The organism is Amycolatopsis sp. NPDC005232, from assembly GCF_040607795.1.
Classification (GTDB): Bacteria; Actinomycetota; Actinomycetes; order Mycobacteriales; family Pseudonocardiaceae; genus Amycolatopsis.
Window position 1 is genome coordinate 1 of record NZ_JBEXHL010000021.1, and the last position, 55,795, is coordinate 55,795.

Below are 55,795 nucleotides of genomic sequence, written 5' to 3' on the forward strand. Positions count from 1 at the left end.
CCCGCGCGCGACAAGTACCTCGACACGTGGAAGGCACTGGAGAAGCTCTACGCCGACGGCCGCGTGCGCGCCATCGGCGTGTCCAACTTCCAGCCGTCGCACCTGCGCCGCGTGCTCGACGAGGGCAGCGTGGTGCTGGCCGTGAACCAGATCGAGCTGTCGCCGTACCTCGTCCAGCAGGAACTGCGCGCCTTCCACGCCGACCACGGCATCGCCACCGAAGCCTGGAGCCCCCTGGCCAAGGGCGGCGACCTCCTGGGCGAGCAGGCCGTCGCCGACATCGCCACCGCGCACGGCCGCACGCCCGCCCAGGTCGTCCTGCGCTGGCACCTGCAGCTGGGCAACGTGGTCATCCCGAAGTCCGTCACACCCTCGCGCGTGGCCGAGAACTTCGACGTCTTCGGCTTCACCCTCACCGACGCCGAGGTGGCCGCCCTCTCGGCCCTCGACCGCGGCCTGCGCACCGGCCCAGACCCCGACACCTTCGACCTCGCCTGATCCGCGCCGACAGCGCGCGATGAACCGGGCAGTTTCCACGGGGGGAGTCGCTCGGTTCCTTGGCAGCGGTATTCAACGCCCGCGACGGGAACTCTCCTTCGAAGTGGTAAGACCCCACTTGGGCTCGACGCTGATCGCCTGTGCAGCAACGTCGACGACGAACGCGCATGACGTGTGTGGACCACGGCGGCCCTCGGCGATCCCACAATCTTGGGCGACGAGCGTGGCTGAGGGTCGTGCACACGGACTCCGTAGGTCCAGACAATGGCTCCCGCGCTCCGGCGTCGAGTCAGGACCACGGCTCTCTTTCCTTCATGTGCTGCGGCGCGGTCGCAGCCCAAGATCGCGGCACAGGTGCGACTCCAGAGTTGCGTTGACCCTCCGCCGGTGGGATTGCCAATAGGGAGTCGAGCTGCGCTGAGCTGTTGAGGAGTAAGGAGAACATCATGACGGATGCCGAAGGGGAGACGCCGGGGCGTCACGCAAGGCACGTGCGTGTGCTCTCGACATCGTCGTGCGCCGCGGCCGTCCCGATTCAGCCTGCGGCCGTTCGCGCTGCTGTCACTATTGCAGAGCCAAGGAGCAAGCGAGGCTGGGCCGCAGTCGGCGCCATTGCGCTCGGCGCGTTCATAGTCGTGATGACGGAAACGATGCCGGTGGGGCTGCTTCCGCAGATCGCCGACGGATTACATGTTTCACTGGGCCTTGCGGGGTTGATGGTGCTCGTGCCGGGTTTCAGTGCCGCAGTGTCGGCGCCGCTGTTCTTCCTCGGTTCCGGCCGATTTGACCGGCGCTCGGTCATCCTCGTCCTGGGTTTGACGGTGCTGGTGTCGAACGCCATCGTCGCGGTGGCACCGAACTTCGTCGTGGTGCTGATAGCCCGTATGTTCTTTGGCGCCACCCTCGGAGCCTTCTGGACCGTGGTCTCACCGGTCGGCCCCAAGCTGGTGGGCCCCGCCGGCGGCACTCGCGCCATCACCATTATCGCGGCAGGTATTTCCGGTGGGACAGTGGTGGGGCTGCCGGCGGGACAGTTCCTCGGCAACCTCGTGGGCTGGCGTCTCACTTTCGCCACCGCCGCGGCGGCGACGCTGCTGGTCGTGGTCGCGCAGAGGTTCGTCCTACCGGGTATTCCGCCGGACGGGCGTACGCACCTGCGTGATCTCGTGGGGGTCGTGACGCAGCGCGCCGTCCGGTTCGGGATGGCGGCGGGCGCATTGGTGTTCATCGGACAGTTCACGGCCTGGACCTACATCACCCCGTTCCTGATGGACCACACGCATCTGTCCAGCGGTGTGATCTCGCTGCTGTACGTCATCTACGGCTGCGGTGGCATCGTCGGCTCACTCGTCGCCGGATCACTGTTCAAGCGCGGAGTGATCGGCAGCTTCGCTGGGGCGGCGACGATAGTGGCCGCGTTGCTCATCGCGCTGGCGAACGCGGGCACCTTACCCTGGCTGGCCGGCCTGTTGTTCGTGCTGTGGGGTCTGTTCTGGGGAATCGTGAACCCCGGAACGCTGGTCTGGATGCTCGACGCTGCCCCGGAAACTCCGGAGGCCGCGTCGGCGGTGAATGTGACGAACCTTCAGATAGCCCTGGCGGTGGGATCCGGTGTCGGCGCGATCCTCGTTTCATCGACAGCCCTGCAGACGGTGTTCCTCACGGCGGGTTTGATCGTCCTTGCCTCCGCCGTGCTCGCCGCCGTGGCGGCACGGTTCCTGACACTCGCCCGGAGGGAATGAGGACATCAGGGGGAGGCCGGGGAATGGTCGGCGCCCGGTGTGTCGGTGTCGGCCGGCGGTAAGAGCCGACGATCGGCTGACGCCGACAAGAAGACCAGCGCAGAGGAGAGAGTCGTATGGCGGAATCGAACACGCGACTGCGCTCCGCCGGCAAGGCCTTGCTCGCAGCGAGTGCAGCGGGTCTCCGTCAAAACCCACTGCTGTCGCGGTGGAAGGTGGAGACGTCACAGCTGTTCTCACGGTCGAACACTCCGACCACGGCGTTGCGTGGGGCGCTGTGACGCGCCGCGAACGGGTCGTGGGCCAGGAGCCGCCGGTCGACTTGATGAACACCGTGTGGGGGAGCGGCAAGGGTACCGAGGACGCGCTCGCCACCGCGGACGGTGCACGCGAGTGGATTCGTGAGATCGTTCCTCGTCTTGAGCAACGTCCGAGGTCTCTCGACCACTGGTTGCCTTGCGCAAGCGCGTTGAGCGTGAAGGAGACGGCATTCGACCTGCGTCGGCTCCGCGATGCGCTGAGACGGCTCGCTGCCGACGCGACAGCGGACGAGCGACCGGCCGGGGTGGTGTCCGACTTGCCTGACCGCCAAGCCGCGGTGGCCACGCTCAACACCACCGCGGCCCGTGCGGCTGCGTCGTCCGCCCTCGTGTGGCCCGGTGCGGGCGTGCCGACGATCGCGCTCCAGGGCGACCTGCCCGGCGGCATCGCGGTGAGTTGCTCGTGGCGCTCCAAGCCGTGCGGCTTTTCGGCGGCGAAGGGCGGAAGCGCCTGCGGGCCTGCCTCGCACCGAGCTGCGCGAACTACTACCTGTCCGGCCACGGACGGCGAAGGTGGTGCTCGCAGGCTTGTGGAAACAGGGGGCGCGTCGCGCGGTTCAACAACAAGCAGTCGTCGAACGTGATCGGCTGATCGGCACGGGACCCCGACAACGGAACGTCTCGGAACCGCTCTCGGCTACGGCGCCGGCACCAACTGACTCTCGCCAGTTTCCGACAACCCGAAGGAGAAACCATGGGCAACAACACCGTGAAGGTGACCGACAAGTCGTTCGTGGACGACGTTCTGACCAGCGAGAAGCCGGTCCTGGTCGACTTCTGGGCGACCTGGTGCGGGCCTTGTAAGATGGTCGCCCCGGTGCTCGAGGAGATCGCGGCCGAGAACGGCGAGAAGCTGACCGTCGCGAAGCTCGACATCGACGAGAACCCGAACACGGCGCGTGACTACCATGTGATGTCCATCCCGACCCTGATCCTGTTCCAGGGTGGCAAGCCGGTGAAGCAGATCGTCGGCGCGAAGCCAAAGGCAGCTCTGCTGTCGGATCTGAAGGACGTGCTCTGACCGAGCCCGCGCCCAGCTGCTGAGAAACCCGGGCCTGCGAGAATCGCCTCTCTGACTTGATTAGGACCATATAGTCCACGTAAGGTCTCGCCGAGGTCGTGGTGACCCGGTGACGAAGCAGGTCCGCCTGAGCGGAGCCGGGGCCCACGGACTGCCCGGATTTCGACAAAGGTGAGTTCTCCCGGGAGATCCGGCGGGGCGGGTGCCGTCGAACGGTGCCCGGCCTCGGGCTCAGGATCGAAAAGCCAGCCAGTGCAGCATTCAGTCGGAGGAAATCATGAGGACTGTCGCGTCCAGGTCGATCGCGACGCGACCGTATCCCGCGCGCGTCGCCCCGAAGGGCACGGCGCTGCTTCGGCTGATGCGGACGACGGACCACAAGCAGATCGGCGTGATGTACCTGGTCACGGCGTTCGCCTTCTTCATGGCCGGCGGTGCGATGGCCATGCTGATCCGCACGGAGCTGGCCCGGCCCGGGCTCCAGTTCCTGTCGCAGGAGCAGTACAACCAGCTTTTCACCATGCACGGCACGATCATGTTGCTGATGTATGCGACCCCGGTACTGTTCGGGTTCGCCAACTTCGTGCTGCCGCTGCAGATCGGTGCCCCGGACGTCGCGTTCCCGCGACTCAACGCGTTCTCGTACTGGCTTTACCTCTTCGGCAGCCTGATCGTCGTATCCGGCTTCCTGACACCGGGCGGTGCGGCTGAGTTCGGCTGGACCGCTTATACGCCGCTATCGGAGGCCGTCCACACTCCAGGCCCCGGCACCGACATGTGGATCGTCGGCCTCATCGTGTCCGGTCTGGGCACGATTCTCGGCGCGGTCAACATGATCACCACCGTGGTCTGCCTGCGCGCGCCGGGCATGACGATGTACCGGATGCCCATCTTCACCTGGAACATCCTCGTCACCAGCATCCTGATCCTCATCGCCTTCCCGATCCTCACGGCCGCGCTCTTCGGCCTGGAGGCAGATCGTCGGTTGGGCGCGCACGTGTTCGACCCGGCCAACGGCGGGGTGATCCTGTGGCAACACCTGTTCTGGTTCTTCGGCCACCCCGAGGTGTACATCATCGCCCTACCGTTCTTCGGGATCGTGTCCGAGATCTTCCCGGTCTTCAGCCGCAAACCCCTCTACGGCTACAAGGGACTGATCTTCGCGACCCTGGCCATCGCCGCGCTCAGCGTCTCCGTGTGGGCGCACCACCTTTATGCCACCGGCGCCGTGCTGCTGCCGTTCTTCTCCTTCATGACCTTCCTGATCGCGGTCCCGACCGGCGTGAAGTTCTTCAACTGGATCGGCACGATGTGGAAGGGCCAGCTGTCCTTCGAGACGCCGATGATCTTCTCGATGGGCTTCATCGTCACGTTCCTCCTCGGCGGGCTCACCGGCATCCTCCTGGCCGCACCGCCGATCGACTTCCACGTCTCCGACAGCTACTTCGTGGTCGCGCACTTCCACTACGTCCTCTACGGCACCATCGCCTTCGCCACCTTCGCCGGCATCTACTTCTGGTTCCCGAAGATCACCGGCCGGATGATGGACGAAAAGCTCGGCAAGTGGCACTTCTGGACCACGTTCATCGGCTTCCACGGCACGTTCCTGGTCCAGCACTGGCTCGGCGCCGAGGGCATGCCCCGCCGGTACGCCGACTACCTGGCCAGCGACGGGTTCACCACGCTGAACACGATCTCCACGATCGGCGCGTACATCCTCGGTGCGTCCACGCTGCCGTTCATCTGGAACGTGTTCAAGAGCTACCGCTACGGCGAGATCGTCACGGTCGACGACCCCTGGGGCTACGGCAACTCCCTCGAATGGGCCACGTCGTGCCCGCCGCCGCGGCACAACTTCACCGAGCTGCCCCGGATCCGCTCCGAGCGCCCCGCGTTCGAGCTGCACTACCCGCACATGGTGGAACGCATGCACGCCGAAGGTGAGATCGGCTTCTTCGGCAAGCCGCGCCACCAGGCCGCGCCGTCGCAGAAGCTGGTCGACGCGACCATGCCGGGCGACCACAGCAAGGACAACGCGAGCGAGCAGTAGCCGAGTGCGGCGCGGCGGTCCACTGTGGTGGCCCGCCGCCGGCGGCTCAGGCCTGGAAGGTGCGGATGTAGGCGATGGCCATGTCGAGCGCGATGCGCATCGGCTTCACGTCGTGCCCCGTCTGCGCGAGCAGGTACCCGCCTTCGAGCGCGCCCATCAAGCCGATGGCGAGCCGTTCGGGATCGGCGTCGCGGCGCAGTTTGCCCGTGTCGCGCATCCGCCGCAGCCCGTCCGCGATCAGGCCGAGCCAGGTTTCGAAGTGGCCGGCCAGAGCGGATCGGGCGCGCTCGTTCTGGTCCGAAAGCTCGCTCGCGAGCGAGCCGAGCTGGCACCCGTAGGCCCCGTTGCGCAGCGCGTTCCTCTGGATGATCGCGTCCCGCCACCGCTCGAGCCCGCGGATCGAGTTCAGCCGCCGCAGCTGTTCCCCCTGCGAGGCGAGCAGGTCTTCCGCCTGGTGCTCGATCACGTCCTGGACGAGGGCGTCCTTGTCGGCGTAGTGGTGGTAGAGCTGCGACTTGCTGGTGCCGCTGGCCGCGCGGACGTCGTCGAGCGTGGTGGCGACAACCCCCTTGACCGTCATCAAGTCCACCGCGGCACGCAGGATCCTGGCCCGGGTCGCTTCACCGCGCGCTGTCAGCCGGACAGGCCTCACTGTGCTCTCCGGTTCCGCCACTGCGACAGATTATCGTACCTGCGTGCACGGAGGTGTCACGCGATGCGGCTCGGTCGATCGAGCCCAGGTCAGCCGTCCCGCCACCGTCATCCGCGGCCCAGGGCGATCGACACCCGGCGCGCCAGCTCGGGGAGGACGTCGGTGGTGAACCAGGAGTTCTTCAGATGCCACCGGTAGTTCAGGGGAGAGGGGTGCACCAGCGGGAACTCGGCGGGGAGGTAGTCGCAGTAGGACCGCACGGTCTGGGTGAGGTTCGGTTGGGACCGGCCCTTGAGGTAGTACCGCTGGGCGTGCGCGCCGATCAGCACTCGGAGCGTGATGTCCGGCATCCGGGACAGGATCGGCGGATGCCACCGCGGCGCGAAGTCCTTGCGCGGAGGCAGGTCACCCGTCTTGCCCTTGCCCGGGAAATAGAAATCCATCGGCACGATGGCGAACAGCGAGGGGTTGTAGAACTCCTCGTCGCGCACACCAAGCCACGAGCGCAGCCGGACTCCGCTGGGGTCGTCCCACGGGATGCCGCTCTCCTGGGCGCGCCAGCCCGGCGCCTGGCCGATGATCGCGATCCGGGAAGCCGGCGACCCGGCCCACACGGGACGGTAGCCGAGGTCGCGCGCCCACGCGTTCGACGGGTCGGACGTCATCTCGTCCACGACCGCACACAAGTCGTCGCTCAACCGCACTCCAGGTTCGTGGCGGGAAGGCCGTGCCGCCGGCTCTCGGAGACCACATCCTAGATGGACCATGCGGTCCAGCCGGGCGGGGGTCGACGACACCGAGGTGTGCCTTCGCGCTAGGCCAGGCTCGGATCCCGCCACGGGCCTTCGGGTAGCTCCGGGAGCGAGAACCGCTCGTCGAAGGAGCACAGGGGGAGACGTTCTCCGAGGAACCGCACCACGGCGGACCCGAGGACCGCCGAGAACAGTGAGCCGCCGAGAACCCCCACCTTGGCCTGCTGCTGGAGGCCGGGGTCGGTGAACGCGAGATCGGTGATGAACAACGCGATCGTGAAACCGATGCCGGCCAGCACGGCTCCGCCGATGAGGTGGCTGTAGCGGACGCGGCCGGGCAGGGTGCCGATTCCGGTCCGCAGCGCGATCCCGGCTCCGAGGGAGATACCCAGGGTGTTGCCGGCGATCAGGCCGACCGCGACACCGAGCGTCACGGTGGAGGACGACGCGGCCCGCAGCGCGTCGCTGTCGAGCTGCACGCCGGCGTTGGCCAGGCCGAAGGCCGGGATCACCACGAAAGCGCTGATCGGGTGCAGAATTCCCTGCAGCCGTTCGTTTGCCGACAGCGTCGCCTTCATCGCGGTGGTGGCGAGCCGCACGCGCATCGTGTCCGCGCGCTCGATCACAGCGCGCCCGTAGAGGCGGAGTCGCTCGCGGGCGTGACTGTCGACCTCGCCGGCGGGCACGATCACGCCGATGAGCACGCCGGCCAGCGTCGGGTGGACTCCGGACGCGTCGACGGCCGCCCACAGCCCGGCGCCGACCACGAGGTAGGGCGTCAACCGCCACACCCCCAGCTTCCGCAGGCCCAGCAGTACGAGGACGAGCGCTGCGGCCACGGCGAGCGCCACCACGGAAACGTGGTGTGTGTAGAACACCGCCATCACCGTGATCGCACCGATGTCGTCGCCGATCGCGAGGGTGAGCAGGAAGAGCCGCAATTGATCGGGGCAGCGGGGACCGAACAGCGCCAGAACGCCGATCAGGAACGCGGTGTCGCTCGACATCGGAATGCCCCAGCCGGCCGCGGCCGCGCCGGAACTGTTGAACGCGAAGTAGAAGAGCGCCGGCAGCGCCAGGCCGCCGAGCGCACCAAACGCCGGGACGACGATCGAGCGCACGTCGCGCAGCTCACCGACGGACACTTCGCGGCTGATCTCCAGTCCCACCACGGTGAAGAACACGACCATCGCGACGTCGTTCACCCACTCACGAAGGTCCAGCGAGAAGTGCGCGCTGCCGGCCTCCACTCCGGCGTGGAGGCCCCAGAACGCGTCGTAGCTCACCCCTGCCACGTTCGCCCACGCCAGTGCGGCCACCGTGGCGGCGAGGAGCAGGACAGCGCTGCCGGCTTCGGTGAGCAGGAACCGGCGGAAGCCGGCGGTCACGTACGGCAGCGGGATGCTGACGTGCCGGGTCGTCGACGGCAGGTGGGGGAGGAGCCCGTCGGCGAACTGACTCGAGTCGGCCTTCACGGGCCGAGTATGCCTGACGGGCAGTCGATGCGGTTGTGTACCGTCCCTCAGATCGGGCAGGGGCCTGGAGACTTCCGTCGGTCGCCACGCCACTGTCCGGAGTGGACCGTTCTGCCACGGAGGGATCGCGGGTGACGACGCGCAGTGAGTTCGATCTGGACCGGCACGTGTACGGCGATCCCTCGGCTTCGGTGACGGTGGTGGAATACGGGGACTTCGAGTGCCCGTACTGTGCGGCGGCGGCACCCGAGCTGCGGAAGCTGATCGACAGCTCGGAGGGCTCGATCCGTCTGGTGTTCCGGCATTTTCCGATCTTCACGATCCACCCGTACGCACTCACGGCAGCTCTTGCCGCCGAGGCGTCGGGTGAGTTGTTCTGGGAGATGCACGACTTGCTGCTGACCCATCAGAGCCAGCTGACGGACGTCCACCTGCGGGCCTACGCGGCCCGCATCGGCGCCGGCGACGTCACTGGCGAGGTCGCGCAGCGGTTCCGCCCCGCTGTCGTGGCCGATTACACCTCAGGTGCCGAGTTGGATGTCCGGGGCACGCCGACGTTGTTCATCGACGGTCGCGCCTACCTAGGCCGAGTCAGCTACCAAGCACTCCGGTCGGCCGTGCGGATGCCCTCCTGACCCGGCGCCTCGGTCACGGCGGTTCGCCCCGTGATTGTTCGGCGAAGTTCACCTCGCGCAAAGTGGACCGTCCGGTTCCATTTTTTGGGTGACCCGCGTGATCGACAACACGATCACCTTCCTCAGTGAGATGACTTCCGGGTGAACAGCGAGGAACCGGTTTCGAGGTTCGCAGTTCCAGGCCGTATCCCGACCTCTGCGCGACCCGCCTCGGCCAGTCGAGGATGTGTTCTGACGAGTGGTCGCCGTGATCGGCGCCGGCGGTTCTGAAGCTCGCCGGGTTCACGACTGGACTAAATAGTTCTCTTTGGTGCATGATGAACGCACCGGAGAACGGAGCTGCGTCGGGTGGTCAATGCTGCCGAACGTGCGGACTTCGTCGTGAGAACGCGAAAGGTGCAGCCACGGTGAGTGAGCAGCAGGGCTTCAGGCCGGGGTCGTCGGTTGCCGGCCTTCCGCTGAGGCTGTCCTCCGCCACCGTCACCGGTGGCGCCGATCGGTCCCGTGACCTCGCGTCCGACGGCGCGGTGCGGTTGGAGCTCTCGATCAGCGCGCAGGTGCTGGGCGACATCGAAGTCATGCTCGCCACGACCCACGGGCCCGGCGAGAGCACCGCGGACGGCGGGGCGGAACACCCTGCGGCACAACGTCGCGAGCTCCGCATCAACGACGTCCTGCTGAGCATGATGCCGGACGTGCTCCACCTCGCCGGCCGCAGCCGCGGCACACACCACAATGGAGCCGACACGCAGTCGTACGCGCTCACGTTGACCTTCTCCGACGGGGGCACGGTCGAGAGTTCGTGGAGCACGACGTTCGACGTTCCCGGTGCACTGCTCGCGGATTCCACGTGGCGCCTGACCGTGCCGTTCGACCACACGCTGGCGCCGGCCACGCTCCCTCGTGACGGGTCGTGACACCCGCCGCGCGGCTCACCCCCGCGGGTTCGGTTCCGCGCTGACGCGGGAAACGGTCTTCCCGGCCCGAGGGTGCAGATCGTGCTGCTCGAGAAAAATATCAGGAGAAAAGAAGTGAGTTCCGAGATGGATGTACAGCGCAACGTCGACAGCGGATCGTATGAGGCCGTGGTCGACGGGGAGGTCGTCGGCATGATCGTGTACCACGCCCCGCGTGGTGACCAGCGGGTGACGTTCAGCCACACGATCGTCGATCCCGGACACCGTGGTCAAGGTATCGCGACCGGACTGGTGAAACACGCTCTCGACGATCTGCGAGCCAGGGACCTGAAGCTCACGAACTACTGCACCTTCGTCGCGGATTACATCGCCGATCACCCCGAATACAGGGACCTCGTCGACGGCCGCTTCCCCGGCCGCGCGACCGTGCCGGATCGCGCGCCGCGCGAACGCTGATCACCACAAGCTCGAACTGCCCGAGGAGTGCACAGTTGGTTCAGGGGTCGCATTCGGTCGACATCGACGGAGAACTGATTCGCACCACGCGCCTGCAGCTTGCCCCGTGGACGATGCCCGACGTCGATGCGGCTCTGGGCATTTTCGGCGACGCGGAGGTTGCCCGGTGGTTGGCGCCGGCCATGGCTCGCGTCCCGGACAGCGCCGCCATGCGGGACCTGGTTGCCCGTTGGGTCACGGACGGCTTGGGAGCCGAACCTCCGGTCGGTCGGTGGAAGGTCACCGACATCGCCAGTGGCCGCGTGGTGGGCGCGGTCTCGCTGCTGCCCCTGCCGCCCGACGACATCGACTTCGAGATCGGCGTCCAGATCGCTCGCGGCTGGTGGGGGAACGGTTACGCCGGCGAAGTCGGTGACGCGATCGCGCACTACGCCTTCGCCGCGGGAACGGACGAGATCTTCGCCGTGGCGCGGCCGGCGAACCAACGTGGCGCGGCGGCCGCGCGGCGGATGGGCATGGAGTGGGTCGGACAGACCGACAAGTACTACGACACGCGGCTCGATGTGTTCCGGTTGCGTCGCTACGACCTGGACGTGCAGGCCGTCGTGGCGCCGCCGGAAGACCCGCGGCCGAGTGACCTCACCGACCTCTGACCGATTCCGGCGCGAATCCCCAAGAAAGTGAAAGAGACGAGACCATGCCTGCAACCCTTCCCGATCGATGCGGCACCTTCACGATCGGAGGACACGCGATCACCCGGCTCGGTCTCGGGACCGCGCAGATCAGTGCGTCCGGTGTCTGGAGTCATCCGAAGGATGCCACCGAAGCGGGGCAGGTTCTCCGAGAAGCGGTCGACCTCGGGGTGAACCTCATCGACATCGCCGAGTCGTCGGGACCCTTCGACTACGAAGAACTCATCGTGCGGGCGCTGAGCCCGTTCCCCGAAGACCTGCTGCTGATGATCAAAGGCGGCCTGCTCCGCTCGCCGGACGGGCGGTGGGAACCGGTGCCGCGGCCCTCGTTCCTCCGCAAACAGATCGAGACCCGGCTGTGGTACCTGAAACTTGACCGCGTTCCGTTGTTCCAGCTGCACGGCTTCAACCCGCACGCTCCCATCGCCGATCAGCTCGGCCTGCTCACGGATCTGCAGAGTGAAGGGAAGATCGGGCTGATCGGGCTGGCGGAGGTGACGCTGCCAGAGCTGGAAGAAGCACGGAAGTACGCGGAGATCGCCACCGTCCAAGCCGCGTACAACCTCATCGATCGTGCGGCCGAACCGTTGCTGAACTACGCGGAAGCGGCGAACATCGCGTTCGTTCCGTGGCTCCCACTGGCGACCGGCACACTCGCCAGCGAGGATGGTCCGCTGGCGGAGATGGCTCGCCGGCGCGAAGTTTCGCCGGCACAGCTCGCGCTGGCCTGGCTCTTGAACCGCTCGCCCGCGATCCTCCCCACTCCCGGGACGTTGAGCATCCAGCACCTGACCGACAACGTGTCCGCAGTGGACATTCCGCTGACGGCCCACGAAATCGATGATCTCGACCGCTTGGCGGCCGGGGCGTAATCGGGAGCCCTTCCGGAAACGCGATGGGTGAACCGGCTCGGAAAGTCTGGTCGTCAGTACGTGGAGGGTACTCACCGTGGCCGGTTCGGACATCGCGCTGCCGCCCCCGGTGGATTTTCCCTTTCGGTCCGCCCGAGGTCGACGGATCCTGGTCGCGACCGTCCTCGGCGCGAGCCTGGCGGGCATCGACTCGAGCGTGGTGACCGTCGCGCTTCCGGACATCGGCCGGGACTTGGGCGCGAGCTTCGCGTCGCTGCAGTGGACGGTCACCGGGTACACCCTCAGCCTCGCCTCGCTCATCCTGCTGGCGGGTGGGCTCGGAGACCGGTACGGCCGCAAGCGGATCTTCCTCGTCGGCGTCGCCGGGTTCACGTTCGCCTCGGTCCTGTGCGCGATCGTCCCCGATGTGGGCTCGCTCATCGGGGCGCGAATCCTGCAGGGCATCGGCGGAGCGCTGATGGCGCCGGCGAGCATGGCGATCCTGCAGTCCACGATCGCGCCCGCCGATCGGCCGAGGGCGATCGGCACCTGGTCCGGATTCGCCGGGATCGCCGGCGTTCTCGCGCCGTTCGTCGGCGGCTGGCTGCTGTCGCTGGGTTCGTGGCGGTGGATCTTCCTGATCAACGTGCCCGTGGCGGTGATCGTGCTGGTGGTGACCGTGCGCCACATTCCGGAGACCCGCGACGAGGAGTCGTCCGGCACGGACTGGGGCGGCTCGGTGTTGGCGCTCGTGACGCTCGCCGCGGCAACCTACGCGTTGACGGCGATCCCTGCGGGCCAAAGCGGACCGTGGGCGCCGGCGAGCGCGCTCGTGGCTGTCGCGGCAGGGATCGGGTTCGTGTGGTACGAGCGGCGAACGGCCTCACCGATGCTGCCGGCGTTGCTGAGGAAGTCCCGCTCGTTCGTGTCGATCAACGTGATCACGTTCATCGTCTACGGCGCGCTCGGCGTGCTCTCCCTGATCTTCACGATCGCGCTGGAGACCGTCGCCGGCTACAGCCCGGCCGAAGCCGGCAGCACCATGCTGCCGATCACGATCATCAGCCTCGCGCTGTCTCCTTCCAGCGGCAGGCTCGCCGCCCGGGTCGGGCCCGGCCGGCAGCTCACCGTCGGTCCCGTGTTGTGCGGCGTGGCCGCGCTGATGGCCTTGCAGATCCAGCCCGACACGGGTTACTGGAGTTGGGTGATCCCGCTCGAGTGCGTGTTCGGCCTCGGGACCGCCACGATGGTGGCACCTCTGACGTCCGTGGCGCTGTCGTCGCTCCCGGGCGGCCACGTCGGTGTCGCGTCGGCGGTCAACAACGCCGTTGCGCGCGGTGCCGCCCTGCTGTGGATCGCGGCGCTTCCCCCGCTCGTCGGACTCACCGGCGCTTCCTACGCGCAATCCGAGGCGTTCCAGCCCGGTTACCGCGTGGTTTGCGTGATCTGCGCCGCGGCTCTGTTCGTGTCCGGCGCCATCGCCGCCGCGGTTTTCCGCCACCAGACCCCCTGCGATCGGCACCCAGTGGTCGCCCGGTCACTGCCGCACCCGCTGCCCCGATGACCGCGCAGCTCGGCGACGAACTGTGCACCGCGGGCGGTAAGAGATACAGGGCAGTAAGAGATACAGGGCGGTAAGAGGCGCGGTGCAGCCGCCGCCAAAAAACGATGCGCGGTTCGCGCTGGTGGAGGAGGAAACTGTGACTGACGCAATCAACGGCAAGGCGGTGCTTCGCCTGCCTCGACTGGTCGCGAGGATCGACCGGGCCATGGCCACGGTGGCCGTCGCGCAGGCGGTGCTCGTGCTCGTGGACTTCGTCCTGCTGGGGCTGCTCGCCCGAGGTGCGCCTCTGCTGGAGTCGTTGCTCCTCGTGCTGTTCGGCATCATCGGCACCACGATCGGGACCGTGCGCCACTTCCGGGTCGCGGCCCGGGACGGAGCGGTGGTCGTGATCGGCTCGGCCGCCGGCGCGTTCGTGGTGGGTGTTCTCTGGCATTTCGTGCTCGGTGGGCCGGGAAACATCCACGTCGCCCTTCGGTCGGGCGCACCCGTGCTGGCGCGGTTCTTCGAAGCCTTCGTGACACTCCACTTGGTTGCCGCCGCGGCCACTGTCCTGCTGGCCGCGCTCGCGTTTCGCCGTCGCACCGCGATCCTGGCGATCGGCCGGATATCGGAGTAGTCCCGTAGCCGAGTGCGCACCGCCGAACCGTTTTCGTGTTCAGCCATCCGTTGATCTCCGAGTGAGGAGCCATGTCCGAGCCCCAGTCGAATTCTCCGCTGCCCGCCGTGGGAGAGGGCGACGTGGACGTCCTCCGTGGACTGGTCACCGGTCCGGTTCTGGTCCCGGGGCAGCCGGGTTACGAGGACGAATGCCGGCATTACAACCTCTTGTCCGCTCTGCGACCGGCGGTTGTCGTCGGTGCCGCGAACGCGGAAGACGTCCGGGCGGCCGTGCGGTTCGCCGCGTCCCGGGGACTGCCGGTCGCGGTGAAGAACTCGGGCCACCAGATGGTGTCGTCGGCTCGTGGCGCCGTTCTCGTGACCACGCACCGGATGAAGGGGATCTCCCTCGACGTGCCGGGCCGCCGGGCCCGGGTCGAAGCCGGCGTGATCTGGCAGGAGGTCATCGACGAGGCGGCCCCGCACGGTCTGGCCCCGCTCAGCGGCTCCGCGCCCGACGTGGGGGTGACCGGCTACACCCTGGGGGGAGGGCAAAGCCCGATCCTCGGCCGGAGTCTGGGCTACGCGGCCGACCACGTGCACAGCATCGACGTGGTGACGGCCGACGGGCAGCTGCGCACGGTGACCGCGGAGAGCGATCCTGACCTGTTCTGGGCTCTGCGGGGCTGCAAGGGCAACTTCGGGGTGGTCACCGCGCTGGAGTTCGAGCTCTTCCCCCGTCCGCCGCTTCTACGGCGGTTCCCTGTACTTCGCGGGTGCGCACCTGGCCGAGGTCCTGCACGCCTGGCGGGCCTGGGTCGTCGGCCTGCCGGAAGAAGCGACCTCCTCGATCGCGGTGCAACGGCTGCCTCCGCTGCCCGAGCTGCCGGCGCCGCTGCGCGGGGCGAACGTGGTCCACCTCCGGTACGCCCACCTCGGTTCCGAGCAGGAGGCCGAGCGCCTGCTCGCCCCGATGCGCGCCGTCGCCCCTGTCGTGGTCGACGCGGTGGCGGAGCTGCCCTACACCGACTCCCGGCGCATCCACAACGACCCCGAAGCCCCGATGCCGTACTGGGACAGGACGACGTCACTGCGGGAGTTCCCGGCGGAAGCCGCGGACGCGTTCGTCGCGGTCCTCGGCCCGGAGTCCGGTTCACCGCTGGCCAACGTCGAGATCCGCCACCTGGCGGGTGCGTTCGACCGGGAGCCGGCCGTCGCCAACTCCGTGTCCACGAGGGGTGTGCCGTTCGTCGCGTTCGGCTTCGGGGTGGGTGGGCCCGAGCAGGCCGAGCTGATGCGCGGCAGCCTCGACGCGGTGATGGCCGCGCTGGCCCCCTGGTCCGCCGAGCGCAGGATGACCAACTTCCTGTCGGCGGAGGAAGCCACCGGGCCGGCCGAGGTGCAGCGGGTGTTCGGCGCGGACCGCTATGCGCGCCTGGCCGAGATCAAGAAGGCCGGCGATCCGACGAACCTGTTCCGGCTGAACCACAACATCCCCGCCAGCTGAGCGGGAACCGTCGGGCACCCGGTTCAGCGCTGTGCGGCGCCGGCCCGAGTGTCCTCGATGCGAGATCAGCGACGACGGGGCGGTCGCCTCGGGCGGCCGGCGACGCACGAGGACGTGGCTCGGGCCGCCAGGTACTTGTTCGCCGTGCCCGCGGAAGAAGTGTGCCGGACGAGACCGCGGCGTTCCTCCGCGGTGAACCCGCCGAAGATGCCGTGGTCGAGCCCGTGGCCGAGGGCGAGGTGCAGGCAGTTCAACCGGACCGGACAGGCCGCGCAGACGGCCTTGGCGTGCCGGATCTGCGGCCTGGCGTGGGGGAGCGGGAAGAACAGCTCAGGATCCTCCGACGTGCAGGCCGCGATGGCCTCCCAATCGGTGCCGGTGTTCGTGCGCGGCCCGGTGTTTCGAAGCAGGCCTCTGGCGAGAGTCGGGTCAGTCAACGATGTCCGCCTCTCGTGGGTCGAACGCCACGTAGCCGGAGAAGTCCGTGCCCACGCGCGCGATCGCGGACTGGTGAGGGTGGGGGTAGCACCAAGCGGCGTCGTGGGTCTGCGATCCGTCGGTGACGACGTCGTAGTAGCGGGCCGCGCCCTTCCAGGGGCACGTGTACTGGGTCGAGCTCTGCTGGAGGCTGCCCTGCCGGATCGCTGCCGGCGGGAAGTAGAGGTTCCCTTCGAGGGAGATCAGGGTGTTCCGATCGGCCTCGGCGATGACGGTTCCCCCGATGACGGCTTTCGCCATGATGCACACCTTTCGTGGTCGAAGAACGAAGTGAACTCCCTGCGCCGCCGTGGACACACCCGTGGCGATCCCGTGTGGACGACGTCGGTACGTGCGGGCGGGCGGTCAGGCGTAGCGCCCCGTGAACTGTGAACCGTCTCCGCAGTGGGTGAAGCTGAGGCCGACGATCGAGCCGGCCTCGACAACCCATCGAAGGTCGTACGAGGCCCGATAGGTGGGCGGCCAGAACGAGGCGAACCGGCCGTCGGTGTCGATGTACCACTCCCCGCGGGTCGGGTGGCCGCGATCGGTGTACGTGGTCGCCCCGTCGTGGTCGAAGACCTGTTCGGAGCCGTCGTCGTACACGATCCGCCCGGCGGTGAGCGCGGCCACCAGGTTCTTCTTGGCCACCTGCTCGCCATCGGCCGGGGTGAGCGACTCCAGTGTTCGAGGCATGAGTTTCCCTTCGGGACCAGCGTGGGGGTGAGCGAGGACCGGGTTCTCTCAGCCGAGGAGCGCCGCTGCCGACGCGTGGAGCGCCCGCCAGCTGGCCGCGAACTTGGCGACGCCCTCACGCTCCAGCGTGTCGTACACGTCGTCTAGATCGATCCCCGCGGCGGTGGTGGCGGCGAGGTCGGCTGCCGCCTCCTCGGCGAGCCCCACGACTTGGTCCCCGGATACCTCGCCGTGATCGGCGAACGCCGCGAGCGTCGCGGGCGGCATGGTGGACACCGTCGCGCTCGTGACGAGACCGGTCACGTACCGGGTGTCGGGAAAGGACGGATCCTTGACACCCGTGGACGCCCACAGCAACCGCTGGGGACGGGCTCCGTCGGCCGCGAGGCTTCGCCACCGCGGGGAGTCCCACACGGCCGCCAGGGCTTGATGAGCGAGCCGCGCGTTGGCCAGGCCGGCCCGGCCGCGCATCTCGGGGACACCCAGCACGTCGAGCCGGCGGTCCACTTCGGTGTCCACTCTGGACACGAACAGCGAAGAGACCGAGTGGATCGCCGCGAGGTCGTGGCCGTTGTCGCGAGCTCGCTCGAGCCCGTCGACGTACGCCTCGCCGACCTCGGCACACCGCCGCGGTGAGAACACCAGCGTCACGTTCACGTTGACGCCGGCGGCCAGCGCACCGGAGACAGCTCGGACGCCTGCTCGGGTGGCGGGGATCTTCACCATGAGGTTGGGCCGGTCCACGAGCTCCCACAGCTGGATCGCCTCCGCGACGGTCGCGTCGACGTCTCCGGCGAGCTCGGGACTCACCTCGAGCGACACGCGGCCGTCGACGCCGTCGGTCTTCTCCCAGACCGGACGGAGCACGTCCGCCGCCTCCTGAACGTCCCAGATCGTGAGCGCGCGGACGGACTCCGCCACGTCGATGCCGTTCGCGGCCAGCCGCTCGAGCTGTGGGGCGTAGCGGGTGCTCCGAGCGAGGGCGTTGGCGAAGATCGTCGGGTTCGTGGTCACGCCGACGACTGAGCGACTTCGCACCAGGCGGTCGAATTCGCCGGTCTCCAGGAGGTCGCGGGAGAGCTCGTCGAGCCAGATCGACACGCCGGCCTCGGTGAGGGCCCGAAGCCGGCCGTTGGCTGAAGTCATAGCGTGTTCCCCTGCTCCACGGCTCGATCGAGGGCCGCGGTCTCTTCCGGCGGGTCCGGCGTCCAGAGCGAGCCCGGGACGGCCCGGCCCGCGGCGCCGAGCTTGTTCATCTTCTTCGGCACCGGCGCCCCCTGGTAGTCGAGCGGGACGGGGTGGCCGTGGCTGTCCACGCCGGCCAGCGGCTGGTGGATCTCGATGAACCCGCCGGTCGGCAGGCGCTTGATGATGCCGGTCTCCACACCGTGTTCCAGCACCTCGCGGTCGGCCCGCTGCAAGCCCAGGCAGATGCGGTAAGTCACGTAGTAGGCGATCGGCGGCACGATCAGCACGCCGATGCGGCCGGCCCACGTGCTGGCGTTCAGGGAGATGTGGAACTGGTCGGAGATGATGTCGTTGAAGCCCGACAGCTCGATGACCGCGAAGAACCCGAGCGCCATCATGCCCAGCGAAGTACGCACCGGTGCGTCGCGCGGCCGCTGCAGCAGGTTGTGGTGCTGCACCTTGTCCTTCGTCAGCTTCGACTCGATCCAGGGGTAGACGGTGAGCAGGGTGATCAGCAGCCCCATGCCCATCGCGCCGGAGAAGAACACCGCCGGGATCGTGTAGTTGCCGAGGTAGAGCTCCCAGGCCGGCCAGATGCGCAGCATGCCGTCGGCCCAGGCCATGTACCAGTCCGGCTGTGAGCCGGCCGACACCATCGACGGGTTGTACGGGCCGAAGTTCCACACCGGGTTGATCTGGAACAGGCCAGCCATCAGCGCGAGCACACCGGTCACGGCCACGGCGAGCGACCCGCCGTGGAGCGCGAACTCCGGCACGATCCGGATGCCGACGACGTTGTCCTCCTTCGCTCGCACGCCGGGGAACTGGGTGTGCTTCTGGAACCACACCAGCACCAGGTGCACGCCGATCAGGGCGAACAGGATTCCGGGCAGCAGGAGGATGTGCAGTGTGTACAGGCGCGGGATGATCTGGTCGCCCGGGAACTCGCCGCCGAACAGCGCCCAGTGGATCCAGGTGCCGATGACGGGCACCGACAGCACGATGCCCGACAGGGTCGCGCGCACGCCCGTGCCCGAAAGCAGGTCGTCCGGCAGCGAGTAGCCGAAGAACCCCTCGAACATGCTGATCACCAGCAGGAGCACGCCGATGACCCAGTTGGCCTCACGCGGCTTGCGGAACGCGCCGGTGAAGAAGATCCGCAGCATGTGCAGGAGTGTCGCGGCGATGAAGATCAGCGCGCCCCAGTGGTGCAGCTGGCGCACGAACAGGCCGCCGCGCACGTCGAACGAGAGGTCCAGGGTCGTCTTGAAGGCCTGCGACATCTCCACGCCCTGCAGATTCGTGAAGCTCCCGTGGTAGGTCACTTCCTGCATCGAGGGATCGAAGAACAACGTCAGGTACACGCCCGTCGCGATCACGACGAGGAAGCTGTACAGCGAGACCTCGCCGATCAGGTAGGACCAATGGGTCGGGAACACCTTGTTCATCTGGTGCCGCAGACCCTTGGCGAGCTTGTATCGCTGATCTGCGTTGTCGGCGGCCTGCCCGAGACGCTTCGCGAGCACGCCCGTGCCCATGGTCGGCGTGGTCAGTGAGCTCATGCAGTGTTCGAGGCAGCGATCGGCCCCGTCTTACCCCCGTGGGTGGGCCCAAAAGAGTGGCTGCCCCTACGCGCGAGGTGCCGAACCGGTTTCACGGGCGGCTCGCCGGCTCGGGCGGGCGGTCTCGTCCGGGGCGCATTCGACCGGACGTGGTCCCCGGACGGCGGTAAGGGCGCGATGACGGCCCGCCGCCAACAGGGGATCACCCACAGGGGAGGGGCCTCGTGTTCGCAAGCCAGCACAGCGTTCCGGACGGAACGGTCCTGGAGGAGCCTTCACTGACGACGGGGAGCGCGATTGCCGTTCACCACCCGAAGGAGCTCCTGAGGACCGTGGTCGCCGACGGCTCGATAACCCTCTTCGTGACTGGCGGCCTGATCGAGCGGGCGGCCGTCGAGGAGCTGGGTGCCGAACTCGACGTCGCGACCGCGTTGTGCCGCGGAACCGTGACCGTCGACCTGACCGGCTGCACCGGTCTCGGCACGGCGGCGACACAACTCCTTCGGGGGAACCTCGACACGGCTCGCACCTCGGGATCCGGGTACCGGTTGCGGCTCAACGCCGGCCGTTCGTCGGTGGTCCGTGCGCTCGCCGCCGGCGGCATCCTCACGAAGCGCGAGGCCCGGCGGCGGGCCCGCGACGTTCCGCATCACTGGGACACCGACAGCCCGTCGTCGCTCCGGACGGCGTGAGGCCCAACGCGCAGTTCTTTATGGACGTTCGACACCTGACCCGAGTCCTTATGGACTTAATGGTCCTGTTTTGCTATGAAGGTAGCGACGGTTCCGACAGCTCGCAGGTGGCGCGGCCCTTGCCGCGCCACAGAACACGGGCTGCCCGAAAGCTCAAGGCGCCGCCTGGCCCGACGGTGTCGCGCAAGCCGTTCGAACACCGAGGTCAGGTCTCGGTGTGCCGGCTCTCCCCGCGTTGTGTGCGAGCCGGTTCCGGTGCTGCCGGGCAAACAGGAGTGACGGCATGGCAGAGGGATTTCAGATGCTGACGATGTCCAGGGGAGAGGGGGTGGGGCGGCATGACGCCGGTCGTGTCCCGTTTCCGGGTGGCATCCACCGCTGACACCGGACTGAAACCCCGGTTCGCGTGACCACGTCGGAGGTGGACGAGAGGGTCCTGGTCGACGGACGGAGCTTCGACCCCGCGTCCGCGGTCTGGGTCCGGGAGCTGAGTCCGGGCAGTCCGGATTTCGAAGACGCCTGTCGCCGGCTGCACGCGATGCTCATCAAGATCGCCCGGCGGGAGACCGCGCGCAGGTCGCCGATCCTGAGGCTCACCGGCCCCGAGCTCGAAGACCTGGCCCACCAGGCCGCGGCCGACGCCCTCATGCGGATCACCCGCAAGATCGGCGAGTTCCGCGGCGACGCGCAGTTCAAGACGTGGGCATTCAAGTTCGTGATCCTCGAGGTCTCGACGAAGGTCGGCCGGCACTTCTGGCGCGACCACCGGGTTTCTCTCGACCACGACGAGGCCCACCACGCTCGCGCCGCCGTCGGCGACGAACCGCCCCACCAGGTACAGGCCATCGAACTCCGGGCCGCCCTTGCCCATGCGATCGAGAACGCACTGACCGAACGCCAACGCCGCGTCTTCGTCGCCGTGGCCATCGACAACATCCCGATGGACGCCCTCGCCGCAAAACTGGAAACCAACCGCAACGCCATCTACAAGGCGATGTTCGACGCCCGGCGCAACATCCGCGCCTACCTGGTGGACAACGACTTCATCACCTGACCATCGTGGTCGCGCGCGGTCGGGTTGCCCACCGGGCCGGTGCACCATTGCGACTTTATGGACTATAAAGTCCATCTCAAGTAAGGGTCGCGCGTGACCGGCGCGGCCGAGCGGAGAGGAGAACTCCATGAGCGACGACACGGACGAGTACGACGGTGGTGTCGACCTCGACGACGGACTGCTGGATCCCGAGGACAGCCTCGTGGACCGTGGTGTGTTGGACGTGCTGGACGAGGGTTACACGCCGCCGGAACGGCCCTCCGCGGTCTTCGACTGGGGGCTCACGGCCCGGGAGGCCGCCGGCCACGAGGAGCTCGGCAACCGGCTGCGCCGTGAAGTGCCGGACGTCTTCCCCGTCGACGACCGGGGTGACGGGCTCGGGGACGCGTCCGACACGGACGGGGAGCTGTACGACGACCAGGTCGGGGAGGCGCGCGCGGGCCGGCTGGTCGAAGACCCGGACGCCGACGAGGCGTACCCGTACCTCTTCGCTTCGGACGTGGGTGTGGACGGCGCCGCGGCTTCGGCCGAAGAAGCGGCCATCCACATCGTCCCGGAATGAGCGCCGGAGCTGTCCGGCGCCGAACGCACGAGAAAGGTGGACAGAAATGGTAGCGACGAGAGGCTTCGTCGGGCGTCAGCGGTCCGGCCGGGACCCGCGGCTGCCACCCGGCCAGTACGACACGGGTGACGAGTGGCCGGTGCTGCACGCGGAGGCGACTCCGTCGATCGACACCGCGAAGTGGACGTTCACGATCGACGGGCTCGTGGACAATCCGACAAGCTGGACCTGGGACGAGATTCACGCCCTCGAATCGGACCGGTACGAGGGCGCCATCCACTGCGTCACGACGTGGTCCAAGTTCGGGATGGCCTTCGACGGCGTCTCCGTGGACACCCTGCTCGAGATCACCGGGGTGCGCGACGACGCGGCGTACGTGATGGCGCGCTCGCACACCGGGTACACCACCAATCTGCCGATCGAGGACGTCGTAGACGGCCGAGCCTGGGTGGTGTGGGACGTCAACGGCGCGCCACTGGACGACATCCACGGTGGCCCGGCGCGGCTCCTCGTGCCGCACCTGTACTTCTGGAAGAGCGCCAAATGGGTGTCGGGACTGAAGTTCATGGCCGAGGACGAGCAGGGCTTCTGGGAACGAAACGGCTACCACGACCACGGTGACCCGTGGCTCGAGCAGCGTTACCAGGGGGACTGATGGCCTCCCCTTCGTCCTGGCAGACCGCCGTCGTGGCCGCCATCGGTCCGGAGGCTTCCCACGCGAAGACCTTCCGGTTGCGGCTCACCGAACCGCGGACACACCGGCCCGGCCAGTTCTACGTCGTCCGGCTGACCGCGCCGGACGGCTACCACGCCCAGCGCGATTACTCCGTGGCGAGCTCCCCGGGTGGGGACGACATCGAGATCACGGTCGAGATGCTGCCCGACGGTGAGGTATCGGGGTTTCTGCACAACGTCGTCGAAGTCGGGGACGTCCTGGAGGTCCGCGGTCCGGTCGGCAGGTTCTTCTCGTGGGACGGTGCCACGCCGATCCTGGGCCTCGCCGGGGGCTCGGGTGTGGTCCCGCTCATGTCCATGTTGCGGCTTGCGCGACGCGCGAACCGCCCCGACCTGATGCGGCTTGCCGTGTCCGTCCGATCGCCCGCCGATCTGTACTACCCGGACGAGATCTCCGGTCCGGAGACCACGGTCGTCTACACCCGCGAAGCGCCCGCGGGCAGCTCCCGTCCCGTGGGGCGCCTCACAGTCGAGGACGTTCGCCCTCTCGTCGAGTCCGACCGCGTGGTCTATGTGTGCGGCTCGGCGGGCTTTTGCGACGGAGCCACCAACCTGCTTCTCGAGGTCGGAGTCGACGTGCAGCGAATCCGCGTCAGCAGGTGGGGTCCGACCAGCTGAGCCGGCCGTTGCCGACACGTCGCGGTGCCAGGGCCGTGGCGTAGCGATCACTGACGAGGCGCGGCTGTGCACCGATATCCACCGGAGTGCGTGACTACACCGAAATGCTGATTCGAGAAGGAAGCTGAAGGCCGCACTCAGTGGTTCGCTCGCGGGCAGCGGGGCACGCCAGGGCTCGTGGTGAGGCTCGGCGGATCCGCGAGTCTCACCACGAGCCGTCGCCGGGACGTCGTGCGGAACGCTGGTGGGGCCATACCGTCGAGGTCGCGTCGCTGACGGTGCCGGCAGGGGAGTCGGAACCGGTTTCGTCCGCGCTTGTTACGGGCGAACGCGGATGATCGTCTTGCCCTTTTTCCGCTGGGTCGGGTTGAACGCGGCCACGGCGTCGTCGAGGCTCGCCACGGTGCCGATGTTCGTGCGCACCCGACCGTCCCGCACGCGCTGCACGATTTCACCCAGCTGAGTACGGGACGGCTCGACGACGAAGTCGATCGCCAGGCCGTCGGCGGGTCGGGTCTCCGGCGGGCCGGCGATCGTCACCAGTGTCCCGCCGGCCCGAACCAGACCCGCGGACCGCGACCCGATGTCACCACCGAAGACATCGAACACCAGATCCACATTGCCGACGTCGTCCAGCGCGTCGTTCTCCAGATCGACGAACTCCTGCACCCCGAAATCGTGGGCCGCCGCACGGTCGGCCTCGCGTCCAGTGCCCACAACGTAAGCACCGGCCTCGCGCGCGAGTTGCGTCGCCATCGACCCGACCGCTCCGGCCGCGCCGTGTACGAGGATCCGCTGTCCCGCCTCGAGCCGGCCGTGCACGAACAACCCCTGCCACGCGGTGAGGCCCGCCATGACGAGGCCCGCGCCGGTCGTGAAGTCGACGTCGCCCGGCAGCGCCGCGAGATTGCGCGCTTCAACGACCGCGTACTCGGCCAGTGTGCCGTCGCGGGTCCAGTCCGTGAGACCGAACACCCGTTGACCGACCGACAATCCTGCGGCGCCGTAGCTCAGCGCGGTGACCACGCCGGCCACCTCGTGTCCGGGGATCGACGGCGTCCGGTCCCGGCCACGGCGATCGACCCAGGTCGAGGGCCACGACAGCTCATCCCAGGTGAAGCCCGAGGCGTGAACCTCGACGACGACATCGCCGTAGTTCGCCCCGGCGAGGTCGGCGAGCATCGCCACGTCGGGGTCGGGCCGGTCCACCAGCGTCATCCCGGCCCTTCCCGCGGCTTCGTCCGTCACCACAATCGCCTTCATCCGGAACCTCTTCTCTCTGTGTGCGGTGATCACGTCCACGCTCTGTGGACTTCACGGTCCATTATTGAGAACTCGGCCGGACTCGGCAGGGTGGTCCGGGTCGCGCCGCCGAGGTTGAGTTCGAATCTACTGTCTTGCCCTCAGTGGATAAGAAGTGGACCATATGGACCCTGATTGCTCAGGGGGAAGTCCCCCGCCGGAACGCGTGCGGCTACTGTTGCCACCATGACGGCCGACTGGTATGACAGGCCCTGCCCGAGTCGCGACACGTCCGAGCCGGGACCCCGTGCGCGCGTCGTGGCAGCGGCGACCACGCTCCTGCTGCGCGAAGGCGTCGGCTCGCTCACTGCGGCGCGTGTTCATGCTGCCGCTCGCGTGACTCAGGCGGAGCTCAACCAGCTGTTTCCCGACTCCGGCGGGATCGTGGAGGCGATCGTCGAGGCCCAGCTCGAGCTCGTCTTGCGGGCGCAGCGTCCCAGTCTGAACGCAGTCGAACGCCTCACGGACCTCGAACAGTGGCAGTCGCGACTGCTCGATTCGTGCGCGGCGCAAGGCGGTTGCCCTCTCGGCTCGCTCATCTACCACCTCGCTCACCGCCACGATCGTGGCCGGCTCGCCCTCGCCACAGCGTTTTCCCGGTGGCAGGGGTTGCTCGCCTCGGCCTTGTCGCGCATCCAGGCCGCCGGCGAGCTCGACTCCGATGTGGCGCCGGAAGTCCTTGCCGTCGGCGTCATCGCCGCCCTGCAAGGAGGTTATCTGCTGGCGCACACCACCCAGGACACCGATCAATTGCGCGCCTCGCTCGACATGGCCCTCGGCCAGGTTCGCTTCCACGCGACGTGAAGGACGATACATCCCGAAAGGTCGGGTGGCACCGTCCTGCCCGTAGCCCTGAGTCAGTGGACGAGTTACTGTCCTACACCCAGACCAAAGCGGTCACCGTCGTGATGGAGTGACTCGGACACCACCCCGGCGCCCGAGTCGGAGGTGAGTGCATCCGCCCACCTCCGACTCGGGCCGATCCAGTTCGCGGTGCTGCCCGGTTGATGGCCTCCGCAGTAAGAACCTCCGCTGTCGCGGTAGCTGAGTACGTGGCGATCGAAGCCGAATCGACAGAGGAGTTGGTCACCTTGGACGGCGACAAGCTGCAGAAGATCGCAGGCGACTGCGGTGTGGCACTGCCCGGCGCCGACCTCGAGCACCGTTCCGGCCCCGATTGGGACCTCTACAAGGTGCGCGGCAAGGTCTTCATGCTCATGACCGATCTGCCGGGACACCCGGTTGTGGTCGTGAAAGCAGATCCGGACAACGCCACCGCACTGCGTGAGCAGCACGCGGACATCACCCTCGGCTACCACATGAACAAGAAGCACTGGATCACGGTCGAAGGCGGGGGCACCATCGGCGCGAAGCTGGTGAAGGAGCTCGTGATCGATTCCTACCGCCTGGTGGTCGGCGGGCTTCCGAAGCCCGAGCGGCCCGTGGATCCCCAGATCTGCGGCCGCCGCGCCTGAGCTGCTGCCGTCAATTCCTGGGGATCAACGAGCAACGACTCTCGGCATGCGACGGGGAGCTATGACCGACAGGTTCACCGGCCGGGAAACGGCCGCGATCGGCGGCTGCGGCGACACGGGGGAGGAGCCCACGACCGACGCCGCGCACCGCGCTGCCGAGGATGACGGGTTCGAGATGTTCATCCGGGCGTGGCTGGAGCTTCTGGACACCGTTCGGAGCTAGCCCGGCGATGACGGGTTGAACAGCGAGGCGCAGGATCCGGCGTACGCGGATCCGGGTGCGCGGTGTCGATGCCGGCGTGCTGCTGTCCTATGTGGACTCGGCTGACTCCTTCGCGCCCCGCGTGACTTACGGGTTCCGGGCGGCACGGGGACGGTACGGGTCCGTTCTGGGCGCTCGTGCGGCTGACTGGAACGCAGAGCTCGGCATGCCGAGGCGTGGGACAAGGCCACGTCCGCCGGCTACGGACTGAACTGTGAGCAGGAGGCGTCCGATGAAGGTCGGTTTGCACGCGCGGGATATTCCTGTCTTGGTCGGTGCCGCTGTCACGGAGTCGGAACTCGCTTATGACCACCTGGTGGAGCGCGACCCGGTCATGCGCTGCCTTGTTCGCCGGTTCGGCCGGCCGGAGCCGTTCAGCCACCGGGAGGAAGCCGGTCTCGGCGGCCATTTCCCGGCGCTGGTTCGCTACTTCGGCGCGAGGCAGTTCCACACGCCGTCGACTTCCACGGTGTACACGCAGATCTGTCGTGTGTCGTGCGGCCACCCGTCTCCGGCGATGGTCGCCGACCTCGGTGCCGACCGGCTGACCGCATTGGGGGTGCCGCGGGCGGACGCCGACCGGCTGGTGCGGCTTTCGCAGGCACAGCTGGCCGGCGACATCGACCTGGACCTCCTCGTCGGACGCAACGACTGCCAAGTCCGGCAGATCCTTGCTCGGTACGGGATTCCCCGTGACGTGACGGACCTGTTCCTGATCCGCCGCCTGCACCGGCCGGACGTGCTGCCGGTCGACGACCCGGTGCTCGCCCGGGTTGTCCGGCGGATCTGGGCGTGTGGCAGCGCCGACGAAGGGTTCGGCCGGCAGTGGGCGCCGTTCCGCACCTATTCCGCGGCTCTGCTGTGGGAGGTGTCGCAGGCGGTGCCGCCACAGGACGGCTGGAAGATCCAAGATCCAGGGTAAGAACCGTCGGCGGCACGGCGCAGAGAATCGGGCAACACGACAGAGCCCGGACAGAGCGGTGTGCGCACGATGCCCGGCCTGGGTGCGATGGCTCGATTCAGTGCCGGGCAGCGAGTTCGACTAGGGCATCTTCGGCCGCGGACTTGAGAGACAGAGGCCTCATGCGCAAGATCTTGATCGTCGGCGGCGGATACGCGGGCTTCTACGCCGCATGGAAACTCGAAAAGAAGCTGCGCCGGGACGAGGCCGAAGTGACGGTGGTCGACCCGCGGCCGTACATGACCTATCAGCCGTTCTTGCCCGAGGTGGTGGCCGGGTCGATCGAGGCGCGGCACGCCGCGGTGTCGCTGCGCCGCCACCTCCACCGCACGCGGATCATCACCGGGATGGTCGACGCGATCGACCACAAACGCCGCTCGGTGACGATCCGGCGCGCCGGCGGGGACCCGTTCGAACAGGGTTACGACGTCGTCGTGGTCACCGCCGGCGCGGTCACCCGCAAGTTCCCGGTGCCGGGCATCGCCGAACAGGCCATCGGCCTCAAGCACGTGGAGGAAGCGGTCGCGATCCGCGACCGGCTGCTGACGTCGTTCGACCGAGCGGCCGTGCTGCCGCCGGGGCCGCACCGGCAGAAGCTGCTCACCGCCACTTTCGTCGGGGGTGGGTTCTCCGGCGTCGAGGGCTTCGCCGAGCTGCTGTCGCTGGCGACCGCGCTGCTGAAGCGCTATCCCGAACTGCATCGCGACGAGCTTCGGTTTCACCTCGTCGAAGCGTCGGGCCGGATCTTGCCCGAGGTCACCGACTCGCCAGGACGGTGGGTCGTGCGTTTCCTGCGACGACGTGGTGCGCAGGTGCACCTGGACACGCAGATCAGGTCGATGACCGGTGGGCACGTGGTGCTCTCCACCGGCGAGGAGTTCGATTCGGAGCTCATCGTGTGGACGGCCGGCAACGCGGCGAACCCGGTTGTGGAAAAGCACACCGACCTCCCGGTGGACGAGCGTGGATTCGTCGTCGCCCGGCCGGACCTGCGGGTCGGTACCGACGCCGAACCAGTACCCGACGCATGGGCCGCCGGAGACGACGCCGCGATCGAAGACCTCACCTCGCCGATCCCCGGCGCCCGCACGGTGCCCAACGCCCAGCACGCCGTGCGCCAGGGCAAGCTGCTCGCCCGCAACATCGTCGCGACCATGCGCGGCGGAAAGCCGAAGAACTACCGTCACCACAGCCTCGGCTCCATCGCGGAGCTCGGCATCGGTCACGGGATCTTCCAGTATCGGCGATTCGTGATCAAGGGGCCCCTCGCCTGGCTGATGCATCGTGGCTATCACGTGCTGGCCGTGCCCAGCTGGGAACGCAAGGTCCGAGTGCTCGTGATCTGGCTGACCGCCGGGTTGTTCGGCCGGGACATCCTCTCGCTGGCGTCGGTGCAGCACCCTCGGGATGCTTTCCTCGACGGCGGTGAACCCGCGGTGCTGCTGAACCCGACTTCTCAGGACCGAACCTTGCCGCGCTGAGCGGTTTCCCTTTCCTCGGAGAATCGCGCGTTCGCCGCAGCGCGAGTCTTTTCGGCCTGGTCCGTGCGACGGGGGAGCCGACCTCGACCGCGACCGGAATGACAGGACAGACCCATCGGATGGTGGTCTTGATGAGTGAACACTTCGACGCGATCGTGATCGGCATGGGCACCGGCGGTGAAGCCGCTGCTTACCGGCTCCTGGCCGGCGGAAAACGGATCGCGGTCATCGAAAAGGAGCTGATCGGCGGGGAATGTGCCTACTGGGCCTGCATCCCGTCCAAGACCCTGCTGCGTTCCACCGAAGCTCGCGCCGAAGCCGAGCGCACCGCCGGGCTCACGCGGCCGGGTCTGGAGTGGACGACGTTGCGTGACTACCGCGACTTCATGGTCCGCCACCTCGACGACACCGGCCAGGCCGACGGCTTGCGCAAGCTCGGCGCCACCGTGATCAAGGCGACCGCGCGCCTGGTCGGACCCGGCAAGGTCGAGGTCCAGGGCCGCACGCTGACTGCCGACCACGTCGTCATCGCCACTGGCGCGGCTCCGAGCCACCTGTCGATCGCCGGTCTGGCCGATGTGCCGATGTGGACCAACCGCCAGACGACCACCCTCACCCGGATCCCGGAACGGGTGACCTTCCTCGGCGGCGGCGCCACCGGCATCGAACTCGGCCATTTCCTGACTCGCATGGGCAGCCAGGTCACCATCGTGCAGCGCGGCTCGCGCTTGCTGGACCGCGAAGATCCGGCACTGGGCGACTTGATCGCCGAGCTGTTGACCGCGGATGGAATCGACGTGCGGACCGGCGTCCGAGCGCACACCGTCCGGCGTGTTTCCGGCCGGCGTGGCGAAGAAATCGTCGTCGAGCTGGATGACGGCACCACTGTGGACACGGATGTCCTCGTCAACGCCACCGGTCGCACTCCCCACACCGCCTCCCTGAACCTGGAGGCCGTCGGCGTGCGGCCCGGGTCCCTGGGGCACATCGAAGTAGATGAAAACTGCCGGGCCGGCGACAGGCTGTGGGCTGTCGGAGACGTGACAGGAGTCGCGCTGTTCACCCACGTGGCCACCTACCAGGGCCGCGTGGTGGCTGACAACATCTTGGGCCGCCCGCGCGTCGCCGACTACACCGCCGTCCCCCGCGTGGTGTTCACCCAGCCCGAGATCGCCGCGGTGGGCCTCACCCCCGCGTCAGCCCGCTGCCAGGGGATCGACATCGTGGCCTCCACCCTGCAGCTGGCCGACGAGATCGCGCGCCCCTACACCTACGAGACGGACCCCTACGGCACCGTCACCCTGATCGCGGACCGTCGGCAGCGCACACTCGTCGGTGCCTGGGCCGTCGCTCCGCTCGCCGGCGAGTGGATCAACACCGCCGCCCTCGCCATCCGGCACCACCTCACCATCGACGATCTCGCCGACGGCATCGTCCAGTTCCCCAGCTACACGGAAGCCCTCACCCTCGCCGCCGACAAACTCGTCAGTCAGCTGCGGTGCTGAGACAGCCGCCAGGATGCGGAATCCTGCCGGCCGTCGAAGGTTCGTCTTCTCGTGCGCTCGGTCAGACGGCCAGCCCGGCGCCGCCGGACACCACGATCTCCTGCCCGGTGACGTAGGCGGCCTCGTCCGAAGCCAGGAACGCCACGGTCCCGGCGATGTCCTCGGGCGTGCCGAGGCGACCGAACGGGTTCTTCTCCGCCATCGCCGCCATCGTCGCGGGGACGTCGGCAGATCCGGTGCCGAGCGCGGTCCGCGTCATGGGGGTGTCGGTGAATCCGGGGCTCACGGCGTTGACCCGGATGCGGCGCGGGGCGAGCTCCAGGGCCAGCGTGGGGATCATGGCCAGCATCGCGCCGTGCGACCCGGCCGCGATGCTGTTGCCGGGCAGGCTTCGCGTCGCCCCGATGCCGACCGTGATGATGACGGAAGCGCCGTCGATCAGCAGCGGGAGCGCCTTGCCCAGGGTGAAGAACTGCCCCTTCGTGTTCACGGCGAACGTCTCGTCGTAGGCGGCTTCGTCGCAGACGTCCAGCGTCACGGGCCGGCTGACGCCGGCGTTCAGGAACAGCGTGGTCAGACTCCCGAACCGGTCGCGGACCTCGGACACCACCTTGTCGGTGTCGGCGAGCGAGCGCGCGTCGGCCTGCAAGACCAGGACGTCTTCGGGGAGCTCTTCGCGCGCCCGGGCGACGCTTTCCGGACGTTGTCCGGTGACCGCGACGCGATAGCCACGGCTGTGCAGAACCTGCGCGGTCGCCTTACCGATCCCGCTGGTGCCGCCGGTGATCAGGGCTGCACGTGCCGACATGGTGATCACTCCACAGTAGTTGGTGTCTTGACACGACAGCTCGACGACATGGCGCCGAGCCCAGCCGGTGTCGCGAGGTGCCAGAGGACGGCTACCCGCGTATCCATCATGCACCGAAGAGAACCATATAGTCCACTCGCATGGTCGACCCGTGGCGGGTACCGTGGGCTTCCACCATTGCCGGCTCGGCTGAGGGGTCCGGGGAATGAGCGAGATCGCGCGCATCCCGAGGGTGCACGCCTGGATCGACTGACCTATTCCTGGACTATATGAGCCATATTTGGGACCCTGGTGACGTGACCATGACTCGCACGGGGAAGCGCGCAACCAAGGAACAGCGCGCCGCGTACGAGTACTTGGGCTCGCGCGACGACTCGCTCGCGCTGTGGGTGCGGTCGACAGGACCGATCGATGCCTACGAGTCACACCTTCCGGTCGAGGTCCACGGCCCGCTCGAATGGTTGTCGTTCGCGATCGCCTCGCGGCAGCTCAGCAGGGCAACCGCCTTGGCGATCTACAACCGGCTTGTCACGCAGCTGGGCGGCTCCATCACCACGGAGCGGGTCGTCACGGCCGACGAACGGACTCTGCGCGGAGCCGGCTTGTCCCACCCGAAAGCCAGGGCAATCCGCGAGGTCGCAGAACACGCCGATGACGGCCTGCTGGACCCGGACAAGCTCGCGGTGATGTCGGATGCCGAAATTCAAACCAAGCTCGTGGCCGTGGCGGGTATCGGTCCTTCGACAGCGCAGATGTTCATGATGCGGTACCTGCGTCGACCGGACATCTTCCCGGCCGGCGACCTCGCTGTGCGCTCGGCGATCACGACATTCGATCGACTGGACAGGCGGATCACGCCGAAGGCCGCGGAGCAGCGCAGTGAGCCATGGCGGCCGTATCGGTCGTATGCGACGTCGTACCTGTGGGGCTACGGGTGGGAGCTGCACCGTACGGATGAAGGAGCCAGCATGGACAGTATCTTCGTTCGAGCACGTCCGAAACCGGCCGCGGGCCGCTCGGTCGAGGCCGGCTCATGAGTGCTCGCTACGACTATGTGGTCGTCGGCGGGGGCACGGCCGGGTGTGTGGTGGCCGCACGTCTGTCGGAGGACACTGACAGACGCGTGCCGCTGCTCGGCCGCACCCAACCCGCTCTCGCAGATATTCGTCGACGCCGCGTTGGCCGCCGGACACCCGCGGACCGACGACTTCAACGGCGCCGACGGTGAAGGTGCCGGCTGGCACGACCTCTCGATCGCGGACGGGGTGCGACAGAGCACCTCCGCGGCCTACCTGCGACCGATCCGGGACGCGCGGCCCAATCTCACCGTGGCTACCGGTGCTCGCGCACACCGACTGCTGTTCGACGCCGACCAGCGCACCGATGTGGAATACCGGCAGGACGGCGCCGGCCATACCGTGTACGCCGACCGCGAGGTCATCCTCAGCGCCGGCACGGTCGACTCTCCGCGACTGTTGCTGCTCTCCGGTGTCGGACCCGCCGCCGCAGACCTCGTCCGCGGCTGCGGGGTGGCCGGTGCGGTGTCCTGACGCTCTCGCCGCAGTCGGTCATGCACAGGGAGCGCCACGACGCCGGCAGTCGACACGGCGCGCGACGCCGGCCGAGCCGCGTGGCTTCGCTGGGCGCGAGGTCGACCGTCGGGGAAAGAACGAGGTCGCGACGCCGGCGGTAAGACTTCGAGACGGACCGACACCAACCACTTGCACGATGACGCGGCTCGCCGCACGTACCCGCTGCGACCGCTGAGCCGCACACCGGCGGGGCAAGGGAATGAGCGCTCTCCACCACGCAGTGGATGTCACGTAAATTGACGTCTTCCTGCGCGATGACAAGCAGATTGGCACCATTTCGGTTCCACGACAAGCTCGTTGCCCGAGCCGCTGAGGGAGGAGGAAGCCCACTGTGCGCGTCACTCCTGCACTCACCGTGCTCCGCAACGCCGATGCGGTCGAGATTGTGCACATCCCGGTTCCCGAAGATGTGGATTTGCCTCCGTTGCCCACCCAGGCTGATTCATGGGTGGGGCATTACCAGCGTGTCCTGCTCAATGTCCGCACCGGCGAGATGTCGTTTTTCTGCACTGACTGGCGGGTGTACGTGCCCGTTCTAGGAGATGAGGATCGCGCGGTCTGGAAGTCGCAGTACCCCGGCGAGAGTCCGATCAACTCCGTGAATGCGGCCACCCGGCCGATTCCGGAGTTGCTGATGTTCTTCATCGACACCTGGACACGCGTGGATTTCCCCGCTGCGGGGCGTCCGTCGACGCCCGCGTGGGTGTACCTGACTCGCGAACAAGGTGACGCGTTCGTGGCTTCGCTCGTGCCGCTTGCGCAGCAGTTGGTTGACACCCTGTTCCGAGTGCCCGGCACCGACGACCTCGAATGGTCTGCCGAATCCGTGGCGGCCGAGCGGTCGATCGATGCCGCGTGCAGCCGATATCACCAGGGACCGCGGGGTGTCGAGACGTCGCCGGCGGGCCTGATCAATTTCGCTGATGCCGTCGTGGCAGTGCCGGGGTTGGTCCGCGGCGAGTGGGCCGAGATGGAAGACACCGAGCTCGACGACGCGGCCGATGTGCTGAGTAGGTCTCGGTACCACCTCGACCCGCAGCTTCGGGAGGAGTCCGGGAGGCCGTGCGACGAAGGCGGTGGCATCGGGCTGAAGGTGTACGGAGCGCGGGCGTGGCTCTACGCCTACCGCGCCCACGAGGCCGACAACCGGCCGATTCTGGATGCGGCCAGGAGCCAGGCGGTCAACCAGCTCCGCAAGGCACTTTCCGACGACGTCGACAGCGGTGATTGACTCCGATACGACGGGGCAGACCGATCTCGTGGAAATGACAATGCGGCGAGGTCTTCACTCGACGAGTCAGTCTGGCGGCGCTTCTCGACCGGACTCTGATGTCGTAAGTCGGTCGCGGATGCAGGACTTCTCCGCCGCATCCGTTTTCCGGCGGTTAACGGTTGCGGCGTGACGAAGCGGATTGACTTAGGCGCGGATGGCCGAATTGCATCGCGGGGCACGCAGCCACAGGCAGGTGCGATAATCTGTTGCGGTGGTGGAACCGGAGAGCACGATGAAGCCTGTCCGGCTGACGGCGCGAGGTGAGGCGACCCGGGCTCGGATCGTCCGCGCTGCCGTGGACGTGATGACGGTCAAGGGGGTGGCCGCCACCACGCTCGACGATGTTCGTGCGGCGAGCAGTACCAGCAAGTCCCAGCTCTACCGTCACTATGCCGACAAGGACGCGCTGGTCCAGGATGTGATCGAACATCAGGCCGAAGACCTGCTGACGGCGCAGGGGGAACAGCTGCGCCGGCTGGACTCGGTCAGTGGGCTCGAGCGGTGGCGTGATGCGATCATCCAGCGGAACACTGTGCGCAACAGGGCTTATGGATGCCAACTCGGCTCGCTGGCGTGTGAGCTTTCCGATCAGAACCAGCGGGCTCGATCTGCTCTGGCCGGCCACTTCGAAACCTGGCGCGGCCTGATCGCGGATGGTCTGCGGCGGATGCGCGACGCGGGCAAACTGCGCCGTGACGCCGATCCCGAACGGCTCGCCATCGGCTTGATGGGCGCCCTCGAAGGCGGGTACTTGCTCGCGCAGACCGAGGGGGACATCAAGTCCATGCGCATCGCGCTCGACATGGCCATCGACTACATCCGTACTCTCGAAGTGTGAGTCGCCGGTAACGGGATACCGCGGAAGCGAACGATCTGTGGGTAGTTGACGTCGTCCCCTCGACGTGCGTGCCGACCTGCCGGCCATCCGAACCGGTGAGAAAAAAACAACCTCGATGACACGCGTCAGAGCGGACTGTATAGTCCACACTGTGATCAACAGCCTCTGCCGGCCCGCAGCTGCGAAGCTGTGCTTGCCGCCTGGCTCGGTGCCGGCGTCACCACGATTGATGGCTGCGACGCCAGTGTGCGGACATGTTGGCCGTCGGTCGACCTCCGGGCAGGCGGTACCCGGCACGGTGAGATGACCGTCCGCGTTGAAACCTTCTCCGTCTAGAGTGGACGGTTGCCGTCGATTTCGCTTGGTGCAGGTCTGCCGCCCAGTCGTCGGCCGGTCTTGTTCCGGTTCATCCGAACCGTCGGCCTCGGACTCTCTGTAAACGCAATGCTGCGTCTTGACAATGAAGGAGAAATTTCGTGAGCGAAGACTTCGAAGGCCGCAAGATTGTTGTTGTCGGCGGTAGCAGTGGAATAGGTTACGCCACGGCCGAACAGGTGATCGCCGGCGGCGGCAGCGCCGTGATCACCGGTCGGAATCCGGAGAAGCTGCAAGCGGCGGTGGAAGCGCTGTCGCAGCACGGTAAGGCATGGGGTATCGCCGCGGAGCTGACCGACCGCGCACAGATTCCCGAAGTGCGAAAACGGATCGCCGATGAACATGCCGACGCCGGCTTGCTGGTCAACGGGGCCGGAATCTTCGTCCCCAAACCCTTCACCGAGTACGACGAAGACTTCTACGACTCATTCAACGAACTGAACCGTGCGATGTTTTTCATCACCCAAACCGTCGTCGCCGGCATGCTCTCCGCGGGCAACGGAGGGTCGATCGTCAACATCGGCGCGATGTGGGCGCACCAGGGGATCGCGGCAACGCCGCACACCGGTTTCTCCGTGCAGAAGGGCGGCCTGCACTCCCTGACGAAGGCACTCGCGATCGAGCTGGCACCGCATGCCATTCGGGTCAACGCGGTCTCACCCGCAGCGGTGCAGACCCCGCCGTACTACCGGCTGGTTCCCGAGGCGCACCTCGAGGACCCCGTGAACAGCTTCGCGAGCATGCATCCGCTGGGCCGGGTCGGAACCGTGGAAGACGTCGCGAACATGGCGTCATTTCTGCTCTCGGAAAAAGCGAGCTGGATGACCGGCGCGATCGTCGACGTCGACGGCGGTGTCATGGCCGGGCGCAACTGAACCGCGGAAGCAGAAAATTCGGCACTAGGAGGTTTTTCATGTTTCTCTCGCAGATCGTAGGTCGGTTTTTGGTTGTCGCCGCGCTGGCCGGCGCGACAGCCTGTAGCTCCGCTGCCCAGAGCGCGCCGGCCGCGGTGACGGGCACCACCGCGGTGACAAGCACGGCAGCTTCGCCGCCCCAGCTGAGTGTGTTGCTGCAACAGGCCCTCCCGAACGCTGAGGGCAAGACGTTCACGTCGCAGATCGTGGACTTCCCGCCGGGCTCGGCCGCGCCGTCTCATCGCCACGGTCAGGCTTTCGTGTACGCCTACGTGCTGGAAGGCGATGTGCGAAGCCAGGTCGACGACCAGGCAGTGACCACGTACCACCAGGGTCAGAATTGGTTCGAAAAACCCGGCGCCCACCACGTCGTCGCGGCGAACCCGAGCACGACCCAGCCCGCCAAACTGCTGGTCGTCTACGTTTCCACCACCGGGGACCCGCTCCAGGCCAACGATCCCCATCAGTAGCCGTCGGTGCCGACCCGACGCGAGCCACCAGAGGCAGGAAGATCTGCCCACTCCGTGCGGCTAACGGAGGACATCGTGTGTCAGCACGGGATGGCGACCGGCAGCACAGTCGGTGACGAGTCGCCGCCCGGAGAGGGGAGAGAATTGTGACCGACACCCGGCAACCCGCCACTGACCTCAGCCTGGACGAGGTCGCCGAGCTGTCCGCGCAGCTGAGAGTCGACTCGATCCGCAGCAGCACCAGCGCGGGCTCCGGCCATCCCACTTCCAGCATGTCCGCGGCGGATCTGCTCGCGGTGCTCGTGGGCCGGCATCTGCGCTACGACTGGGATCGTCCCGAAGTCGACACCAACGACCACCTGATCTTCTCGAAGGGGCACGCTTCCCCGCTGCTGTACTCGGTGTACAAGGCTGTCGGGGCCATCGCCGACGACGAGCTGATGTCCGGTTACCGGCGCTTCGGCTCACGTCTGCAAGGCCACCCCACGCCGATCCTGCCGTGGGTCGACGTCGCCACCGGCTCGCTCGGGCAAGGCCTGCCGGACGCCGTCGGTGTGGCCCTGGCCGGCAAGTACCTGGACAAGCTGCCTTATCGCGTATGGGTGTTGTGCGGCGACAGCGAGATGGCGGAAGGCTCGATCTGGGAAGCGCTGGACAAGGCGAGTCATTACCGGCTCGGCAACCTCGTGGCGATGATCGACGTCAACCGGCTCGGCCAGCGCGGGCCCACGGAATTCGGCTGGAACCTCGACGCCTACGCCCGTCGCGCCGAGTCGTTCGGCGCGACGGTGATCTCCGTGGACGGCCACGACTTGCCGGCGATCGACCAGGCGCTCCACGCCGCGGGGGCGGGCGGCGACCGGCCGACAGTGATCCTTGCCAAGACCATCAAGGGCAAGGGCTTCTCCGAAGTCGAGGACCAGGAGGGCTGGCACGGCAAGGCGCTGCCTGCCGAGATGGCCGAGCGCGCGCTCGTCGAACTGGGCGGTGAGCGGAATCTGCTGGTCCGCGGCCCGGTGCCGGCCTTCGACCGTGCCTTCGACCGTGGCCCCGAATTGCGGTCGCCGGGCGCTGCTACACCGAGACCTGCTTACTCACTGGGCGAAAAGGTGGCCACCCGGAAGGCGTACGGCGACGCACTGAAGTGGCTGGGCGGCATGCATCCCCGGGTCGTCGCGATGGACTGCGAGGTCAGTAACTCGACGCACACCGACGAGTTCGCCCACGCCTACCCGGACCGCTACTTCGAGATGTACATCGCCGAGCAGCAGCTCATCGCAGCAGCCGTCGGGCTGAGCGTGCGCCACTACGTGCCGTTCGCGTCGACGTTCGCCGCGTTCTTCACCAGGGCGTACGACTTCATCCGGATGGCGGCCATCTCCGCCGCGGACATCCGGCTGGTCGGCTCGCACGCCGGCGTCGAGATCGGCGCCGATGGTCCCTCGCAGATGGGGCTCGAGGACCTCGCGATGATGCGCGCGGTTCAGGGCTCGACGGTCCTGTACCCCAGCGACGGACCGAGCACCGTGGCACTGACCAAGGAGATGGCCGACCGTCCCGGCGTCTCCTACCTGCGCACGACGCGCGGCGGATACCCGACGCTGTACTCGGCGGACGACGAGTTTCCGATCGGTGGCGCCAAAGTGCTGCGTTCCACCGACGACGACGTGGTGACGCTGATCGGCGCCGGCGTGACCCTGCACGAATGCCTGGCCGCGGCCGACGAGCTGGCACGAGAGAACATCGCCGCGCGGGTGATCGACCTCTACTCGGTCAAACCGGTGGACACACAGACCCTGATTGCCGCGGCCGACGTCACCGGCGGACGGATCGTGGTCTCCGAGGACCACCACCCGGAGGGCGGGCTCGGGTCCGCCGTCGCCGACGCGCTCTTGGCGAGCGGGCTGACACCGCTGCGGATGAAACACCTCGCAGTGCGGGAAATGCCCGGCTCGGGCGCGGCGCACGAACTGCTGGACGCGGCGGGGATCTCCGCGTCGCACATCGCCGGCGCGGTACGGGCGCTGCTGGCCTGAACGCGGGCCGAGAGGTGGATGCTGCTTCGAGCATGCGCCGAGACGGCCGCGGGGTACTGGAGGATCAGCTCAACGTCGCTGCGGTCGGCCTCGACCGGGCGCAGCGACGTTGAGCAGAACCCGGCCCCACCCAGGGCATCGGCCAAGTGCGCCGGCGAGCACTCCGCAGCGCTGCCAAGGAGCCCGGTTTCACGCCCCTCCGGATTCGCCGGCAAGAGCGATGATGTGGGTCACGCCGGCGACGTCGAAGTACTCTTCGATTCGGGTGATCTTGCCGCCACTGACGGCGAGGTACATCGCGATGTCGAGAGCGGACTCCTCGCCGTTGGGCAGCTGCCCGCGCAGGACGTGCTGTTGGAAGACCCCGTCTCCGACGTCGACACGGCGTGACACGTCGAAGCGCAGGCCGCGGATGGCCGTGCTGAACAGCCGGAGGACGGCGAGATTGGCTTCGCGGTCTTGTTCGCCGGCACCGTCGTTGTGCCAGATCACGGCATCCTGGGCGTAGAGGGCGCGCGCGGTGTCGATGTCGCCACGTTCGACTGCTCGAAAGAAGTCGTCGACGACGGAGATGTTCGTCTTGGTCTCAGGCATGGGTGCCACCCTCGGTGTGTGAATCGGCCGCGATCCGAACCTACCAAGGATGACTGGACTGTATAGTCCCCGAATCGGTTCGCTTCCGCTGGAAAGGCCGGTCGAAGCTGAAGGCGAACGTGTCGACGGGGGAGAGGGCCAGTAGCAGAGCCGCCGCCGCAGCGGCGAAGACCGAGGCGCTCACCCGCCGAACCGATCGGCGACGGCCGAGAGGAATCCGGCGGCCAACGCGAGGCGTGCGAGCACGGTCGCGGCCGACCACACGCGTTCCGCCCGGGCGATCGAGTTCGGGGACAGTGCGCCGCGTAGTGTCCGGGACCCGTACTGTTCCTCGGTTTGCGAAACCATCAAGTCTCCTTTGTGGACGCTCTGCGGACACCCTCGATGCTAGGCGGGGCGCGGCCGGAACCGTAACCGCCGAACGGCGATAATTGATCTTGAACCTCGTCACCTGAGCATTGCGGCCCGATCCGCCTCAGTCAAGAGGACTGTATAGTCCAAGGTGTGATGGACGGACGTTGCCGGAAGCGCGTCCCCCTCCTGGATCGAGACACAGCGAGACTCCTGGTGAAGCCGCGGCGTGGTTCAGAACATCAGACGAAGAGAAAGGCGTGGCTCGATGTCCAACGTGTCACCAAAGACCGGCGTCGCGCGACGGGGGACAACACGCACCCTCGCGTTCTTGTCCGGGGTGGTCGCGCTCGTGGCGTCGTTCGCCGCGGTGGGCTCGACGATCCCGCTGTTCAACATCTACCGGGCCGAGGACGGGTTCACCAACGCCGACATCTCGATCACCGTCGTCGCCTACTCCGTCGCCACTCTCAGCACACTGCTGGTGGTGGGACGGGTGTCGAACCACCTGGGGCGACGGCCCACTTCCGTCGCCAGCCTCGGTCTGCTCCTGCTGGGGTGTGTGCTGTTGCTGAACGTGCATCACGTCGGCATCTTGATCGCCGGTCGGCTCCTGATGGGCTTCGGTGCCGGCGTGGCGAGCAGCAGCCTCACGTCCTACATCGTCGACGCCGCACCGGCCAGGCCCTCCTGGTTGGCGTCCGTCGCCTCCAGCCAGACAGTGATGCTCGGCCTCGCCGTAGGCGCCATCGGTTCCGGCGCGCTGGTGCAGTTCGGTCCGTGGCCGCGTGATCTCGTCTACCTGGTGGTGATCGGCCTGCTTCTCGTCTCTGCCGCGCTCATCATCGTGAGCCCGGAAACCGTCACTCCGACGCCGGGTGCCTGGCGGTCGCTGCGACCCCGGGTCCGCGTTCCGGCCAGGGTGAGGCACCTGCTCCCCGTCGCGGCGGCGGTGCTCCTGGCCACCTGGGCGACCGGGGCCTTCTTCCAAGCCTTCGTACCGGCGTTGGTCGAAGACCAGCTCCACAGTCAGAGCCCCCTCATTTTGGGGCTGGTGTTCGCCGCGTACATGGGTCCGAGTGTTCTCGGCGCTCCGCTGGGTGGCCGGTTCACGCCGGCGGTGGCCCAGCGCGTCGGCATGATCGGGTTTCTGGTGGGGATGATCGGCATCATCACGGCGATCGCGGCCGGTGCGCTGGTGCTGTTCTTCGCCGCGACGATCGTTGCCGGCGCCAGCCAAGGCATCGCCATCAGTTCCGCCACCCGCGGGCTGCTGGAGGGCAGCGACGTGGCCGACCGGGCACCGATCTTCACGGTCGTCTACATCCTCTCCTACTGCGGCGCGACGATCCCCGCCCTCATCGCCGGCCGGCTCTCCGCGTCCTTGTCGCTACCGCAGATCGCTCTCGGGTACGGCGGCCTGGCCCTCATCGCCACCGTGTTCACCGTCCTCGCCGCCCGCAATCCCCACGCCGGCACGACCGGTGCACTGCCGGCACGGTGACCGACAATCAGGTTCGCCGGAGCGGCCGGCCCAGCCCGTCAGGTCAGGTCGACTCCGAGGTGAGACCCTCGCGGACGGCGAGCAGCGCGGCCTGGGTCCGTGAGGCGACGCCCAACTTGGCGAACAGGTTGCTGACGTGGGTGCGGGCCGTGCGTTCACTGATCTGCAGCTTGTTCGCGATCTGGATGTTGGACAGCCCCGTCGCGATGTGGATCAGCACCTCACGCTCGCGCGGCGTCAGCCCGTCGAGACCTGTGCCGCCTGGTTCGGCCGGGCCGGTCAGGCAGCGGGTGATCGCGGAGTCCAGATAAAGCTCGCCACGAGTCGCGGCGCGAACCGCCGCGACGATCTCGTCGGAACCCGCGTCTTTGAGGAGGTAACCGGACAAGCCGGCGTCGATGGCCCGCCGGACGTTCCCCGTCTCACTGAAGCTGGTCATGATCAGGATCTTCACGGTGGGATACCGCGCGGTGATCAGGCTGCCGACCTGTATGCCGTCGATACCCGGAAGGACCAGATCCATCAGGATCACATCCGGTAGCCGGCCCCCCTGGGCCAGTTCCGCGAGGCGCCCCAGCGCGTCTGCCCCGTCAACGGCCTCGCCCACCACCGAAAGACCGGGAACCGCGTCAGCATACGAACGCAGCCCAGCCCTGACCACCGCGTGGTCGTCCACGAGCATCAGTCGGATCTGCTCGGCTGCCGGCTCGTTCACTGCTTCTCGCTCGCCACGTCGGACGGTTCCTGCCAGTCGATTTGGACGGCGCCGTCGGCAGTGACCGACCTGCTTCCCGGCTCGGCGGGGCAGAACTCGAGGCGCACGAGAGTGCCGCTGCCGGGCCGGGTCACGATGGTGAGCTTCCCCCCGAGGCGCTCGGCGCGTTCGCTCATCGAAAGCAAACCGACGTGGCCGGGACGCGAGCTTCGCTCTTGGAACCCCACTCCGTCGTCGGACGTCTCGACGACCAGGAGGGTTCGGGACTCCTCGTGTCGTTGCGCGAATCGGATGACCGCGTGCTTCGCCTGGGCGTGCTTGACGACGTTGTGGAACGCTTCACGAACGAGGTACCACACTTCCTCCCGATGCTCGGGAAGCAGGTCCATGTCGCCGACCTCGTCGACGACCTTCACCGTGAGATCGGTGCCGCGACTCGCCTCGGCGACCCACTCGCGGATCGACATCACCACGGACCTTTCCGGAGGCTGCGGTGCCCGCAGTTCCGCGATCATCGAACGGAACGACTTCACCACCGACTGCGACAGATCCACCACCCGAGCGGCGTCAGCGCGAATTTTGGCGACCGCACCGGCCCCGGACGTCTCGTTGGTCAGTTCGATCGCCCTCGCGTGCATCGACAACGAGAACATCTCCTGCACGATGGAGTCATGCAGGTCGGCGGCGAACTTGCGACGCTCCTCGATAACCGCGCGGGCTCGGCTGTCGACGATCATTCCGGCGTGGTCGATCGTCACTGCGGCCTGGTCCGCGACGGCCGACAGGAAGTAGATCTCGTCGGGATCCGGTTCTTGTCCGGGTGGGTAGAAGGCGCTCAGGTAACCGAGCACACCGTCGGGCAAGATCAACGGCGCTGCCACGAAGCTCTCCCAGGAAATCGCCTGATGTATCGACAGAATCGGCGCCCAGGCGGGATTGGTGCGAAAGGTCTCCCGGCGGTGGGATACGACAACGGGCCTGCGTTGGGCAATCGCGTTGAGGGAGACCAGTTCGGCGCCGAGCGCCTGGCACTGGACGAGCCGGTCGCGCAATTCGTCCGCGGTTCCGGGCAGACCTGACAACGCTCCGATGGGCAGGGTGCGCCAGCCTGCCTCGCTGAGTTGAATGTGGACGGCCGCGAGTCCGGCCGACCGCCGGACCTCACCTGCCAGGGCGGTGAGAGTGTCGGACAGGGAACCCGATCCGGCCAGGGTCGCCGCGACCCGCGACATCGCCTGAAGGCCGTGATCAGTGGCCATTAGTGCTCCCGGTGGACCGACGTGGTGAGGCTGATCGTGCCGCCGAGGACAGCACGCCCGATGGTGACCCGGCGGGGATATCGGATCCAGTGCCGGCCGGGCTCCACGACATCATAAATCGAGTACGAGTTTCGAGGACCCGGCCCGGGACACGCAGATCATCATGGTCTTGCCTTCTTCCCGTTCCTCGTCCGTGAGCAGGGAGTCACGATGGTCCGGCGTTCCGGAAAGAACCTTCGTCTCACACGTCCCGCACGTACCCTGCTCGCACGAATAGGGAGGCCGGACCCCGGCGCGTTCCACCGCTCTGAGAATGGTTTCGTCGGGTGCTACCGTCAGCGAGCCGCCGGTACGAGCCAGCTCGACCTCGAACGACGAGTGGTCCGGCGAATCGGGTACTGGCTTCGGGACGAAGCGCTCCAGCCGCAACGAGCCGGCCTTCCAGCTCGCACACCGTTCCTCGACCGCGAGCAGCAAGGACTCCGGTCCACAGCAGTAGACGAGGACATCGTCGGCCGGAGTCCCGAGCCACTCGTCGAGGTCGAGCCGGCCGTTCTCGTCTTCCGGGCAGAGGACGACCCGGTTCCCGTATCTCGACGCGAGCTCCGCACTGTAGGCCATCGACCCACGGGTGCGCCCTCCGTACAAGAGCTGCCACCGGGCGCCGGCCGCCTCGGCCGCGGCGACCATGGGCAGGATCGGGGTGATGCCGATCCCGCCGGCGACGAACAGGTAGCGCGGCGACGGCAGCAGCGGGAAGTTGTTCCGCGGCCCCCGAACGCGCACGGCGGCGCCTTCGGTCAGCCGATCGTGGACGTGGGCCGACCCTCCGCGGCCATCGTGTTCGCGCAACACCGCGACGCGCCACTCGGCGCGCGCCGGCCGACCGCAGAGTGAGTACTGCCGCACGAGGCCGTCGTCGAGGAGAAGATCCACGTGGCTGCCGGCGTCCCACGCCGGAAGGTCTTCTCCCGACCGGTTCGCGAGGACCAGCTCGACGACCTCCTGGGCGATCACGGTTCGTCGCACCACCACGAGGTCGAGTTCGACCTCTCGCCGTGTCATGTCCGTCTGGGTCACCGTTCGACTCCACTTCGTCGTCGCTTCGTGCAGGCCGGCAGCCGGCCGGCCGGCGCGATGGGCGGTTTGATCAATCAGTGACGTTCGTCGGGACCAGCGTCTGCCACGGAACCCCCTGGGGGATGAGTCCCGACCCGGCGGTGAACTTGGCCCAGTCGACGGAGCCGTCGAGCCCCACGGGGTCGCCGCCCGCCTCGACACTGCGCGCCGCGTCGATCAGCAGGCGTCGCATGCGCACCACGGCGATGTCCGCTGCGACGAGATGCTCTTTCGACCGGTCGACGATGGGGTCCATCGAATCGGTCACGAGTGCGTCCTGAGGAATGAGGCCGGCCACTCCCGAGAACGAGGTGCCCGCCACCATCGCCTCGCGATCCTGGGCTGGACTCAGGACGTAGTCCGGCGCTTGGACATCCTGGAGGCTCCGCCACTTCAGCCATTCCGCCTTGTCGATCGGCTTCTCCGGGTCGCCCGTCACCACGTACGTGCAGGTGTGCGTGTCGTCGATCGGGACGTAGAGAAAACCCAGGTTCATCGGGGGGATCAGCGCCTGGAACGGCATGATGAACGGTGTGACGCGCACGTAGGACTGGCCTTCGTGCTCACCCTTGAGTTTCCGGATCGCCGCGTAGTGGAAGCCGAACTTCGTGTCCTCGACCTCGAGCAGGGGAGCGTCGTCGGTCGTCGGGAAGCGGTCCCGGCCGATACCGTCCGGGTCGTATTCGCCGGTCCTGGCGAGGGCGATCTCGGTTTGGTGGAGCAGGCCGACATGGGATGAGTCGATCTCTCCCTCGACCCCCTGGATGAAGTTGCCCCTCTGAACGGCCTTCGTCGTCGCGAGGTGGCCAGGCGGCACGTTCATCCAGACGTAGCTCGGCGGCGGGGGCTGCTTGTCCGCCGGGCCCAGGTACACCCAGACGATCTGACCGGCCTCGTGCACGGGGTGTGCCGGCGCCCGCAGACGGTTTCGGAACCGTGAGTCGGGGAGATTGGGTGTCTCCTGGATCGTCCCGTCCACCCCGAATTTCCACCCGTGGTACAGGCAGCGGATGCCGCAGTCCTCCACGCGGCCGATCGCCAGGGAAGCGCCGCGGTGCATGCATTTCTCATCCAGCACGCCGACGGTTCCGGCGGAATCACGGAAGACCACGAAATCCTCGCCGACGAGGCGGAACTTCCGGGGAGGTCCGTCGGGTTCCGCGACGTCGCTCGAGAGGCAGATCGGGAGCCAGTACCGGCGCAGCAGCGCACCCATCGGCGTGCCTGGCCCGACGCGGCAGAGATAGGCATTTTCCTCGGCGCTCAGCATGGTGGCTCCTGTTCCGGCGTTCCCGCCCAGGTGATGGCTGTCTTGTCGCCTTCGAGCGAATGATCGACGACGACATCGAGGTCGAGCAGTACCAGTGGGTTTCCTCGGGACAGTTCGGCCCGTTTGACGAGCGCAACGGATTCGTACCCGGAGGGACTGACGCGCAACTCCGCCGGCTTCGTCCGGCCGTCCCGGTACCCATTGAGGATCGCGACGCAGGCACCATCCAGTAAATGGACGATCGATGTCATTGAGTTCCTTCCGTCAACCACTGGATCGAACTTAGGACGGGCGGGAGAACCCGACAATCGGTCGTTTTCCCCAGGCGTCACTCAGTCATTCACTGCAGTGCCTACGTCATTTGACGTGGGCTGTTCGTCGCCAATCGTCAGCGGAACGGCCGGGCCCGTGGTGCGCGGTGGCTGCGCCGCGGCGCAGCGCGCGGAGTGAGCTCGAGGAGGCGAACCACCCGGTAGCGGTGCGGCCGCCACGGCAGGTAGAACGCCTCGATCTCGTGCTGTGCCAGTGGACGGCCGAGCAGGGCCATGCCGGTCATCCGGCCGAGGTGGAAGTCGCCGAGCGGCAGCGCGTCGGCGTCGCCGAGCGCGCGGTGCCCGACCTGCGCTGCAGTCCACACTCCGATGCCCGGCATCGCTGACATCAGTTGATACGCGCGAGCGGGGTCACCGGCGGCACGGTTGAGCTTGGCCGCGTGCCGTGCGGCGAAGACGACGGCCTTCGAGCGGTGCAGGTCGACGCCGGCACGCCGCCATTCCCAGATCGGAAGGTTCGCCCACACGTCGGGCGAAGGCATGACCCGCATCGGGTCGGGCGCCGGACCCGGTGCCGGGCCGCCGTGCGCGTTGACGAGGCGCGTCCAGGCGGCTTGAGCGTCCAAACCGACCACCCGCTGCTCGAGAATTGCCGGGACGAGGGCTTCGAACAGTCTTCCCGTGCGCGGAACGCGGAGGCCGGGCCGCCTGCTCCAGGCCCGCTCCAGAACGGGATGTGCCGGTCGGAAGTCCTCTGGACGGTCGTGTTCGCCGAGCTCGGTACGGATGTTCTCGACGAGTTCCGCGGCACCGGGCCCCCACGCGTCGACATCCAGGTCGTCCAGGCGCTGTTGCCGGATCCGGTAGGTGACCGGCCCGGACGGGGTCAGGGCTGTCCGCCACAGGGTCCCGTCGGCTTCCTCGCGGTGGGTCGGATCGTGGCGGCCGCGCCTCAGGCTCTTGAGTGTCAGCTTCGCGTCCACGGGGAAGGCGGGCTGCCAGTGCAGAGAACAGTCCGGCGGCGGGTCGATGGTCCCCTCCCTGGGGTGTGCGGGAGCGAGGTCCCTCAGAAGGCGTGCGGTGTCCTCACCAGTGGACTCAAAAGTCCATTGACTGTCAACCAGCGAGCGGTGGAGTCGGTAAGAACAACTCGACAGGGAGCGTTCGTGCGCGAGTGTCTGGTCTGTATAGTCCAGTCCAGGGTTCTTCGTCGCGACGAGATCCGGAACTCGGCGCCGACGGAATCGCCCCTCGCAACGCACGTCACCAGGTCCAACGCATCCGGCGCCACCAGTCAAGCCACAGGCAGCGCAGGCTTACCGCTGCGGCGGAACTCGGGAGCAGTAAGAGCCGACTTGAGCGTGACGCTGACCACTCACACACCTACCGGAGGTTGATTCGCTGTGTCACGACTGAACGCGCCCGCTCCAGACGACGTCCCCGCAGACTCGCGGCAGATACTCGAGGGGATTGGTGCGCAGCTCGGCTTCGTCCCGGACATGTTCAAGGTCATCGCGTCGAACCCGACTGTTCTCGGAGTCGTCACGACACTGCAAAGCACCTTGAGCCGGGTTCTGGACGCGAGGACCCGGCACAGCATCGCGCTGACCGTGTCGGAAGCCAACGGCTGCGACTACTGCCTGGCAATGCACACGTACGTGTCGTCCGAGTTCGGCGGGATGTCGAGCGACGACATCGCTCTGGGCCGCGCCGGGAGCTCGGTCGACCCCAAGCGCGCCGCGGCCGCCAACTTCGCTCGGCGGGTGGTCGACAGCCGCGGACAGGTCAGTGACGAGGACCTCGCGGGTGTGCGAGACGCCGGGTACACCGATGCGCAGATCTTGGCGATTGTCACCGTCGCGGTGCAAGCGCTGCTCACGAACTTCATCAACAACGTCAACCAGACCGACATCGACATCCCCGCGGTCGACGCCGCCGGCACACCCGGCTGATCGCCACAGCCGCCGTCAAGGCGGCGCACGCGGCCCGGTAACCCCTCACAGCCCCATGATCATCCACGAAAGGTGCGCTATGCCGGGCTCCGAGCTCTATGAGAAATTCATGGCGCTACACACCCGCGACGGTGGCTTCGTCATGCCCAACGCCTGGGACGGCCTCTCGGCGCTGATGCTGGGCGATGCCGGTTTCGAGGCGATCGCGACGTCGTCGGCAGCGCTCGCGGCCATGCTCGGCCGGTCCGATGGCCGCCACGAAGTCACTCGCAGCGAGCACCTCGAGCATGCGGGGCTGCTCGCCCGGCTCACCGGACTGCCCGTGAACGGGGACTTCGAGGACGGTTACGGCGACACGCCTGAAGACGTCGCGGCGACCGTCGAGGCCGCCGTCGAGTTCGGCTTGGCCGGCGTCGGAGTCGAGGACACCTCGGGTGATCCCGACCAGCCGATCCGCGACTTCGACGAGGCGGTCCGGCGCGTGCGCGGCGCCGTCGACGCGGCCAAGGGACGCATCGCCGTGACCGGGCGCACCGACAACTTCATCCAGGGGCGACCCGATCTCGACGACACGATCCGGCGCCTCACGGCTTTCGCCGAGGTCGGCGCGGATGTGGTCTACGCACCGTTCCCCCCGGACCTGGCGGCACTCGAGGCGATCGTCACCGCGGTCGCGCCCACCCCGGTCAACGTTCTCGTGTCACCCGCGGACAAGGTGCTGACCGTCGCCGAGCTGCAGAAGGCCGGCGTCAAGCGCATCAGTCTGGGGCCGTTCCTGTACGTCAACGCGATGGCGGCGCTCGAACAAGCCACCAAGGCGCTCGTCGCGGGGGACCTCGCGGCCGCGACAACCGGTATGAGCTTCGACCGGATCAGCGAACTGATTGCCCACGGCAAGAACTAGCCCGAACCCCATGAACCACCACTGTTCACCTACTGGTTGCCACAAGAAAGCAGATTGACATGGATCTCGAAAAGCTCATGAGCCAGCACCTCACCCGGGCTTTCGATGGCAGTAAAACGATCCCGGACGAAACCCTTCACCAACTGCTGCGGTTCCTGCGGTCCGCGCCGACCTCGACGAACATCCAGCCCAACCACTTCTACGTCCTCGCCTCGGCCGAAGCCAAGAAGCAGCTCGCGGACAACCTGGGCGAACGATTCCAGGACAACGGCTCGAAGATCCTGAACGCGTCGCACACCATCATTCTCACCACCCGGGCGGATGTGCCCGACAGCCACCTCGACGAGGTGTTCGCCAAAGAGACCGCCGACGGTCGGTTCCCCGACGCGGAGAAGAACGCGATGTGGCAGTTCATGACCCGCGACTTCCTGAACCTGCGCAACTACGCCTACAAGGATCTGAACCACTGGATGGAAAAGCAGACCTACATGGTCATGGGCATGACCATGATGGCGGCCGTCGAGCTCGGTGTCGACGCCACGCCGCTCGAAGGGTTCGACCCGACCAGCGTCGACAAGGCGTTCAAGATCCGCGAAACCGGTCACACCACGACGGTGCTGCTGGCTCTCGGGTACCCCGTTCCCGAGAAGGCATACAAGGGCCCGATTTCGCGGTTCGAAGCTGACCGGCTGTACACCTTCATCTGAGCACCCAGTCCGCAATCCGGGTGGTGCGGAAGTGCCGAAGGCGGGCGTCGACGAGATTCGGAACCGCGGCGAGGCAGGCCTCGATCTCGTCGGCGCTCGCGAGGTCCGGCAGCGCTTCTCGCCGACCTGGACGCGTCCGACACATCACCCATCGTGATGACAACCAGCACGAAAGACACCCCATGACCGTCCTGCACCATCGCGCCGACGGTGGGGGCAGCGCGCACCCCCTGATCCTCGGGCCGTCCCTCGGCACCACGCTGTCCGTGTGGGAGCCGCAGGTTTCGGCCCTGGCTCGTGACCGTCAGGTGATCCGGTACGACCTGCCAGGGCACGGCGGTTCTCCGGCTGAGCTCCTACCCGTCGACGCCACCGTCGGCGACATCGCCGGCCTGGTCCTCGCGCTCGCGGACCACCTCGGCATCGAGCGATTCGCCTATGCCGGGATCTCGCTGGGCGGGGCCGTGGGCTCGTGGCTCGCCGTCCACCACCCCGACCGGGTCGCCTCGCTCATGCTCGTCGCCACGTCGGCTCGCTTCGGCGAGCCTGACCGCTGGCGTGAACGCGCGCACCTCGTCCGGACCGACGGCATCGCTCCCGTCGCGGATACCGCCGCCGGCCGGTGGTTCACCCCGGCCTTCGCGGCCGATCCCACCGCCCAGGCGCTGCTCGCCGACCTTCGGGCCACCGACGCCACGGCCTACGCCGCGTGCTGCGACGCACTGGCTTCGTTCGACCTGCGTGCCGAGCTGCCCCGGATTATCGCGCCCACCCTGGTGATCGCCGGTCGCGAGGACCGGGCGACACCGGTCGACCACAGCCGCCTGCTGGCCGATCGGATTCCGGGCGCGAGCCTCACCGAGGTCGCGCACGCGGCGCACCTCGTCACGGTCGAACGTCCCGCTTCCGTGCTGGCCGCGCTGCGCTGCCATCTCGACGGCCACGGCGAGACCCAGGACACGACGGCCGCCGGTGACGACGGCTCCCGCTATGCCGCCGGCCTCGCCGTACGCAGGGCCGTCCTGGGCGACGCCCACGTGGATCGGGCGATCGCCGGGACCACCGAGTTCACCTCCGTGTTCCAGGACTTCATCACCCGCTACGCCTGGGGTGAGGTCTGGACTCGTCCCGGCCTCTCTCGGGCGACCCGCCGGTGCATGACCCTCACCGCGATGATCGCCAACGGTCACCAGGAAGAATTCGCCATGCACGTCCGGGCCGCGCTCGGGGACGGAATGACTCCCGCGGAAATCCAGGAAGTGCTGCTGCAATCGGCCATCTACTGCGGGGTCCCCGCGGCCAACATCGCGTTCGCCATCGCCGACAGAATAATGCAGGAGAACGGCAGCTGACTGGATCAGCGCGCTCGGCACGAGATCCTTCGGGGCCGGCTCCTGACTCGACCTGCGTCAAACTGTCCTGAAATTTATTCACGGTATGGCCGTGCGGCAAGCGTGCCCGAGCGCACCGGCACTCTCTGTTGATCAAGGTCGTAAGACGTCGAAATCTCATGCCGCCAATACCGCTGTACTGAACGTACTGTGCAGGCGAAGACCGGATGCAGAGAGAGGTGCCCGATGAAAGCGATTGTGGTGACGGACGAGGCCGCGGGAACGGCCGGGATGACGCTCGTGGAACGGTCGGAGCCGGCCGCGGCGGGGAACGACGTCCTCGTCGAGGTTCACGCGTCGGGGTTCACCCCGGGTGAGCTGTCGTGGCCCTCGACCTGGACGGATCGCCTGGACCGGGATCGGACGCCGTCGATCCCCGGGCACGAGGTGGCCGGCGTGGTCGCGAGCCTGGGCTACGGCACCGCGGGGTTGTCGGTGGGCCGGCGGGTGTTCGGTCTGACGGACTGGACTCGTGACGGCACGCTGGCGGAGTACGCGGTCGTCGAGGCGCGCAACCTCGCGCCGCTGCCCGGCGATGTGGACTTCACCGTGGGTGCGAGCCTCCCGATCTCGGGTCTGACCGCCTGGCAAGGGTTGTTCGTGCACGGCCGGCTGGAGTCGGGACAGAGTGTCCTCGTGCACGGCGCGGCTGGGGGAGTCGGGTCGATGGTGACGCAGCTCGCGCGGGAGGCCGGGGCTTACGTCGTGGGTACCGGGCGCAAGGCCGACCGTGAGGCGGCGCAGGATTTCGGGGCGAACGAGTTCGTCGACCTCGAGAACGACGCGCTGGAAGACGTCGGCGGTGTTGATCTGGTGTTCGACGTGTTCGGCGGTGACATCGGGGCACGGTCCGCGCGGCTGGTTCGCGCCGGGGGCACGCTGGTGACGATCGCCGGTCCGCCGGAGGTGCGGCCCGCTGACGGCTTGGCGGTCGACTTCGTCGTCGAGGCCGACCGCACCCAGCTGGGTGAAATCGTTCAGCGCGTGCGTGACGGCCGGGTGCGGACCAACATCGGCACCGTGGCGAGCCTCGACGACGCCGTGGCCGCGTTCAACCCGACCGAACGGACGAAGGGGAAGACGATCATCCGCGTTCGCCCGTAACGACTCGAAGACCAAGACCGGCCAGAGCCTGACGCGATCGCGGAACCGGCCGCCGGGTACGGGCTGACCTTCGGCGACCCCGCTCGGCTGGATGAGGTGGTTCGACGCCACGGCCTTGTCGACCCGCGGCAAGTGCTCAATCCAGCGGGTAGATGTAGCTGATGAAACCCTGAAAATTGGCGACCTTGTCGTAGAGCAGCCGCGCACGCTCGTTGTCTTGCTTGGTGTGCCAGTAAAGCCGGGCCGCACCGCGGTCCCGGGCCACCTGGGCGACGTGCTCGATCAGCAAACGCCCTGCGCCGTGGCCGCGCGCGGCCTTGTCCACGAACAAGTCCTGCAGGTAGCACGAACCTGACGACCACGGGTTGGCGTGGAACAGGTAATGGGCGATGCCGACCACCTGCCCGCCGTCGAGCCGGGCGGCGCAGCCGAACACGTCCTCGGCCCGCAGAAGCCGCTGCCAGGTCCGTTCGTAATCCTCATCCGACACCTCGGTCCGGTAGAACTCCTTGTAACCGCGCGCCAATTCTTCCCAGCGGTCGCGGTCTTCCGCCTGCATCGGACTGATCTCGATCACTTCGCCATTATGGGTGGAGAGTGTCCAAGGTGGAAGACCGGACGGAGATCCGCACGTGGATGTCGAGGTCCGTGTACTTGTCCCCATCGATGCCTGACAGCCGCTCTTCAGTGGTTCTTACTCGTAAGAACCACTGAAGAGCGGCTGCTAACGGTCCAGGATTGCAATGGACAAGCCGGCGCCAGGCACCCAGGGTTCGTGGCGGTCACCCACGAAATGACAAGTCTCGAGGCAAGGCATGAGCAACTGTGACGCACTGGACGAGTTCCTCCGGACCGATCCGCGGGACGTCGGTTGCGACCTCGCTCTCGACGCGCTCCACACCTATACGGAGATGGCGGCGGCCGGCGACAACCCCGAAGAGCATTACCCAGGGTTGGCGACACATTTGCAGTCGTGCTGCGCCTGCTCGGGAGATCACGAAGCCCTGTTGCGCGCGCTGCACGAATTCGGCGGCGACGACCGGCTCTGACGAGCATCCCATCCGGTCCTGCAACGTCTCTGCCCCGTCTGCGAGAGGTCGGGTCAGTTGCGGACTTCGCTCGATGACGGGGGCAGGAGAGGCCTGCCCAGTCCAGAACGGCACCGAGAGGAATGCATCCTCAGGTGATCGAGCGACACGTCGAGGACCGTGGCCAGCTGGTCGGGGTCACGCGTGGTCCGGGCGAGCAGGAATCCGCCCTGCAGCGCACCCATGATGGCGGTGGCGATCGTGTCCGGGTCGGCGCCGGAGTCGAGCTCACCGTTTTCCCGGATGCGCCGGAACGCCGCCGCGAGAAGACTTTCCCATGCCGCGAACCCATCGACCAGGGCGCGGTGACCACGCTCGTACCGTCCGGCGAGCTCGCCGATGAGCGACCCGATCGGGCAGCCGCCCGCGCCGCCGCTGACGCGGTTGTCCTCGACGAGTTTGTCCCGCCAGGCTTGGAGATCGGAGAGCGAGCGCACTCCCTCCAGCAGGGGCTTCTGGGCCGCGAGCACGCCTGCTACCTGGGCGCGGACGACCGCCTCGAAAAGCGCGTCTTCGTTCTCGAACGCCTGCTGGAGTTGTGCCTCGGGGACACCGCTGGCCGCCGTGACGTCGGCGAAGGTGATCTCCCCGAGCTGGCGCTCGCGCAGCAGGTTGATCGCCGCTGTCACAACCAGCCGGTGCGGCTCCGGGGCGTCCTCGGCGTGCATCCCGGTCTGGTCACCCGACATGCCTCGAACACTAGCGGACGTGCGGTGCGGAGTACACCTCGGCCCGGAAGCATTCTGGACGGTCGGGTCCACTGTTCGGTTCCGGTGCGGGCGGCTACGCGGCCAGGAAGGTACGAACGTGATCGATCGCCATGTCGAGCGTCAGCTTCATGGGCTCGGTGGAGTGGGCCGTCTGCGCGAGCAGGTAACCACCCTGCAACGCGGCGACCAGAAAGGTCGCGAGCTTTTCGGGATCCGCGTCCCGCCGGAGGATGCCGGAGGCGCGCATCCGTGTCAGCCCCTCCGCCAGCAGCTCCTCCCAGATCTCGAAGTACTTCGCGAGCATCGAGCGGGCTTCATGGTCCCGATCGGCCAGCTCGGAGGCCAGCGAGCCGATCGCGCAGCCGTAGGCTCCGTCGCGGAGGGAGGCACGCTGGAGGAGCGCGTCGCGCCAACGTTCGAGGCCGCGGATCGAGTTCAACCGCCTGAGCTGGTCCTCCTGGCGGGCGATGAGCTGCGCGCCCTGGGCTGCCACGACCTCGCGCACGAGGGCTTTCTTGTCGGGGAAGTGGTGGTAGAGCTGCGACTTGCTCGTGCTGCTGGCTGCCCGGACGTCGTCGAGCGTGGTCGCGGCGACTCCTTTGACCTGGATCAAGTCGACTGCCGCCTGCACGATGCGGGACCGGGTCGCCGCTCCGCGGGCGGTCAGCCGGGTTGTCTGCGTCGTGCCCTCCGGTTCGTCCACGGCCGTCAGGTTACCGCACTGTGTGACCGGCGACCTATGACCAGCTGGACCGCACGGTCCGCATGGAGGCGGCACTCGGCCCCGTCGGGAGCGGGTTGGGTGCGCACTGCCGACGGCTCGTCGCGCGTCGCGTGCGGGACGAAGCCGGCGATCGGCTCCACGGCGGAAGGCGGCGTACCTGCGCGAGCAACGGTATCCTTGCTGGTAGCCGCATTGGCGCCGTGCGTTCGGTTGACCGGAGCGCGCGGCGAACCCGGGGTGGACCGTTCGTGGCGGCACGCCGTCCCGTCCGGCATGGGTTGAGGCCGAGGCCGGAGATCTGCTGCTGCCGCTGAGCCGACCTTACCGATTCCTTTCGATTTCAGTCCGCCGCGAATCGCGCGACCGGAATCTCGGGCGTGCGGCGAGCGCGAGGCGTTGCTGATCGCGCCGCGCCGGTGGGGCGAGGCAGCAGGTCGGCAACGCGACTCTCATGGGAGCGTCAGGTCGCGCTGTGACGCGGCACGCGGTGGTGGGTCACGCTTTGCTTGGACCTCAAGGTCCAGTATACGGTGGCATCATGCTGGACCTTGAGGTGACGCCGGTTCGACGCCGTACCCGAATTTCCGCAAATAATGACGCTTCTCATTTGGAAAATTCCGCCCCCCAGGTCGCCGCGAGTGGAGGCAATGGCCGAACGTCGAACGTCATCGAAGAACAAAATAAGGGACCTATTGGTCCAGTTAATTCGGTCTGCGCAAGTGTGGTCGCTCTTTCGTGCCGGAGGGCCGGGTCATGACCGGTGATTCCGCCGGAGAGGGGGCGGCCTTCGAGTCCGTGGCCGATGGCGCTGCGAGGCAACGGGTATTGGCTGCGCTGGTGGACCTGTTGTGTCAGCGCGGGCTGCGGGCCGCGGAACTCGGCGTGGTGGCCGACATGGCGGGCGTGAGCGGATCGTGGCTGCGCGGCTACTTCGCGGACGTCGAGGCACTCGTCGCGGAGCTGGTGCGGATCCAGGTTCGCGACGTCTTCGAGAGTCCCGGCCGCCGGCTGATGGCGGCCGTCAGCCCCGACGACCTCTACCAGTGGCGTGACGATGTGGTAACCCGTTATCGCGCCACGTGGATCTCGGCCGGATACCCGCTGGGCATCGTCGTCCACGAGTTGACTGGGCGCGACGGTCGGGCCGGTCAGGCCCTGGCGATGAGTCTCGGGCCGTGGCAGTCCGCGCTCGAAGGCGCCTTCCTGCGGCTGCGCGATCGCGGCGAGCTCGCGATCGGGTCGAGGCCGGCCGAGTTGGCGACCGCGGTCATGGGGGCGCTCGTCGGTGCGATGGGCCGGTTCCGGAAGGTGGGCACATCGGATGACGTGCTGGAGCCATTTGACATCATGCTCCGCCACGTCCTGGCCTCGCGAGGCCCCGAGCAAGGACATGACGATCGGCCGGGCCGCCGTTCTGGCCCAGTTGGTCCTCGCTGACCTCGGTGGATGACAGACCCCTCGATGGCTGTCGCGTCCGTCGTCGCAGGTGCGCGTGCGGTAACCTGTCACCGTGGCAGAACCGGAGC

Annotated in this window: 60 protein-coding genes and 2 pseudogenes; 41 read left to right on the top strand and 21 right to left on the bottom strand. The window is 67.6% G+C overall.

The window, feature by feature from the left end; all coding sequences use genetic code 11:
- The 6 genes and pseudogenes from ABZU76_RS32790 to ctaD form a co-directional block, all read left to right on the top strand.
- The coding region (locus tag ABZU76_RS32790; protein WP_354876231.1) for an aldo/keto reductase at positions 1-498 on the top strand (498 nt) is incomplete at its 5' end.
- Positions 499-944: 446 nt separating this feature from the next.
- Positions 945-2,240: an MFS transporter gene (locus ABZU76_RS32795; protein ID WP_354876233.1), complete on the top strand. Its 1,296-nt coding sequence runs from the start codon at positions 945-947 to the stop codon at positions 2,238-2,240.
- A gap of 298 nt (positions 2,241-2,538) precedes the next feature.
- Positions 2,539-2,904, top strand: a pseudogene (locus ABZU76_RS32800) (ABATE domain-containing protein); the annotation flags it as partial.
- Between the two features lie 74 nt (positions 2,905-2,978).
- Entirely contained in the window at positions 2,979-3,152 is a 174-nt protein-coding gene (locus ABZU76_RS32805; protein ID WP_354876235.1) for a CGNR zinc finger domain-containing protein, read from the top strand.
- Between the two features lie 102 nt (positions 3,153-3,254).
- On the top strand, positions 3,255-3,581 hold the full coding sequence (gene trxA / locus ABZU76_RS32810) for a thioredoxin (protein ID WP_354876237.1): 327 nt from the start codon (positions 3,255-3,257) through the stop codon (positions 3,579-3,581).
- 277 nt (positions 3,582-3,858) lie between these two features.
- The gene (gene ctaD / locus ABZU76_RS32815; protein ID WP_354876239.1) at positions 3,859-5,631 is read left to right on the top strand and encodes a cytochrome c oxidase subunit I; all 1,773 of its coding nucleotides are present in this window, start codon (positions 3,859-3,861) and stop codon (positions 5,629-5,631) included.
- A 46-nt stretch (positions 5,632-5,677) separates the two neighbouring features.
- Here ctaD and ABZU76_RS32820 read toward each other — a convergent pair whose 3' ends face one another.
- The 3 genes from ABZU76_RS32820 to nhaA all read right to left on the bottom strand — a co-directional run bounded on the left by ABZU76_RS32820 (position 5,678) and on the right by nhaA (position 8,510).
- Positions 5,678-6,304, bottom strand: coding sequence for a TetR family transcriptional regulator (locus ABZU76_RS32820; protein ID WP_354876241.1), 627 nt, complete (start codon positions 6,302-6,304; stop codon positions 5,678-5,680).
- Between the two features lie 86 nt (positions 6,305-6,390).
- Entirely contained in the window at positions 6,391-6,981 is a 591-nt protein-coding gene (locus tag ABZU76_RS32825) for a uracil-DNA glycosylase family protein (protein WP_354876243.1), read from the bottom strand.
- Between the two features lie 116 nt (positions 6,982-7,097).
- Positions 7,098-8,510 carry a Na+/H+ antiporter NhaA gene (nhaA, locus tag ABZU76_RS32830; RefSeq protein ID WP_354876245.1) on the bottom strand — a complete coding sequence of 471 codons (1,413 nt, stop codon included), beginning with the start codon at positions 8,508-8,510 and terminating at the stop codon, positions 7,098-7,100.
- Positions 8,511-8,641: 131 nt separating this feature from the next.
- On the opposite strand from nhaA, the gene ABZU76_RS32835 reads away from it, so the two are divergent.
- The 9 genes and pseudogenes from ABZU76_RS32835 to ABZU76_RS32875 all read left to right on the top strand — a co-directional run bounded on the left by ABZU76_RS32835 (position 8,642) and on the right by ABZU76_RS32875 (position 15,729).
- Positions 8,642-9,145, top strand: coding sequence for a thioredoxin domain-containing protein (locus ABZU76_RS32835; protein ID WP_354876247.1), 504 nt, complete (start codon positions 8,642-8,644; stop codon positions 9,143-9,145).
- A gap of 407 nt (positions 9,146-9,552) precedes the next feature.
- Positions 9,553-10,062: a hypothetical protein gene (locus ABZU76_RS32840; protein WP_354876249.1), complete on the top strand. Its 510-nt coding sequence runs from the start codon at positions 9,553-9,555 to the stop codon at positions 10,060-10,062.
- Between the two features lie 81 nt (positions 10,063-10,143).
- Positions 10,144-10,518, top strand: a complete 375-nt coding sequence (locus tag ABZU76_RS32845) for a GNAT family N-acetyltransferase (RefSeq protein WP_354876251.1) — start codon at positions 10,144-10,146, stop codon at positions 10,516-10,518.
- Between the two features lie 35 nt (positions 10,519-10,553).
- Positions 10,554-11,171, top strand: a complete 618-nt coding sequence (locus ABZU76_RS32850; RefSeq protein ID WP_354876253.1) for a GNAT family N-acetyltransferase — start codon at positions 10,554-10,556, stop codon at positions 11,169-11,171.
- Between the two features lie 44 nt (positions 11,172-11,215).
- The gene (locus ABZU76_RS32855; RefSeq protein ID WP_354876255.1) at positions 11,216-12,082 is read left to right on the top strand and encodes an aldo/keto reductase; all 867 of its coding nucleotides are present in this window, start codon (positions 11,216-11,218) and stop codon (positions 12,080-12,082) included.
- A gap of 76 nt (positions 12,083-12,158) precedes the next feature.
- Entirely contained in the window at positions 12,159-13,625 is a 1,467-nt protein-coding gene (locus ABZU76_RS32860; protein WP_354876257.1) for an MFS transporter, read from the top strand.
- A 136-nt stretch (positions 13,626-13,761) separates the two neighbouring features.
- The gene (locus tag ABZU76_RS32865; protein WP_354876259.1) at positions 13,762-14,241 is read left to right on the top strand and encodes a hypothetical protein; all 480 of its coding nucleotides are present in this window, start codon (positions 13,762-13,764) and stop codon (positions 14,239-14,241) included.
- 71 nt (positions 14,242-14,312) lie between these two features.
- Positions 14,313-14,807: pseudogene (locus tag ABZU76_RS32870) on the top strand (FAD-dependent oxidoreductase); the annotation flags it as partial.
- A 271-nt stretch (positions 14,808-15,078) separates the two neighbouring features.
- The gene (locus tag ABZU76_RS32875; RefSeq protein WP_354876261.1) at positions 15,079-15,729 is read left to right on the top strand and encodes a BBE domain-containing protein; all 651 of its coding nucleotides are present in this window, start codon (positions 15,079-15,081) and stop codon (positions 15,727-15,729) included.
- A gap of 65 nt (positions 15,730-15,794) precedes the next feature.
- Here ABZU76_RS32875 and ABZU76_RS32880 read toward each other — a convergent pair whose 3' ends face one another.
- The 5 genes from ABZU76_RS32880 to ABZU76_RS32900 form a co-directional block, all read right to left on the bottom strand.
- Positions 15,795-16,088: a WhiB family transcriptional regulator gene (locus tag ABZU76_RS32880; RefSeq protein ID WP_354876592.1), complete on the bottom strand. Its 294-nt coding sequence runs from the start codon at positions 16,086-16,088 to the stop codon at positions 15,795-15,797.
- Positions 16,089-16,158: 70 nt separating this feature from the next.
- Positions 16,159-16,467 carry a DUF427 domain-containing protein gene (locus ABZU76_RS32885; RefSeq protein WP_354876263.1) on the bottom strand — a complete coding sequence of 103 codons (309 nt, stop codon included), beginning with the start codon at positions 16,465-16,467 and terminating at the stop codon, positions 16,159-16,161.
- Between the two features lie 105 nt (positions 16,468-16,572).
- Positions 16,573-16,902, bottom strand: a complete 330-nt coding sequence (locus tag ABZU76_RS32890) for a hypothetical protein (protein WP_354876265.1) — start codon at positions 16,900-16,902, stop codon at positions 16,573-16,575.
- A 48-nt stretch (positions 16,903-16,950) separates the two neighbouring features.
- Positions 16,951-18,048: a transaldolase gene (tal, locus tag ABZU76_RS32895; protein ID WP_354876267.1), complete on the bottom strand. Its 1,098-nt coding sequence runs from the start codon at positions 18,046-18,048 to the stop codon at positions 16,951-16,953.
- The gene (locus tag ABZU76_RS32900) at positions 18,045-19,652 is read right to left on the bottom strand and encodes a cytochrome bc complex cytochrome b subunit (protein ID WP_354876269.1); all 1,608 of its coding nucleotides are present in this window, start codon (positions 19,650-19,652) and stop codon (positions 18,045-18,047) included. Before ABZU76_RS32900 ends, tal begins: the two co-directional genes overlap by 4 nt.
- 362 nt (positions 19,653-20,014) lie before the next feature.
- Between ABZU76_RS32900 and ABZU76_RS32905 the strand changes: the two genes are divergently transcribed.
- The 5 genes from ABZU76_RS32905 to ABZU76_RS32925 all read left to right on the top strand — a co-directional run bounded on the left by ABZU76_RS32905 (position 20,015) and on the right by ABZU76_RS32925 (position 23,313).
- On the top strand, positions 20,015-20,344 hold the full coding sequence (locus ABZU76_RS32905) for a hypothetical protein (protein ID WP_354876271.1): 330 nt from the start codon (positions 20,015-20,017) through the stop codon (positions 20,342-20,344).
- A gap of 406 nt (positions 20,345-20,750) precedes the next feature.
- Positions 20,751-21,398 carry a sigma-70 family RNA polymerase sigma factor gene (locus ABZU76_RS32910; RefSeq protein ID WP_354876273.1) on the top strand — a complete coding sequence of 216 codons (648 nt, stop codon included), beginning with the start codon at positions 20,751-20,753 and terminating at the stop codon, positions 21,396-21,398.
- A 127-nt stretch (positions 21,399-21,525) separates the two neighbouring features.
- The gene (locus ABZU76_RS32915) at positions 21,526-21,960 is read left to right on the top strand and encodes a DUF5709 domain-containing protein (RefSeq protein ID WP_354876275.1); all 435 of its coding nucleotides are present in this window, start codon (positions 21,526-21,528) and stop codon (positions 21,958-21,960) included.
- 46 nt (positions 21,961-22,006) lie between these two features.
- Entirely contained in the window at positions 22,007-22,615 is a 609-nt protein-coding gene (locus tag ABZU76_RS32920) for a sulfite oxidase-like oxidoreductase (protein WP_354876277.1), read from the top strand.
- Complete coding sequence (locus ABZU76_RS32925; RefSeq protein ID WP_354876279.1) at positions 22,615-23,313, top strand: FAD-binding oxidoreductase; 699 nt, start codon at positions 22,615-22,617, stop codon at positions 23,311-23,313. Before ABZU76_RS32920 ends, ABZU76_RS32925 begins: the two co-directional genes overlap by 1 nt.
- Positions 23,314-23,631: 318 nt before the next feature.
- Here the strand turns inward: ABZU76_RS32925 and ABZU76_RS32930 are convergent, their stop codons facing one another.
- A complete protein-coding gene (locus tag ABZU76_RS32930; RefSeq protein ID WP_354876281.1) occupies positions 23,632-24,576 on the bottom strand; it encodes an NADP-dependent oxidoreductase in 945 nt (314 codons plus the stop codon).
- A 225-nt stretch (positions 24,577-24,801) separates the two neighbouring features.
- Here ABZU76_RS32930 and ABZU76_RS32935 point away from each other — a divergent pair, with 225 nt between their 5' ends.
- The 6 genes from ABZU76_RS32935 (at position 24,802) to ABZU76_RS32960 (ending at position 30,299) form a co-directional block, all read left to right on the top strand.
- Positions 24,802-25,419: a TetR family transcriptional regulator C-terminal domain-containing protein gene (locus ABZU76_RS32935; RefSeq protein ID WP_354876283.1), complete on the top strand. Its 618-nt coding sequence runs from the start codon at positions 24,802-24,804 to the stop codon at positions 25,417-25,419.
- Positions 25,420-25,706: 287 nt separating this feature from the next.
- Positions 25,707-26,090 (top strand): MmcQ/YjbR family DNA-binding protein, encoded by a 384-nt coding sequence (locus ABZU76_RS32940; RefSeq protein WP_354876285.1) that lies wholly within the window; start codon positions 25,707-25,709, stop codon positions 26,088-26,090.
- Positions 26,091-26,151: 61 nt separating this feature from the next.
- Positions 26,152-26,313 (top strand): hypothetical protein, encoded by a 162-nt coding sequence (locus tag ABZU76_RS32945; protein ID WP_354876287.1) that lies wholly within the window; start codon positions 26,152-26,154, stop codon positions 26,311-26,313.
- Between the two features lie 271 nt (positions 26,314-26,584).
- Complete coding sequence (locus ABZU76_RS32950; RefSeq protein ID WP_354876289.1) at positions 26,585-27,274, top strand: hypothetical protein; 690 nt, start codon at positions 26,585-26,587, stop codon at positions 27,272-27,274.
- 161 nt (positions 27,275-27,435) lie between these two features.
- On the top strand, positions 27,436-28,794 hold the full coding sequence (locus ABZU76_RS32955) for an FAD-dependent oxidoreductase (RefSeq protein WP_354876291.1): 1,359 nt from the start codon (positions 27,436-27,438) through the stop codon (positions 28,792-28,794).
- A 131-nt stretch (positions 28,795-28,925) separates the two neighbouring features.
- Positions 28,926-30,299 (top strand): NAD(P)/FAD-dependent oxidoreductase, encoded by a 1,374-nt coding sequence (locus tag ABZU76_RS32960; RefSeq protein WP_354876293.1) that lies wholly within the window; start codon positions 28,926-28,928, stop codon positions 30,297-30,299.
- Between the two features lie 61 nt (positions 30,300-30,360).
- Here the strand turns inward: ABZU76_RS32960 and ABZU76_RS32965 are convergent, their stop codons facing one another.
- Positions 30,361-31,107, bottom strand: a complete 747-nt coding sequence (locus ABZU76_RS32965) for an SDR family oxidoreductase (RefSeq protein ID WP_354876295.1) — start codon at positions 31,105-31,107, stop codon at positions 30,361-30,363.
- 302 nt (positions 31,108-31,409) lie between these two features.
- On the opposite strand from ABZU76_RS32965, the gene ABZU76_RS32970 reads away from it, so the two are divergent.
- The 7 genes from ABZU76_RS32970 (at position 31,410) to ABZU76_RS33000 (ending at position 38,605) form a co-directional block, all read left to right on the top strand.
- Positions 31,410-32,144 carry a hypothetical protein gene (locus ABZU76_RS32970; protein WP_354876595.1) on the top strand — a complete coding sequence of 245 codons (735 nt, stop codon included), beginning with the start codon at positions 31,410-31,412 and terminating at the stop codon, positions 32,142-32,144.
- 15 nt (positions 32,145-32,159) lie between these two features.
- The gene (locus ABZU76_RS32975; protein WP_354876598.1) at positions 32,160-32,657 is read left to right on the top strand and encodes a GMC family oxidoreductase N-terminal domain-containing protein; all 498 of its coding nucleotides are present in this window, start codon (positions 32,160-32,162) and stop codon (positions 32,655-32,657) included.
- Between the two features lie 373 nt (positions 32,658-33,030).
- Entirely contained in the window at positions 33,031-33,930 is a 900-nt protein-coding gene (locus tag ABZU76_RS32980) for a hypothetical protein (RefSeq protein WP_354876298.1), read from the top strand.
- Positions 33,931-34,183: 253 nt separating this feature from the next.
- Positions 34,184-34,810 carry a TetR/AcrR family transcriptional regulator gene (locus tag ABZU76_RS32985; protein WP_354876301.1) on the top strand — a complete coding sequence of 209 codons (627 nt, stop codon included), beginning with the start codon at positions 34,184-34,186 and terminating at the stop codon, positions 34,808-34,810.
- Positions 34,811-35,286: 476 nt separating this feature from the next.
- Positions 35,287-36,060: an SDR family oxidoreductase gene (locus ABZU76_RS32990; protein WP_354876304.1), complete on the top strand. Its 774-nt coding sequence runs from the start codon at positions 35,287-35,289 to the stop codon at positions 36,058-36,060.
- 38 nt (positions 36,061-36,098) lie between these two features.
- Positions 36,099-36,569, top strand: a complete 471-nt coding sequence (locus ABZU76_RS32995; RefSeq protein WP_354876307.1) for a cupin domain-containing protein — start codon at positions 36,099-36,101, stop codon at positions 36,567-36,569.
- Positions 36,570-36,715: 146 nt separating this feature from the next.
- Entirely contained in the window at positions 36,716-38,605 is a 1,890-nt protein-coding gene (locus tag ABZU76_RS33000; RefSeq protein ID WP_354876310.1) for a transketolase, read from the top strand.
- A 189-nt stretch (positions 38,606-38,794) separates the two neighbouring features.
- On the opposite strand, the gene ABZU76_RS33005 is transcribed toward ABZU76_RS33000, so the two are convergent.
- Positions 38,795-39,199, bottom strand: a complete 405-nt coding sequence (locus ABZU76_RS33005) for a nuclear transport factor 2 family protein (RefSeq protein WP_354876312.1) — start codon at positions 39,197-39,199, stop codon at positions 38,795-38,797.
- Between the two features lie 180 nt (positions 39,200-39,379).
- Positions 39,380-39,547 carry a hypothetical protein gene (locus ABZU76_RS33010; protein ID WP_354876314.1) on the bottom strand — a complete coding sequence of 56 codons (168 nt, stop codon included), beginning with the start codon at positions 39,545-39,547 and terminating at the stop codon, positions 39,380-39,382.
- A 343-nt stretch (positions 39,548-39,890) separates the two neighbouring features.
- Here ABZU76_RS33010 and ABZU76_RS33015 point away from each other — a divergent pair, with 343 nt between their 5' ends.
- Positions 39,891-41,054: an MFS transporter gene (locus tag ABZU76_RS33015; RefSeq protein ID WP_354876601.1), complete on the top strand. Its 1,164-nt coding sequence runs from the start codon at positions 39,891-39,893 to the stop codon at positions 41,052-41,054.
- Between the two features lie 43 nt (positions 41,055-41,097).
- Here ABZU76_RS33015 and ABZU76_RS33020 read toward each other — a convergent pair whose 3' ends face one another.
- From ABZU76_RS33020 to ABZU76_RS33045, 6 genes are all read right to left on the bottom strand, one after another.
- Positions 41,098-41,769 (bottom strand): response regulator transcription factor, encoded by a 672-nt coding sequence (locus tag ABZU76_RS33020; protein WP_354876316.1) that lies wholly within the window; start codon positions 41,767-41,769, stop codon positions 41,098-41,100.
- Positions 41,766-43,028 carry a GAF domain-containing protein gene (locus ABZU76_RS33025; protein ID WP_354876319.1) on the bottom strand — a complete coding sequence of 421 codons (1,263 nt, stop codon included), beginning with the start codon at positions 43,026-43,028 and terminating at the stop codon, positions 41,766-41,768. The genes ABZU76_RS33020 and ABZU76_RS33025 overlap by 4 nt, the downstream gene beginning before the upstream one ends.
- A gap of 111 nt (positions 43,029-43,139) precedes the next feature.
- Positions 43,140-44,093 (bottom strand): PDR/VanB family oxidoreductase, encoded by a 954-nt coding sequence (locus ABZU76_RS33030; RefSeq protein ID WP_354876604.1) that lies wholly within the window; start codon positions 44,091-44,093, stop codon positions 43,140-43,142.
- A gap of 85 nt (positions 44,094-44,178) precedes the next feature.
- A complete protein-coding gene (locus ABZU76_RS33035; RefSeq protein WP_354876321.1) occupies positions 44,179-45,417 on the bottom strand; it encodes a Rieske 2Fe-2S domain-containing protein in 1,239 nt (412 codons plus the stop codon).
- The gene (locus ABZU76_RS33040; protein ID WP_354876324.1) at positions 45,411-45,668 is read right to left on the bottom strand and encodes a hypothetical protein; all 258 of its coding nucleotides are present in this window, start codon (positions 45,666-45,668) and stop codon (positions 45,411-45,413) included. Before ABZU76_RS33040 ends, ABZU76_RS33035 begins: the two co-directional genes overlap by 7 nt.
- A 137-nt stretch (positions 45,669-45,805) precedes the next feature.
- A complete protein-coding gene (locus ABZU76_RS33045; protein ID WP_354876327.1) occupies positions 45,806-46,672 on the bottom strand; it encodes a DNA-3-methyladenine glycosylase 2 family protein in 867 nt (288 codons plus the stop codon).
- A 420-nt stretch (positions 46,673-47,092) separates the two neighbouring features.
- Here ABZU76_RS33045 and ABZU76_RS33050 point away from each other — a divergent pair, with 420 nt between their 5' ends.
- The 5 genes from ABZU76_RS33050 to ABZU76_RS33070 all read left to right on the top strand — a co-directional run bounded on the left by ABZU76_RS33050 (position 47,093) and on the right by ABZU76_RS33070 (position 51,747).
- Positions 47,093-47,641 carry a carboxymuconolactone decarboxylase family protein gene (locus ABZU76_RS33050; RefSeq protein WP_354876330.1) on the top strand — a complete coding sequence of 183 codons (549 nt, stop codon included), beginning with the start codon at positions 47,093-47,095 and terminating at the stop codon, positions 47,639-47,641.
- A 109-nt stretch (positions 47,642-47,750) separates the two neighbouring features.
- Entirely contained in the window at positions 47,751-48,545 is a 795-nt protein-coding gene (locus ABZU76_RS33055; protein WP_354876333.1) for an isocitrate lyase/phosphoenolpyruvate mutase family protein, read from the top strand.
- A 59-nt stretch (positions 48,546-48,604) separates the two neighbouring features.
- Complete coding sequence (locus tag ABZU76_RS33060) at positions 48,605-49,252, top strand: nitroreductase family protein (RefSeq protein ID WP_354876336.1); 648 nt, start codon at positions 48,605-48,607, stop codon at positions 49,250-49,252.
- Between the two features lie 182 nt (positions 49,253-49,434).
- Positions 49,435-50,604, top strand: coding sequence for a 3-oxoadipate enol-lactonase (pcaD, locus tag ABZU76_RS33065; protein ID WP_354876339.1), 1,170 nt, complete (start codon positions 49,435-49,437; stop codon positions 50,602-50,604).
- Positions 50,605-50,829: 225 nt separating this feature from the next.
- The gene (locus ABZU76_RS33070; protein WP_354876342.1) at positions 50,830-51,747 is read left to right on the top strand and encodes an NADP-dependent oxidoreductase; all 918 of its coding nucleotides are present in this window, start codon (positions 50,830-50,832) and stop codon (positions 51,745-51,747) included.
- 136 nt (positions 51,748-51,883) lie between these two features.
- Here the strand turns inward: ABZU76_RS33070 and ABZU76_RS33075 are convergent, their stop codons facing one another.
- Entirely contained in the window at positions 51,884-52,324 is a 441-nt protein-coding gene (locus ABZU76_RS33075; RefSeq protein WP_354876345.1) for a GNAT family N-acetyltransferase, read from the bottom strand.
- A gap of 238 nt (positions 52,325-52,562) precedes the next feature.
- On the opposite strand from ABZU76_RS33075, the gene ABZU76_RS33080 reads away from it, so the two are divergent.
- The gene (locus tag ABZU76_RS33080; RefSeq protein ID WP_354876348.1) at positions 52,563-52,796 is read left to right on the top strand and encodes a hypothetical protein; all 234 of its coding nucleotides are present in this window, start codon (positions 52,563-52,565) and stop codon (positions 52,794-52,796) included.
- A gap of 53 nt (positions 52,797-52,849) precedes the next feature.
- Here the strand turns inward: ABZU76_RS33080 and ABZU76_RS33085 are convergent, their stop codons facing one another.
- Positions 52,850-53,524, bottom strand: a complete 675-nt coding sequence (locus ABZU76_RS33085; RefSeq protein WP_354876351.1) for a TetR family transcriptional regulator C-terminal domain-containing protein — start codon at positions 53,522-53,524, stop codon at positions 52,850-52,852.
- Between the two features lie 94 nt (positions 53,525-53,618).
- Positions 53,619-54,248, bottom strand: coding sequence for a TetR/AcrR family transcriptional regulator (locus tag ABZU76_RS33090; RefSeq protein WP_255638216.1), 630 nt, complete (start codon positions 54,246-54,248; stop codon positions 53,619-53,621).
- 774 nt (positions 54,249-55,022) lie between these two features.
- On the opposite strand from ABZU76_RS33090, the gene ABZU76_RS33095 reads away from it, so the two are divergent.
- Entirely contained in the window at positions 55,023-55,706 is a 684-nt protein-coding gene (locus tag ABZU76_RS33095; RefSeq protein ID WP_354876354.1) for a hypothetical protein, read from the top strand.
- The last annotated feature ends 89 nt before the right edge of the window (positions 55,707-55,795 follow it).

Excerpts from the sequence above, each read along its gene's own strand:
- ABZU76_RS32795 (WP_354876233.1), top strand. The coding sequence starts at position 945 with ATGACGGATGCCGAAGGGGAGACGCCGGGGCGTCACGCAAGGCACGTG.
- trxA (WP_354876237.1), top strand. The coding sequence starts at position 3,255 with ATGGGCAACAACACCGTGAAGGTGACCGACAAGTCGTTCGTGGACGAC.
- ctaD (WP_354876239.1), top strand. The coding sequence starts at position 3,859 with ATGAGGACTGTCGCGTCCAGGTCGATCGCGACGCGACCGTATCCCGCG.
- ABZU76_RS32855 (WP_354876255.1), top strand. The coding sequence starts at position 11,216 with ATGCCTGCAACCCTTCCCGATCGATGCGGCACCTTCACGATCGGAGGA.
- ABZU76_RS32885 (WP_354876263.1), bottom strand. The coding sequence starts at position 16,467 with ATGGCGAAAGCCGTCATCGGGGGAACCGTCATCGCCGAGGCCGATCGG.
- ABZU76_RS32890 (WP_354876265.1), bottom strand. The coding sequence starts at position 16,902 with ATGCCTCGAACACTGGAGTCGCTCACCCCGGCCGATGGCGAGCAGGTG.
- tal (WP_354876267.1), bottom strand. The coding sequence starts at position 18,048 with ATGACTTCAGCCAACGGCCGGCTTCGGGCCCTCACCGAGGCCGGCGTG.
- ABZU76_RS32900 (WP_354876269.1), bottom strand. The coding sequence starts at position 19,652 with ATGAGCTCACTGACCACGCCGACCATGGGCACGGGCGTGCTCGCGAAG.
- ABZU76_RS32915 (WP_354876275.1), top strand. The coding sequence starts at position 21,526 with ATGAGCGACGACACGGACGAGTACGACGGTGGTGTCGACCTCGACGAC.
- ABZU76_RS32920 (WP_354876277.1), top strand. The coding sequence starts at position 22,007 with ATGGTAGCGACGAGAGGCTTCGTCGGGCGTCAGCGGTCCGGCCGGGAC.
- ABZU76_RS32925 (WP_354876279.1), top strand. The coding sequence starts at position 22,615 with ATGGCCTCCCCTTCGTCCTGGCAGACCGCCGTCGTGGCCGCCATCGGT.
- ABZU76_RS32930 (WP_354876281.1), bottom strand. The coding sequence starts at position 24,576 with ATGAAGGCGATTGTGGTGACGGACGAAGCCGCGGGAAGGGCCGGGATG.
- ABZU76_RS32935 (WP_354876283.1), top strand. The coding sequence starts at position 24,802 with ATGACGGCCGACTGGTATGACAGGCCCTGCCCGAGTCGCGACACGTCC.
- ABZU76_RS32945 (WP_354876287.1), top strand. The coding sequence starts at position 26,152 with ATGACCGACAGGTTCACCGGCCGGGAAACGGCCGCGATCGGCGGCTGC.
- ABZU76_RS32950 (WP_354876289.1), top strand. The coding sequence starts at position 26,585 with ATGAAGGTCGGTTTGCACGCGCGGGATATTCCTGTCTTGGTCGGTGCC.
- ABZU76_RS32955 (WP_354876291.1), top strand. The coding sequence starts at position 27,436 with ATGCGCAAGATCTTGATCGTCGGCGGCGGATACGCGGGCTTCTACGCC.
- ABZU76_RS32960 (WP_354876293.1), top strand. The coding sequence starts at position 28,926 with ATGAGTGAACACTTCGACGCGATCGTGATCGGCATGGGCACCGGCGGT.
- ABZU76_RS32965 (WP_354876295.1), bottom strand. The coding sequence starts at position 31,107 with ATGTCGGCACGTGCAGCCCTGATCACCGGCGGCACCAGCGGGATCGGT.
- ABZU76_RS32970 (WP_354876595.1), top strand. The coding sequence starts at position 31,410 with ATGACTCGCACGGGGAAGCGCGCAACCAAGGAACAGCGCGCCGCGTAC.
- ABZU76_RS32975 (WP_354876598.1), top strand. The coding sequence starts at position 32,160 with ATGTGGTCGTCGGCGGGGGCACGGCCGGGTGTGTGGTGGCCGCACGTC.
- ABZU76_RS32995 (WP_354876307.1), top strand. The coding sequence starts at position 36,099 with ATGTTTCTCTCGCAGATCGTAGGTCGGTTTTTGGTTGTCGCCGCGCTG.
- ABZU76_RS33005 (WP_354876312.1), bottom strand. The coding sequence starts at position 39,199 with ATGCCTGAGACCAAGACGAACATCTCCGTCGTCGACGACTTCTTTCGA.
- ABZU76_RS33010 (WP_354876314.1), bottom strand. The coding sequence starts at position 39,547 with ATGGTTTCGCAAACCGAGGAACAGTACGGGTCCCGGACACTACGCGGC.
- ABZU76_RS33025 (WP_354876319.1), bottom strand. The coding sequence starts at position 43,028 with ATGGCCACTGATCACGGCCTTCAGGCGATGTCGCGGGTCGCGGCGACC.
- ABZU76_RS33030 (WP_354876604.1), bottom strand. The coding sequence starts at position 44,093 with ATGACACGGCGAGAGGTCGAACTCGACCTCGTGGTGGTGCGACGAACC.
- ABZU76_RS33035 (WP_354876321.1), bottom strand. The coding sequence starts at position 45,417 with ATGCTGAGCGCCGAGGAAAATGCCTATCTCTGCCGCGTCGGGCCAGGC.
- ABZU76_RS33040 (WP_354876324.1), bottom strand. The coding sequence starts at position 45,668 with ATGACATCGATCGTCCATTTACTGGATGGTGCCTGCGTCGCGATCCTC.
- ABZU76_RS33055 (WP_354876333.1), top strand. The coding sequence starts at position 47,751 with ATGGCGCTACACACCCGCGACGGTGGCTTCGTCATGCCCAACGCCTGG.
- ABZU76_RS33060 (WP_354876336.1), top strand. The coding sequence starts at position 48,605 with ATGGATCTCGAAAAGCTCATGAGCCAGCACCTCACCCGGGCTTTCGAT.
- pcaD (WP_354876339.1), top strand. The coding sequence starts at position 49,435 with ATGACCGTCCTGCACCATCGCGCCGACGGTGGGGGCAGCGCGCACCCC.
- ABZU76_RS33070 (WP_354876342.1), top strand. The coding sequence starts at position 50,830 with ATGAAAGCGATTGTGGTGACGGACGAGGCCGCGGGAACGGCCGGGATG.
- ABZU76_RS33080 (WP_354876348.1), top strand. The coding sequence starts at position 52,563 with ATGAGCAACTGTGACGCACTGGACGAGTTCCTCCGGACCGATCCGCGG.
- ABZU76_RS33085 (WP_354876351.1), bottom strand. The coding sequence starts at position 53,524 with ATGTCGGGTGACCAGACCGGGATGCACGCCGAGGACGCCCCGGAGCCG.
- ABZU76_RS33095 (WP_354876354.1), top strand. The coding sequence starts at position 55,023 with ATGACCGGTGATTCCGCCGGAGAGGGGGCGGCCTTCGAGTCCGTGGCC.